The organism is Paraburkholderia mimosarum LMG 23256 = NBRC 106338 (assembly GCF_000739815.1).
GTDB classification, from domain to species: Bacteria; Pseudomonadota; Gammaproteobacteria; order Burkholderiales; family Burkholderiaceae; genus Paraburkholderia; species Paraburkholderia mimosarum.
This window is the reverse complement of record NZ_BBJJ01000030.1, coordinates 1-57,671: the sequence shown is the minus strand read 5'-3', so window position 1 is coordinate 57,671 and position 57,671 is coordinate 1. Positions and strand designations below refer to the sequence as shown.

Genomic DNA, 57,671 nt, shown 5'->3' with positions numbered 1-57,671 from the left:
CGCCGCCCGCGAACGCGAGCGCGACGAAGGCGGGCGTGGTACGCGGCGGCATAGCGGTATCGCTGCAACCGAAACTCGCGGACGGCCTGCCGGGCGTGCGCCGCTGGTTCGGGCGCTACCCGTTCTCATGCCTCGAACAGCAGACGTCGGTTGCAATCGGCCTGCGCGATCCGGCGCGCTGGCAAACGGTGATCGCGCGTCTGCCCGTCTATCTGGACCGCGACGGTCTCGCGAACTACTTCCCGCCCGCCGACGACAGCGCGAGCCGCGGCAGCACCGCGCTCACCGCCTATCTGCTGACGGTCACCGACGAGGCGTCGAAGCTCGATCCGCGCTTCGCGCTGCCCGACGCCTTGCGCAGCAAGATGGTGGAGGGCCTCACGCGCTTCGTCGAAGGCCGCATCGAGCGCAATCCGTGGTCGCCGCGCCGCGACCTCGATCTGCGCAAGCTCGCCGCCATCGACGCACTTTCGCGCTACGGCGCGGCGAACGCGCGCCTGTTCGGGTCGATCGAGATTGCGCCGAACCAGTGGCCCACGTCGGCCGTGATCGACTACGCGGAAAGTCTTGCGCGCATGCGCGACGTGCCCGATCGCATGGCGAAACTGGCGCAGCTCGAGCAGATCCTGCGTGCGCGTCTCACGTGGCAGGGCACGCAGCTCACGTTCTCGACGGCCGCCGGAGACGATCTGTGGTGGCTCATGACGGGCACGGAGGTGAACGCCGCGCGCCTCGCGCTCGCCTTCGTCGACAACCCCGCCTGGAAGGACGAGATGCCGAGGCTCGTTACAGGCCTGCTCGCATTGCAGCGCAACGGCGCCTGGAGCACGACGACGGCGAACGTGTATGGCTCGCTGGCGGTCGAGCGCTTCTCGCGCGTGTTCGAGCACGAACCGGTCACGGGAACGACGAGGATCCAGCTGGGCGATACATCCCGCACGATGGACTGGAACGCGGCGGCGCAAGCCGTAGCGAGCGGGGCCACGGCGGCGACACGTAACGTGCCGGCGCGCGGCACGCTCCTGCCGTGGCCGAAGCAGAACGCAGGCGCGACGCTCGCGCTCACGCACTCGGGAACGGGCAAGCCCTGGGCGACCGTGGAGAGCCTGGCCGCCGTCGCGCTGCGTGCGCCCTTCGCAGCGGGCTATCGCATCACGAAGACGATCACGCCGGTGAGCGCTGCCGTGAAGGGCGTCTACTCGCGCGGCGACGTGGTGCGCGTGCGCCTCGATATCGACGCGCAAACCGACATGACGTGGGTCGTCGTAAACGACCCGGTGCCGGCGGGGGCGACGATTCTGGGCTCGGGCCTCGGGCGCGACTCGGCCGTGGCGACGCAAGGCGAGAAGCAGGACGAAAACGGCCCCTGGCCCGCGTTCGTCGAACGCGGCTTCGACGGCTACCGCGCCTATTACGAGTTTGTGCCCAAGGGTAAGGTATCGGTGGAGTACACCGTGCGTCTGAACAACGTCGGCACGTTCGGGCTACCGCCCACGCGCGTCGAGGCGCTCTATGCGCCGGCCACGTTCGGCGTCGCGCCGAATGCCCCCATTGTCGTGAAGGCGGCAGCGCAATGAGCCCCCTGTTCGCGTCCCGGCATCGCGCTGCGCTGGCGCACGGCGCCGCGGCGCTTTGCGTAGCGTTGCTGCCGGTGCGCGCCTGGGCGTTGCCCGGTTTCGACGACGTGCGCGCCCAGTGGCAAAGCTCGGACTGGGTGCTGCTTGCCCGCGACGGCACGCCGCTGCAACGCACGCGTGTCGAGCACACGGCGCGGCGCGGCGACTGGGTGGCGCTTGCCGACGTCTCGCCGGCGTTGCGCGAGGCGATCGTCGTTTCGGAGGACAAACGATTTTACGAGCATAGCGGCGTGGACTGGCGGGGCGCGGCAGCCGCGGCCTGGGCGAACCTGTGGAATACGCGCACGCGGGGGGCATCGACGGTCACGATGCAGCTCACGGGTCTGCTGGACGACGATCCGAAGCACTCCGGGCAGCGCTCGCTCGCGCAAAAGGCGGGGCAGGCGGTGGACGCGCTGCGGCTCGAACGCAGCTGGCGCAAAGACCAGATTCTCGAGGCTTATCTGAACCTCGTGCCGTTCCGCGGCGAGACGGTGGGCCTTTCGGCGCTTTCTCAGACCTTGTTCGGCAAGGCGCCATCGGGTCTCGACGAACGAGAATCGGCGGTGGCCGCCGCGCTGATCCGTGCGCCGAACGCGCCTTATACGAAGGTCGCGCCGCGCGCGTGCCGCATTCTGCGCGACATGAGCGCCGCGAACGTCGACACTCGCTGCACGAATCTCGATGCATTCGTGCAGATGGCTTTCGCGCGCCCGGCCGTCACGGCCGCGGACCCGTCAATCGAAGGCAGCAGGGAAAACACGCCACAGCTCGCACCGCACTTCGCGCGCCAGATCGCGAACGCCGTGCATCCCGCGCCCGGCATGCGCGTGCGCTCGACGCTCGACGCGAACCTGCAACGCTATGCACGTGAGACCCTCACGCGCACGCTCATCGAGCTCAATGAACGCGCGCATCCGCGCAACGTGCAGGACGGCGCGGTCGTCGTGCTCGACAACGCAACGGGCGAGGTGCTCGCATGGGTGGGTTCCTCAGGAGGCCTTTCGAAGGCGCGCGAAGTCGATGCCGCGCTCGCACTGCGCCAGGCGGGCTCGACGCTCAAGCCGTTTCTCTACGCGGAAGCCATCGACGAACGCCGCGTGACGACGGCCTCGCTGCTCGACGACGCTCCACTCGATCTCGCGGCGGGCGGCGGGCTCTATATGCCGCAGAACTACGACAAGGGCTTCAAGGGCTGGGTGAGCGTGCGAACGGCGCTCGGTTCGTCGCTGAACGTCCCGGCGGTGCGCACGCTCGTGATGGTCACGCCGCATCGCTTCGCGAGGACGCTCACGGCGCTCGGCCTGCCGCTCACGCAAGCGGGCGACTACTACGGTTACAGTCTCGCGCTAGGCAGCGCGGATGTGAGTCTCGTCACGCTCACGAATGCGTATCGCGCGCTGGCCAATGGCGGCATGGCGAGCCCGATCGTCGAGTTGACGCCGCCCGCGAACGCGCCAGCGCGCGGCGCGTCACGGCGCGTGTTCAGCCGCGAATCGGCGTTCATCGTCACCGACGTGCTCGCCGACAACAACGCGCGCACGCGCACGTTCGACTTCGACAGCCCGCTCGCCACGCGCATGTTCTCCGCGGTCAAGACGGGCACGAGCAAGGACATGCGCGACAACTGGACCGTGGGCTTTACGTCGCGCTACACGGTAGGCGTGTGGGTGGGCAATGCGGATGGCTCGCCGATGTGGGACGTATCGGGTGTGAGCGGCGCGGCGCCCGTGTGGGCCGCGATCGTCGGCTATCTGCATCGGCGCGTGCCGAGCGTTGCGCCCGCCGCGCCGCCTGGCGTCGAACGGGTGCGCGTGCAATTCGCCGACGCGGTGGAGCCCTCGCGCAACGAATGGTTCATCGCGGGCACCGCCACACCGCAGGTCGGCCTCGCCTCGAACGCGGCCGATCTCGCACGCGGTCCTGCGCAGATCGGCAGTCCCGTGGACGGCACGATTTTCGCGCTCGATCCCGACATTCCCGCGCAGCGCCAGCGTGTCTGGTTCGAGCGCGCGACCGGCTCGACCACACGCGTGAGCTGGCGGCTGGACGGCAAGGCCCTGGGCGGCGCGGCGCGCGTGGCATGGCTGCCCTGGCCGGGCAAGCACCGGCTCGAACTCGTCGATGCGCGCGGGCAAGTGACCGACACGGTGCGCTTCGAGGTGCGCGGCGCGAACGCGAAGCAGAAGTCGGCGCGCGTAGAAGCCGCACGAGATGGCGCGTCGCCCGGGCGCCGCTAGTTACGCTGCGCCGCCGCTGCGGCAGGCGCGGTTTGCGTCCCCTGCTGCTGCGGTGTCTGCTGGTTCCCCTCCCAGCCCCCGCCCAGCGCGAGGAAGAGCCGTACCTGATCGAGCGCGACCTGGCCTTCGGCCGCGGCGACCTGGGCGTGCGCGCTGGTGAGCGTGCGCGTGGCATCGAGGTCGGAGAGGAACGCCTCGCGGCCCGCGGCATAGAGGCGATGGGTTTCGTCCGCCGACTGCCTGGCAGACTGATAAGCGGTGCGAAGCGACTCGGCGCGCTGATCGTCGGCGGCATAGGTCGCGAGGCTCGACTGCGTTTCGCGCAGCGCATTGAGCACCACGCCGTCGAAGTGCGCGAGTGCGCCGCCCGTTGCGGCCTCGGCCGCGCGCACGCGCGCGCGCTGGCCGTTGACGGGGATGGTCCAGCTGATCAGGGGTCCGAATGACCAGGCATTGGTCGCGGGGGTGAAGAGATCGCCGGTCAAGCCGACCGTCCCGACGCTCGCGCCGAACGTGATGTCGGGGTACATCTGGGCGATCGATACACCAATGCGCGCCGTCGCTGCCGCGAGCTGGCGCTCGGCCTCGCGCACGTCGGGGCGGCGCTTGAGGAGCGCGGCGCCGTCGCCCACGGGAATCGGCTGCTTGAGCTTCGGCAGGCGGTCGCACTCGAGCGCGGCGGGCGGCAGGTCCTTGGGCGCGCGTGCGAGCAGCATGGCGAGCTGATACTGGGCCACGCGGCGGCGGCCCTCGAAACGCGGGATATCGGCGGCGAGCGTGTTGGCCTGGGTCTGTCCGCGCGTCACGTCGGGCTGGTTGCCGCGGCCCGCGTCGCGCAGGCGTTTCGTGAGCGCCACGCGCTCTTTCTGCAGCCTCAGCGATTCCTGCGCAACGGCCAGCTCCTCGGCGGCCGAGCACGACTCCACGTAGGCCTGCACCACGTCGGCGACCACGGTGATGCGCGCGAGGTCGGCGGCGGCCTGGGCGGCCGCGTCGTCGGCGCGCGCGGCTTCCACGCCGCGCCTCAGCTTGCCGAACAGATCGAATTCGTACGATACGTTCAGGCCCAGATCGCCGAGGTTCGCAACGGGCACCTTTTCGAACAGGAGAAACTGCTCGCCCGACACCTGCGCGCGCTCGAAGGCCGCGTGCGCGCTGCCCGAGAAGCCGCCCTGCGCGCTGGCCACGTCGACGGCCGCGCGCGAGCGTGCGAGATTCGCCGCCGCCACGCGCAGATCCGTGTTCGACTTCAGCGCTTCCTGCACGAGCTCGTTGAGCGTGGGATCGTCGTACAGCTGCCACCAGTTGGCGGGCACGCCCTGTTGCGAGACCGGCGCACGGTCCGCGCCATCGATCGGCCCCTGCGCGAGAGGCGCATTGACGACGGCTTCCTTCGGCACCTGATAGTTGGGTCCGAGCGTGATGCATGCCCCGAGCGCGAGCGTGAGCGATGCGAGGGCGAAGTGCGGCCCAAAGCGGCGCCAGAAACTGCGGCGTGTCATTGCGAAGCTCCGGCGGCCTGGGAAGCCGCGTGCACGCCGGTGCCCGAAGCGGGCTGCGCGGCGACGGCGCCGCTAGCGCCCAGCGCGCCGCTGGCGGAATTCGCACGGCTTGCCTGCCGGTCCCTTAGCGCTTCCTCGCGCACCGCCACGGTTGCCGTGCGCCCCGCGATCATGCGGAAGTCGTCGGGCACTTCGTCGAGCGCGACGCGCACGGGAATGCGCTGCGCGAGACGCACCCAGCTGAACGCCGGATTCACGTTGGGCAGCAGGTTCGGGGCCGCCTGGCGGTCGCGGTCCTCGATCGCGGCGACGATGCTCTGCACATGGCCGCGCAGCGGACGCGATTCGCCCATGACCGTGATCTGCACGGGCTGGCCGATTTCGATGCCGTGCAGGCGCGTTTCCTCGAAGTAGCCGTCCACGCGGAACGAATGCATGTCCACGACGGCGACCACGGCGCGGCCCGCCGTCACGTACTCGCCCATCCGCGGCGCGCGGTCGTTCAGATAGCCGTCGACGGGGCTTACGATCGTCGTGCGCTGCAGATTGAGCCTGGCAGTGTCGACCTGGACCTGGGCGTCGGCCGCCGCTGCCTCGCCCTGATCGACGCGCGTGCGGCTTTCCTCCAGCGTTTCCGCCGCGACGAGATTGCCGAGCCCGACGTTGCGCGCGTATTCGCGCTTTGCCTGGGCGAGCGTGGCCTTGCGCTGCGCGAGCGTGGCCTCTGCGAGGCGCAGCGCGAGCGCATAGCGCGCCTGGTCGATCACGAACAGCACCTGGCCTTGCTTGACCTGCTGGTTGTCGACGACGTCGACGCGCGTGATGAGGCCGCCGACGTCGGGCGCGACCTGGATCACGTCGGCGCGCACGCGGCCATCGCGCGTCCACGGCGAGAACATGTAGTAGTTGACGATGCGCCACAGCACGAGTGCGGCGACGACGACGACGATGAGCGTCAGCAGGATCTTTCCTGCGGAGAACCAGGTATTTTTCACGTTCACGTTATTTCACGAAGCGATGCGACACGATGATGACGGCGGCCAGCACGAGCACATAGATGCCGAGATCGAAAATGGAACGATGCCACACGAGGCGGTAAAAGCCGACGCGGGTGAGCACCTTGCCGATCACGACGTTGATGAGGTACGCAATCAGCATCAGCACGAGCACGGCGGGCACGAACACGCCGAAGATATCGATTTCGCCGATCATGGTGCGGGTTTCGAAAAAGGATGAGAGGGATGCGCGCTCATGCCGTGGCCTCGGGATGGGAAGGCGACTGCGCCGACGCGGCCGGATAGAGCGCGAGCCGCATGCCCACGAGCGCATGCAGGGTGTTGCTCAGCCAGCGCTGCGAGACGAGCGCGCGCGGCGCCGGTTCCGCATCGGCGTCGGCCGCGGTGACTGGCGGCAGGTGCGCGCGGGCGCGCGCGGCGACGCGGCGCATGGCGTCGTCGATGGCCTCGCGCAGTGCGGGCGGCGCGCTCTGGCGCTCGCTTTCGCGCGCACAACGCGCGTAGTGTTCGCTGACGCCGGCGAGCACGCGATCGATCGCATCGGTCATGTCGCTATCGAGCTTGCGCAGCGAGCGGCGCAAATCGAGCGCATTGAGCGCGATGCGCAGATCGCGAAAGCTCTCGATCGAAGGGTGGCGATGCTCGTCGGAAGCCGCGAGACGCGGAATCAGCTGCATGAGCCTGTCGAGCATGCGCGAGGCGAGATTGCGCTGATCGGCGATGCGCGTGTGCGAGGCCGAGAGCGCGACGTCGTTCCAGCTCGAGCGCAACAGGCGCCGCGCCGCGAGTTCGGCGCCGAACGGGCGCGTGGCGCGGGTCCACAGATAGGCGAACAGGAGGCCCGCCACGCCCGCGATATTGCTGTTGAGGAACACGAGGAAGTCGGCCTCGTAGGCGCTTTGCACGCTGATGAAGGTTGCCGTGTTCACGGCCGTGAGCATCGTCACCATATTGAAAGCCGGGCGCGGAATGAGCGTGCCGACCAGGATGAACGGCCCCGCGAACAGCAGCACGAGCATGGCGAAGTCGTGCACCTTGGGCAGCGCGACGAACAGGTACAGGCCAGCGAACACCACGCTTGCCGCCGTGGCGAGGAAAAAGCGGAACACCAGCGGCGCGGGATCGTCGGAGGCCGCGAAGAAGCAGCAGGCCACGGCCGCCAGCGTCACCGCTCCTGCCCCGTCGTGCCAGCCCGAGCTGACCCACAGCCAGCAGGCCACCAGAATCGCGCTCACCGGCACGAAGCACGAGAACAACATGAGGCCGCGATCGTAGAAGCGCTCGGTCCCGCCAAGCCGCCAATGCCGGTAGCGTGGCCGCCACGTGCCGGCTTCGTGCGCGATGAGCGCGCGCAGCGCGCGGCAGTCCTGCCAGACGTCGATTACCTGGGTGAGACGCCAGAGCGCATTCGAGAGCAGGGCGCCTTGCCAGCTCGCGAGCGCGTCGTGGGCGGGCTGCAGCGCCGCGATGCGCGCACGCAGGCTGTCGGCGGTCGGATCGCCTGCGTCGTCGTGCATGTCCGCTGCGCGCCTCGGCAGCGGTTCCTCGAACCAGCGGGCCGCGTCGCGCAGCAGGCCGTCCAGGCCCTCGGGCCACACATGGAGATCGCGGCGCAGCGCGAGGAGCGGGTCGGCGAGCGCGGAAATCAGCGGCAGAAAGAGCAGCATGCGCCCGCGCAGGGATTCGGCGCGCGCCAGCGTTTGGGGATGCGCGTGGTCGTAGCTGAGCTGGCTGAGCAGAAATTCCAACTGGTTCACGGTGGCCGCGAGGCGCTGGCGGCACGCCGAAAGCGCCTTGCCGGTGATATGACCCGAGAGCGTTTCGCCGCCGTACCACGCGGCGTCGCGGAACCAGGCATCCGCGCGCTCGATCAGCGTCGGCGCGAGACGGCTCGGCAAGATGTTGCTGCCGATCACGCTCGCGCACACGATGCCGAGCGTGATCTCCTGCGTGCGCGCGATGGCCACGTCGAATATGGTCGTGGGATCGGTAACGGTAGGCAGTGCGATGAGCGGCATCGTGTAGCCCGCGAGCATGAACACATAGCTGCGCGCGGTGCGGTCGGAGATCGCCAGATACAGCAGCGTGCCGGTCCACGTGGCGACGATCACGCTGAAAAGCAGCGGCGTTTCGACGAAGGGCGGCACGAGGGCGATCGCGGCGGCCGCGCCGAGCGCCGTGCCGAGCGCGCGATAGAGCGCCTTCGAGCGCGTGGCGCCAACGAACGGATTCGAGACGATGTACACGCTCGCCATCGCCCAGTACGGGCGCGGCAGCTGGAATACGAGCGCGATATAGAGCGCGAGCATCGACGCAGCAAAGGTCTTGACCGAAAAGAGCCAGTCGCGGATGGAGGGGTAGGTCATGGGTCCGCTTTCCGCTTTCAGTCGTGTAAGGCCCGTTCAGCCTGGTCTGGAGGGACTGCGGCGTTGAACGCGTTGAGCACGCGCAGCGTCGCCTCCAGGTCGGCGCGGCTCACGCCCTTGAGCACGCGCGCGCGCAGCTCGCGCAATTCCTGCTCCATGCGGGCGGTGACGGCGCGGCCTTCTTCGGTCAATGAAATCGTTTTTGCGCGGCGGTCGTCAGGGTCTTCGTCGCGGCGCACGAGGCCGGCGGCGCAGAGCTGGTCGAGCAGACGCACGAGCGAGGGGCCCTCTATGCCCACGTGCTCCGCGAGCGTCACCTGGCGCACGGCTTCCCCGAGCCGACCGGCCGTGAGCAGCGGCGCGGCGCATGCCTCGGAGACGTTGTACGCGGTGAGCGCGCCGTGGGTCGTGCGCCGCCATTTGCGTGCTGCGACGACGAGCGTGCTGCTGACCGCGAGGCGTAAGGTATGTAGATTCGACATCCGCGGATGATAGATCAAGGCGATTCGATAGCAAACTATCTTTTTCTCTGCGCAGCCACGATCCGGATGGTATGCGAGTCGCGGGCGGGCTGCGTCGGGCGTGGTGGGCGACGATGCGCGAGACCAACAGGGATGGCGATGTTCGCGTGTTCTATAGGCGCTTAACTATCTGGCTGGCGCGTGAGACGGCGATGTCCAGCCGGCGAGCAGCGCGGGAAGCTGTGCCATGTCGGTGAAGACGTGTGCGACGCCGGCTTCGCGCAGCGCCCCGGCGCTGCTGTGGCCGGGCTCGGGCGGGCTGTAGCCGAAAACCGTGGCCCCCGCGGCGAGGCCCGCGCGCGCGCCCGTGACCGTGTCCTCGATCACGGCGCAGCGGCCAGCATGCACGCCGAGACCGTCCGCCGCCGCTAGATATACATCGGGATGCGGCTTGCTGCGCGGCGTTTCGTGGCCGCTGTAGATGTGCCCCTCGAAGCAGTCGATGAGGTCCACCTTGCGCAACTGCAGTTCCACTTTGAGCCGGTCCGCGCCCGAGGCGACGGCGATGCGTCCGTTCATGGCCGCATGCACCGCGCGCACGGCCGCGGGTGCGCCCGGGATTTCGACGAGATCGCGTTCGAGCGCCTCGTTGCGACGCGCACGAAAGCCTTCGAGCCAGGCATCGGTGATCGCGAAGCCCGTATGGGCCTCGATGCGCGCGGCTTCGTCTTTCACCGCCTTGCCGACGAAAATGCGCATGGTTTCGTCCACGGAAAGCGACCAGCCCAGCTCGCCCAGCAGCTGCGTGAGCACGACGTGGGTGATGCGTTCGGAATCGACGAGTACGCCGTCACAGTCGAACAGGACGGCGTCGAAAGGGATGAGGGACATCGTAAGCCTGGGGTTGCCTGCTGTTGACTGCTGTTGCCTTCGGTGTGGGTTGCGTCATGCGACGCGCATCGGTCATGCATTCGGATGGCGCAAGCACGAGGCGGTTCTATTGCCACGTGGTTGCGCGCGCAAGAGGGCGATGATAACCGGGGCCGCGCGTGGGCGTGGTTTTCGCGTGCAAATGCCTCGGCGTACGGGGGCGTCCGCCGTGGACGTCTTTCCCGCCGCGCGGTCGAAAGGATCCGGCGGAGCGCCCGGGCCTCAGCGTTCGACGACGATCCGGCGCCACCCGCCCATAGGTTCGTCCGCGACGATGCGGCCCGCGGAGATGGCTACGTTACGCGATTCGCCCGCTGGCAGGAAGATCTCAACGGACGTCGCCGCACGAGGCATCGGCCCGATGACTTCGACGGCGAGCGTGAGCGTGCCCGCATCGCCCTGCGCCGAGACGACCCATTCGCCGAACTCGCCGCGCCGCCACGCCTCGCTTTCGCCGTCGTCCTCGGCATAGCGGCGGCAAACGCGCTCGTTGCCTGCGAACGGCGTCACGATGAACGCGCGGCGGTCGTCGCGCCGCCCGAATTGCTGTTCCGCGACGTTCAGCGCGATCACGCTGCCTTCGCGCACCAGCATGACGGGCCGCTCCCACGGCGCGGGCAGCGTCACCCTTTGGCCCCCCTCGAACTGTTCGCCGCTCCAATAACAGGTCCAGCGCACCCCCTCGGGGAGCCAGACCTCCCGCTCCGTTTGTCCGGGTTCGACCACGGGCGCCGCGAGCAGCGAAGCGCCGACCATCATGTCGTCGGATTCCGCGTAGCAGCGCGCGTCCTCGGGGAACTCGGCGAAGGTCGGGCGCAGCACGGGCTCGTACTCCATCGTCGAATCCCAGAGCAGCTGATATAGATAAGGCAGCAGGCGATAGCGGAGCTTGAGCAGCGCCGAGACCTGTGGCGTGAGCGTGGGGTACATCCACGGCTCGTTCACGGTGCCGTCGTCGTTCCACGAGTGGATCGAGAAGCGCGGCATCCATACGCCGAACTGGATCCAGCGGATGAAAAGCTCGGGCTCGGGCGCGGGCCCCGAGAAGCCGCCGATATCGTGGCCGATGTTCGACACGCCCGAGAGCGCGAGTCCCAGCCCCATCTTCAGGTTGTAGCGCAGCGTTTCCCATGAGGTGGCGTTGTCGCCCGACCAGGTCTGCACGTAGCGATGCATGCCCACGCCGCCCGAACGCGAGACGAGGAACGGGCGTTGGCCGGGAGCGTGCTCGCGCTGCGCGTCGCGCGAGGCGCGCATCATCAGCAGCGTTTGCAGGACCTTTGCTTCGCGCGCTGGCCATGGCGTGCCGAAGCCATGCGCCATAGCGTGAGGCGACCAGAGTTCGTACTCGTTGTTGTCGTTCCAGGTGGCGGCGATGCCGTAGCGCAGCAGGGCGTCCCTCACGTGCTGCTTCCACCAGGCCACGGCGGCGGGGTTCGTGAAGTCGAGGTACGCGCCGACGTCGTCCCAGAACTGGACCCATGCGGGCTCGCCATCGCGCGTCTGGATGAGCAGGCCGTCGCGCACGGCGTGCTCGAACTCCGGATGATCGCGCAGCAGGCAGGGCTTGATGTTCGCGCACAACCTGACGCCGTGCGCCAGGTAGTCCTGAACGAAGCCTTCGATGTCGGGGAATTTCTCGCGATTCCAGTGGAATACATAGCGCTTAGCGCCGATCGATGTATAGCCCGACGACAGATGAAACGAGTCGCAGAGAATGTCGTGCTCCCGGCAACGCGCGAGGAATTCGCCCATGCGGCGCTGCGCGTCGGGCGCGTCGGTGTAGCTCATCGTCGAGCCCGAGTAGCCGAGTCCCCATTTCGGCATGAGGGCGGGGCGGCCCGTCAGCCACGTGAAGCGCCGCACGGCGGCGAGCGGCGTTTGCGGCGACGCGATGAAATAGTAGTCGAGGTCGCCGTGGTCGGCGATGAAATGGCGGTAGGGGCCGTGATAGTTGTCCAGCTCGCGGCCCATGTCGAAGGTGCAGTCCGCGAGCGTGTCGTAGAAGAGACCGAAACCCTGGCGCGTTTCGGGCTGCCAGGTCAGATAGAACGGAATGTGCTTGTAGAGCGGGTCGGTTGTCCTGGCGCTGTAGCCCATCGCGTCGACATTGGTCATCCGGTAGCTCTGGTTCGCACGATCGATCGAGCCGGCGCGTTCGCCAAGACCCAGATACATCTCGCCCGGCTGGCGGCGCACGTAATGATAGATGCGCTCGTCCCACCAGCCGAAGTTGTACGCCTGCGTCGCGCGGTCCTGTAGCACGATGCGCCAGCCGCCGTCACGGCGCATCTCCCACGTGCAGCGGCCGCCCGCCAGCGCGACGGTGAGCCGGATCTGCGTCGTCTCGATGCGGATCTCTTCCTCAGTGGAAAGGACACCGAACGAAGGCAACGCGAACCCGCTCGTGTCGAGGCGGTCGCGGCCTTCGTAGGGCACATCTTCGAGCCCCGGCGCGATGGCCCACGTGCCCGGCCCGTGAGCTTTGCCGTCCGGCAGCACACGCACGCGCACGATGTCTTGTTCTAGCACGAACACGTCAATTGCGGGGCCTTGCGTGCTTTCGAGGCGCAGGTGATGGCCTTCGTGTTTCGACAGGGCGAACCTGGGGGGATGAAGTAGCGACGTCATCGGTATTTCCTTTGTCTTGCGAGGCGCTGACACGGACGCTCATGCGCGCGCCAGTCCGTAATCGCCGCGGGACTGTCCGCGGATGAGCCACACGAGCAGTGCGGCGCCTATCAGGTCGAACGCGCCCAGGCTCGCGAACAGCGGGCCGTAGCCCACCTTGTCGGCGAGCGCCCCGACCATGAGCGAGAAGCTCAGGCCGCCGATCCACGCGGCCATGCCCGCGAAGCCGCTCGCCGTGCCGACTTCGCGCGAATCGAACACGTCGGCGGCGAGCGTGTTGACGAGCGTGGAGATCATCTGGTGCGCGAAGCCGCCCACGCAGAAGAGCGCGATGGCCGTATAGGGCGAAGCGACGAGCCCGATGCACGCGGGCCCGATCATCATGAACGCGCCGAGTACGACGCCCGTCACGCGCGACCAAAGCAGCGACAAACGGAAATGGCGCATCAGGAAGGGCGAGAGGTAGCCGCCGAGAATGCCGCCCAGGTCTGCTGCGACGAACGGCAGCCACGCGAATGCGGCAATCTGCTTGAGGTCCATATGCCGCTCAGTGGCGAGATAGAGCGGAATCCAGAAGCTGAAGGTCTGCCACGCCGGCTCGGCGAAAAAGCGCGGCAGCGCGATCGCCCAGAAGCGGCGCGAGGCCACGACGTCGCGCGTGCGCGCCTTGCCTTCCCCCGAGGGGCGGCTTTGACCTTCCATGATCAATGCACGCTCACTCTCGCTGATGCGCGGGTGGGCGGCGGGCGCGCGATAGAGCACGTACCACGCGGCGGCCCAGACGAAGCCGACCGCGCCCGTCACGATGAACGCCGTTTGCCAGCCAAAGCGCAGCGAAAAGAAGATGACGACGGGCGGCGCGAGTACGGCACCGAGTGACGTGCCCGCATTGAAATAGCCGACTGCCACCGACTTCTGCCGGTCGGGAAACCATTCCGCCACGGCCTTGAGGCCGGAAGGAATGGCGGCGGCTTCGAAGAGCCCGAGCAAACCGCGCATTGCGCCGAGCGACAGCCACCCCGTGGCGAAGCCGTGCATGACGCCCGCGGCGGACCACAGCGCCGCGAACAGCGCGAAGCCGATACGCAGCCCCACGAGGTCGACGATGATGCCGCAGACGGGTTGCATGATCGTGTAGCCGATCTGGAACGCTGCAACGATATACGAGTACTGCTGGGTGCTGAAGTTCAGCGCATGGGTGAGTTCGGGCGCGAGCACCGACAGTGAGTTGCGCGCGAGATAGTTCAGGATGGTGCCCGCGCAGACGAGGGCGATGATCCACCAGCGCAGGCCTTTGACTGTTTTCAATGTTGTCTCCCCATGTTCCCGGGTTGTTGTTGGGCGAAAATAGGTTCGCTTTACTAATTAAAGAGATGGTTCTCACATGCGAGTATTTATGCCACTGGTACACCGCTGCTATGTCATACGATGACGCACATCTGATCTGCCGCCAGATGCTATGTTTGCGGCCGGTCGGTGTCAAGGTGCGCGGACAGCGGGGACCACGCCAGTGGGCGCAATATTCTGGGCGGTTTGAGGTAGATCAGGCATCTTTCAACTAGCTTGCGTGGCGAGGCTCCTGTGCTTGACGTTGGTCTTTGTCAAACCTACGATGCCCTCGCTCATCCTGACATCGGTTGTCAGATGACAAGAAATTTGCACGCGCCGGACTGTCCATTCATGCGCTGGTTCGTGCAATAACATGAGGAGACCTGATGAACAGACACGCAAAAACGCGCGCCTTCCTGCTTGCGGCAGCCCTCTGTGACGTGGCGTCCGTTCAGGCGCAATCGAACGTGACGCTGTACGGTACGGTCGACGACGCGATCAGCTACGTCAACAACCAGAACGGTAGCTCGAACGTCTACCTGCGCCACGGCAACCTGTATGCCTCCAAGTTCGGACTTCGCGGCAACGAAGATCTGGGTGGCGGCACCCGCGCGATCTTCGACCTGCAGGCGGGCTTCGACGCGAACACGGGCGCCGCAGTGTCGGCCGGCCGGCTTTTCAACCGGCAGGCCTACGTGGGCCTCGCCAACGACACCTACGGCACCCTGACGATGGGCCGCCAGTACACGCCCTATATGCTCTTCGTCGGTGCGCTCGCCGCGAACAGCTGGCTCACGGGCGCAACGGGTTCCCATCCCGGCGACTACGACAGCCTCAATACCACGGTGCGCATCAACAATGCGCTCACCTATGTATCCCCGGTGTTCAAGGGCGTGAGCGCGAGCGCGCTATACGGCTTCAGCGGCATCGCGGGGAGTCCGGGCAAGGGGCAGAGCGTGAGCGCCGCGCTGCGCTACACGGGCGGCCCGCTCAGCCTTGCGGCAGGCTATCTGCGCCTGAATAACACGGGCCGCACAGCGGGTTTTGATCCAAACGCTTCGGGCTCGTTTGCCATCTCAGCGGTGAATCGCGGATATGCGTCGGCGCGGGCGGTGCAAAACATCGCCGCCGCGGGCAACTACACGCTGGGCGACTTCACGTTTGGCCTGAACTACACCAACGTGCAATATCTGGCGGGCGGCACCGCGGCGTTTGCGAACACGGCCGTGTTCAACACCTACGGCGCACTCGCCGCATGGCGCGCAACGCCTGAGTTCGATCTGGCGGCCGCGTTCTCGTACACGATGGCCGCGAAGGCCAATGGCATCACGAGCGCGGCGCGCTATCGGCAGTACTCGCTACGCGAATCATGGCATCTTTCGAAGCGCACCACGCTCTATGCCTTGCAGGCGTATCAGCGTGCGGGCGGCCAGACGCTCGGCGCGAGGGGCAATGTGGGCGGCGCTGTGGCGACCGTCGGCGACTCGCAGAATGCGTCGCCGTCATCGACGAACGCGCAGTTCGTCGGCATGGCGGGCATTTCGATGCTGTTCTAGTCTGGGCTCGCCTGGCGTTGGTGTGGTGGTGGTCGGCTGCGCCAAACGGCGGACAAAACGGTGGACAATGGCGTATTCAATCCGCTTCCTCGCGCTCTCATGTCCACCGACGAAAAGAACCCCGACGCAACGGCCAACGAACTGCCGGGCCGCGCCAGCTACACGCAGTTCGCCGGGCGCTATGCCGAGCAGGCGCCCGGCAAGCCGCACAACGCGCTCTACGAGCGGCCCGCCACGCGCTCGCTGCTTGGCGCGGTGGCGGGGCTAGACGTGCTCGACGCGGGCTGCGGGCCCGGCATCGTGAGCGCGGAGCTGGCGCGCGAGGGCGCGCGCGTGCAGGCCTTCGACGTAACGCCTGCGATGGTCGAACTGGCGAAAGCGCGTTGCGCGGGTCTCGCTGTCGAGATCGCAGTGGGCGATCTCGGGCGCCCGCTCGACTGGCTGGCCGATGCGGTGGTCGATCGCATCGTGTGCTCGCTGGCGCTCGACTACGTCGAGCATCTCGCACCGGCCTTTCGGGAGTTCCACCGCGTGGCGCGTCCCGGCGCGCTGCTGGTGTTTTCGATGTCGCACCCCATGCGCGACTGGATCGACACGCGCACGCGCGGCTCGCGCAGCTACTTCCAGACGACGCGGTTTGGCCTGCACTGGGGCGGCTTCGGCGAGCCCAAGCCGTGGGTGGAAGCGTTCAGGCGGCCGCTTGCGGACATCTTCAATGCGCTCACGGAAACGGGCTGGGCGATCGAGCGGGTGCTCGAGCCCGAGCCGCAACCGGAAATGAAAGCGGTATCGCCGGCACTGTACGCAGAACTCGCGCAGGCGCCGGCGTTCATTTGTGTGCGAGCGCGACGGCTATGAGCGCTTCGCGGCGCGCCACGCGGCCGCACGTGCTCAACGACGCACATGGCGCCGCATACGGCGTTGCGCTTAGCGCCGCGTTTCGCGCGAACTGGCCGAGAGCGACTCTTCGAGCGCGGCGACGCCGGCGGGCAGGTCGACCTTCACGCCAAGATCGCTCATCGTGCGGCCCAGCGCGTGCACGGTGCGAAAGAGGTGGTGCTCGCGGCACTGCTCGCCCATCTGCCCGATGCGAACGATCGGGAGACCGAACGATCCCGCGATCTCCACCTGATATTGCTGCGAGATGTGATTGCAGACCTCGCGCGCGGTGACGCCCTCGGGAAGGGCGATGCCGACCACGGAGTTGAGGCGGCAACTCTGCGGCGTGTAGAGCGCGAGGCCCAGCGCGCCCACGCCGCTTTGCAGCGCCAGCGAGCAGCGCAGATGGCGCGCATAACGCTTTTCCAGCGTTTCCGTGCAAACGAGGCGCAGTGCCTCATGCAGCGCGAGCACGCCGGAAACGGGCGCGGTGTAGTGATAGCCGGCGTTGTGCCAGAAGTTTTCGGCGAGCATGGCGTCGAGGCACCAGTGGGTGTTCGGCGTAGTGCGCGTGCGCACGCGCTCCCAGGCGGCGTCCGAGAAGGCGATCAGCGAAACGCCGGGAATCGACGAGAGGCCCTTTTGACCGCCCGTGATCACGACGTCGATGCCCCATGCGTCCATGTCGAGCGGCATGGTGCTCAGCGTGCACACGGCGTCCACCACCACGAGCGCGCCGGCGGCCTTGGCGAGCTGCACGATTTCCCTGAGTTCGCGATTCCAGACCGTGTTCGACGTTTCCCCGTGCACGATCGTGACGATGGCAGGGCGCGTGCGCTCGATGGCCTGCTTCACGGCGTCGAGCGAGGCGATCTCGCGGTCGGCGACGTCGAGCGTGGTGACCTCGGCGCCCACGCGGCGCGCCATTTCGGCCATGCGCGCGCTGAAGAAGCCGTTGACGATGGAGAGCACGCGCGTGCCCGGCCACGCGAGGTTGGAGATCGCCATTTCCATTGCCGCCGACCCCGGGCCGGCCACACCGAGCACCCAGTTCGAGCGGGTCTGGAACACGTAGCGCGCCATCGTCTTCACCTGATCGATGACGCGCGCCATGGTATCGCCGAGGTGATTGATGACGACCGAGTTGGCCTTGGCCACGGCGTCGGGAATCGGCACGGGGCCCGCGCCCATCATGAGGAGCGGTTCCTCGGGAAGGATGCGGTCGAGCGTATCGACGACAGGGCAAGGGACGGGCGCGGCCTCGGCCGCTGCCGCCGCTGCGCGCGAAGTGGTCAGCGGATCGGGGTGGAGCGCGTTGTCGTTCATCGTGGGTACCTGGCTTGCCTGGAAGTGAGCTGCGGAATTGGCTGCGGAATTGGCTGCGAAACGGGCTGCGAAACTGGCTGCTTGAGGCGCCCGAAGGCGGCGCCTCAAGCAGTGTGGTTCGGCGCCGCTGCGCTGGCCATATACAGTTGCACGCAAATTTGCTGAACAATCGTTCGGGCGGCGCTCCGGCGTACGGACAGCCAGCCTATGATCGATCGCATCGCCGGATAATGCAAGGAGCACGGCGCATGTCGCGATTTGCCCTTCGGTCGCGCGTTTGTCGAAACGACTGGCGCGAGCGTCACGCCATGGTGCGCAGTGAACGTTCAGGTATTCGGGAAACGCGCTTGAATTGAGTCGGAGTCCGAAGCAGATATTCGGCTTGTCTGCCGACATCGCGGGGGGCAGGAGCCGCCCCCGTTGACCCACGTGCCGCTGGTCACGCTTTCCTGACGAATTCCGACTTCAGGCTCATGGCGCCAAAGCCGTCGATCTTGCAGTCGATATCGTGGTCGCTGTCCACGAGCCGGATGTTTTTCACCTTGGTGCCCATCTTGATCACGCCGCCCGAACCCTTGAGTTTCAGGTCCTTGATGACCGTGACGGTATCCCCGTCGTGCAGGACATTTCCGGCCGAATCGCGATAAACCTTGCCGGCGGCTTCGGCCGGCGCGGCTTCTTGCGCCGACCATTCGTGCGCGCACTCCGGGCAGATGTAGACGCCGTTATCCTCGTACGTAAACGCGGAATTGCATTTCGGGCAGGGGGGCAATGTGCTCATGTGTGATCCTTGGTGCCGACGAAGGCAATGAAAACGGAAAATTATAGCGCGCCGGATTCGCCGCCCTTTCCCGGGAATCTTCGCAAAGCCATGGAAAAAGCCCGCGGCCTCGAACGAGGGGCAGGCATCCCTTGCGCGAAGCGCGGCGCTTCAGCCCAACAGCAGCGCGTCGTCGTCCAGCTTCTCGTGGCGGTTCTGCTCGAACAGGCGCAACAGGTCTGGCACGTCGAGGCCGCGGCGCGTGTCGCCCGAGACGTCGAGCACCACCTGACCCTGGTGCAGCATCACGGTGCGCTGGCCGTAGTCGAGCGCCTGGCGCATGCTGTGCGTGACCATCATGGTCGTGAGCTTCGATTCCTCGACGATGCGCGCGGTCAGTTCGAGCACGAACCCCGCCGTTTTCGGATCGAGCGCCGCCGTGTGCTCGTCGAGCAGCAGGATGCGCGATGGCTGCAGCGACGCCATCAGCAGGCTCACCGCCTGGCGTTGACCGCCCGAAAGCAGCCCGATTCGATCGGACAGGCGGTTTTCGAGCCCCAGATTCAGGAGGCGAAGCTTCGCGCGGAACCGTTCGCGATCCTGCTTTTTCAGCGCGGGGCCGAAGCCGCGGCGTTTGCCGCGCGCCATGGCGAGCGCCATGTTCTCTTCAATCGTGAGCGCTTCGCAGGTGCCGGCCATGGGATCCTGGAACACGCGTGCAACGAGATGCGCCCGGTCCCACGCCTCTCTTTTCGTGACGTCCTGACCGTCGATCGTGATCGATCCGCTATCCACCATCTGGTCGCCGCTGATCGCGTTGAGGAAGGTGGACTTGCCCGCGCCGTTCGAGCCGATCACGGCGACGAACTGGCCGCTCGGAATCTCGAGGTCGAGACCGCGCAGCGCACGCGTTTCGATCGGCGTGCCGGGGTTGAAGGTCAGCTTGAGGTCTTTGGCGCTGAGCATTTCATGCCCTCCCGTTCCTGCGGCCGAACAGCTTCTTGCGCGTCGCGGGCAGGACGAGCGCGATCGTCACGAGTACGGCGGTGACGAGATTCAGGTCCTGCGCCTTCAGGCCGATGAAGTCGCTATTGAGCGCGAGCGCGATGAAGAAGCGATAGAGAATCGCGCCGAGCACGGCGGCGAGCGTGGTCAGCACGAGCCGGCGCGCGGGCAGGATGCTTTCGCCGATGATCACGGCTGCAAGCCCGATCACGATGGTGCCGATGCCCATCGAAATATCCGCGCCGCCCTGCGTTTGCGCGAAGAGCGCGCCGGCCAGCGCGACGAGCGCGTTCGAAAGCGCCATGCCGGCCAGCGTCGCGCGGCCCGTAGCGATGCCTTGCGCACGCGCCATGCGCGGATTTGCGCCGGTCGCGCGCAACGCGAGGCCGTATTGCGACGAAAAGAACCAGTCCAGACCGAATTTCGCGACCAGCGCGACCACCAAAAGCGCGAGCGGGCGCAGGACGTAGTCGGGCAGCCACGCGGGCTGGAGGATCGTGAACACCGTCGATTCCGAAATGAGCGGCACGTTCGGCGCGCCCATCACGCGCAGGTTGATCGAGTAGAGCGCGATCATCATCAGGATGCTCGCGAGCAGGTCCATGATTTTCAGGCGCACATTGAGCCAGCCGGTGATGAAGCCGGCAATTGCGCCCGCAGCGATCGCGCACGCGGTGGCCAAAAAAGGATTGTGGCCCGCGGCGATGAGCGTCGCCGCCACGGCGCCGCCCAGCGGAAAGCTGCCGTCCACGGTGAGATCGGGGAAGTTGAGGATGCGAAACGAGATCAATACCCCGAGGGCCACGAGACTGAAGATCAGGCCGATCTCGAGCGCGCCGAGAAGCGAGTAGAGGGACATGGAGAAAAATCCTGTTGCGGTCTCCGGCAGCCGTGCGCCGGAGTCGACGCGCGGCGCCCGCCCGCATGGGGACGGGCGCCGCTGCCGTCGTTGCTTACCGCAGATGCCGCAGTAACGATTGAGGGTCCGGCTTACTTCACGACCGAGGTCGCGTCCTTGAGCAGGTCGGCCGGGAGTGTCGCGCCTTGCTTTTGCGCGGCGACCGGGTTCACGAATAGTTGCAGCCTGCTGCTCGTTTCCGAGGCGATCGCGCCCGGCTTTTCGCCCTTGAGGATGCGCACGACGACTTTGCCCGTCTGATGGCCGAGATCGCTGTAGTCGATGCCGAGCGCCGCGATCGCGCCGCGCTTCACGCTGTCCGTGTCGGAGGCGACGAGCGGGATCTTCGCGTCGTTGGCGACCTTCACGAGCGCTTCGTACGCCGAAACGACGTTGTTGTCCGTGTTCGTGTAGATCACGTCGGCCTTCCCGATCAGGCTCTTCGCGGCTGGGCCGATGTCGACGGTGCGCGGCGCGGCGGCTTCCTTGAGCGCCATGCCCTGCTGCGCGAGCAGTTCCTTGAGCGCCTTCACGACCACGACCGAGTTTGCTTCGCCGGGGTTGTAGACCATGCCGACGGTCTTCGCGTTCGGCACGACGCGCTTGATGAGCGCGACCTGCTTGTCGAGCGGGAGCTTGTCGGAAACACCGGTGACGTTCGTGCCGCTCGGCGACCACGTCTTCACGAGCTGTGCGGCGACCGGATCGGTCACGCCCGAGTACACCACAGGCACGGACTTCGTTGCGGCAACAACGGCCTGAGCGGAAGGCGTTGCGATCGCGACGATCGCGCTCGGGTTGTCGCCCACGAACTTGCGCGCGATCTGCGCTGCGGTGCCCGTATTGCCCTGCGCGCTCTGGTATTCCCACTTGAGATTCTTGCCCGCGTCGTAGCCCGCAGCCTTGAGCTCGTCGCGCACGCCGTCGCGGATCGCGTCGAGCGCGGGGTGCTCGACGATCGACAGCACTTCCACGGTCGCGGTTTCGGCGGCTTGCGCGGCGCCCGAAGTCAACACGAGCGCTGCGGCGCTGGCGACGAGGGAAAGGCTGGCGGCAAGGGCTGCCTGCTTGAACGTCTTCATTGTTTTTGATCTCCCCCGATGTTGGGTTCTTCCGGATCTGTCGGTGCGGTATCGCCGGCTCCGCGCGTGGCGCGAGAGCACCCGGCATGCGCCGTCATGGTGCATGCGAGCGCGGCGAGGGAGCGAGGATACCACCGACTCTCGCGGGGCAGGAACGCTATTGCGGGCCGGCGAGGCGGGTGCGCGACGGTATTGCGAGGGATTAATTCAAGATTGCACGGTTCGATTTTCCGGGAAATCCGAAACTTGACGAAAAAAATCTCGTTATGGGATTGGAAATCGTATTTATTGGATAGTTGAATGGCGATATGGGTGGAACACCGTATCGGAAATAATTAAATTTTAAGGTGATCGTAATATTTTCCTTTTTTAATCAATGATTTGGCATATTTCTCATTTAGGGTATTCCCGATGTTGCTCTTTACTGATATTCATTAACTTCTCTCGTAAACAATTAATCGATGAATCTATCCGTCGAATCGGATTTCTTCATCGAATCGATCGTGAAGAGAAAATGCTAATCCCGATTCTCTAAAAATAACAAACACGCCGCTTGATATCCCCTCGGCGAGCCGCAGCAGCGCGGGGAGACGGCCCATTGTCCGTCGGGGCGGCCATTTTCCGGGGTATTTTCAAGTCTTTTCGAGGACGCCCTCAATTGATCAGCGTCAAAACTCAAGCCGATATCTGAAAAAAAACTCGCGGTTGCGGTGAGATGCGATTATTGATAGCATCCGCGGGTCGCTGATTCGGGCCGGTCCACCTTTCCGGAACGAATTGCAGCGAACGGGGCAGGCGGAATGCTTGCGCAACAGAGCCTGTAACTCAACAGGCTCTCCGAACTCAGCGCCTACCAGGGCGCTGATACACGCCGGGCCCCGTCACGTCTATTTTCTGGTGCCCGTCGTGGTTGTTCCCCACGGCAATTCATAGGGGTGCTGTTCGTTTGCGCAGGTCATGCCGTCTGACCGGTTGACCCGAAAACAATCGAGGAGCTCCTGATGACGCCGTTGTCACGCCTTAACCGTCTTACGTCCGTTTCCGTGGCCGCCGCGCTGCTCGCTTTTGGTGCAAGCGCGCACGCCGACACCGTGAAGATCGCCATTGCCGGCCCGTTCAGCGGCCCGGTCGCCCAGTACGGCGACATGGTCAAGGCGGGCGCCCTGACCGCCATCGAGCAGATCAACGCCGCCGGCGGGGTCAACGGCAACAAGCTCGAAGCGGTCCTGATGGACGACGCCTGCGAGCCGAAACAGGCCGTCGCCGTCGCCAACAAGATCGTTTCGCAGCACATTCAGTACGTGATCGGCCACGTCTGCTCGGGCTCGACGATTCCCGCCTCGGACATCTACGAGAACGAAGGCGTCGTGATGGTTACGCCCTCGGCGACCGCGCCGCAGCTGACCGAGGGCAAGAAGCGCCAGTTCGTCTTCCGCACCATCGGCCGCGACGATCAGCAAGGTCCGGCCGCCGCCGCCTACATCATCAACAAGGTCAAGCCGAAGAAGGTCGCGATCCTGCACGACAAGCAGTCGTACGGCCAGGGCATCGCCACGTCGGTCAAGGCCGCGCTCGACAAGGCCCACATTCCCGTGGTCGTGTTCGAAGGCATCAACGCCGGTGATTCGGACTACTCCGCAGTCGTCACGAAGCTCAAGTCGCAAGGCGTGGACTTCGTCTACTTCGGCGGCTACCACCCCGAAATGGGTCTCCTGATGCGCCAGTCGCGCGAGCAGGGCGTGAAGGCCACGTTCATGGGACCGGAAGGCGTGGGCAACAAGGACGTGACGGCGATCGCCGGCCCGGCCTCGGAAGGCATGCTCGTCACGCTGCCCGCCGATTTCGCAGCCGACCCGGCCAACGCGAAGCTCGTGAAGGCGTTCGCCGATGCCAAGCGCGACGCGAACGGTCCGTTCCAGATGCCGGCTTACGCCGCGGTCGAAGTGATCGCCGACGGCATTGCCGGCGCGAAGAGCACCGACCCGACCAAGGTCGCGGCCTACCTGCACAAGAACGGCTTCAACACGCCGATCGGCAAGGTCGAGTACGACGCACAGGGCGACCTGAAGTCGTTCCGCTTCGTCGTCTACACGTGGCACAAGGACGCCACCAAGACCGCCGCGAACTGATCCGGCGCGCCGCAAGCCGCAAGCGCCCCGCCATACCTGGCGGGGCGTTTTCATGGCCGTTGTGCGCGCAACGAAAAATGGCCGGCACGGCTTCAAGAGTCTCTACACAGGTCTCTCATCGGCTTCACGGCCGCGGGGCTTAAGGCATGAATGATTTTCTTCCGCAGTTCACCCAGCAGCTCGTCAACGGGCTCACGCTGGGTGCGATCTATGCGCTGATCGCCATCGGCTACACGATGGTCTACGGCATCATCGGCATGATCAACTTCGCTCACGGCGAGATCTACATGATCGGCGCCTATGTGGGCCTCGTCACGCTCACGGCCATCGGCACCTCGGCGGGCTACCCGCTGCCGCTCGTGCTGGGCGCGGCGCTCATCGTCTCGGTGCTGGTCACCGGGCTCTACGGTTTCGCGGTCGAGCGCGTGGCGTACCGGCCGCTGCGCGGCGGGCCGCGCCTCGTGCCGCTCATTTCCGCCATCGGCATGTCGATCTTTTTGCAGAACTACGTGCAGATCGGGCAGGGCGCGCGCGACGTGTCCGTGCCGATGCTCATTTCCGGCGCGCTCGACTTCAACATGGGCGGCAACTTCGAAGTGACGATTCCCTACGCGCGCATGCTGATCGTCGGCGTGACGCTCGTGCTGATGATCGCGCTCACGCTGTTCATCTCGCGCTCGCGCATGGGCCGCGCCTGCCGTGCCTGCGCCGAGGACATGAAGATGGCCAACCTGCTCGGCATCGACACGAATCGCGTGATCTCGTTCACGTTCGTGCTCGGCGCCATGCTGGCGGCGGTGGGCGGCGTGCTGATCGGTCTCACGATCGGCAAGCTCAATCCGTATATCGGTTTCATCGCGGGGATCAAGGCGTTTACTGCCGCGGTGCTGGGCGGCATCGGCAGCATTCCGGGCGCGATGCTCGGCGGCGTGCTGCTGGGCCTCGCCGAAACCCTCGCCTCGGGTTACATGCCGGCCGAGTACAAGGACGTCGTGGCGTTCGGCCTGCTCGTGCTCGTGCTGCTGTTCCGTCCCACCGGCCTGCTCGGCAAGCCGGACGTCGAAAAGGTGTGAGGTCGATATGAGCCAAACTGTTTCGGTTCGCGCGGCCGCCCAAGGCGCGTCCTCGTCGCAAACGGTGAAGGGCGCGCTGGCCGCCGCCGTCGCGACCATCATTCTCACTGCACCGATCCTCGGTCTGCAGCTCACGCTCGACGGCTATCAGGTCGTGCTGCAGCAGCACTGGCGCCCCGTGTGGATCGCCGCCGCCATGGTGTTCGTGTTCCAGCTCGTCAAGCCGATGCTCGTGCAAGCAACTAGCAGTGCGAAGTTGTTCAACGCGTTGCCCAAGGCGCCCGCACTCGGCGCGCGCCAGCAGCGCGTGGCGATCTGGGTGCTGCTCGCGTTCGGGGCGGTGTATCCGTTCCTCGGTTCGCGCGGGGCGATCGACGTCGCCACGCTCGCGCTCATCTACGTGATTCTCGGTCTTGGCCTGAACATCGTGGTGGGCTTCGCGGGTCTGCTCGACCTTGGCTACGTGGGTTTCTACGCGGTGGGCGGCTATACGTACGCGCTGCTCAACCAGTACTTCGGCTTCACGTTCTGGGAGTGCCTGCCGCTCGCGGCGCTTGCTTCTGCCACGTTCGGCTTCGTGCTCGGCTTTCCGGTGCTGCGCCTGCGCGGCGACTATCTCGCCATCGTGACGCTCGGCTTCGGCGAGATCATCCGTCTCCTGCTCAACAACCTCACGAGCATCACGGGCGGTCCGGACGGTATTTCCGGCATTCCCAAGCCCACCGTGTTCGGCTTCGAAATGGCCCGCCGCGCGAGCGTGGAAGGCGCGAAGACGTTCAACGAGCTGATCGGCATCGAGTACAGCGGCCAGCATATGGTCATTTTCCTGTACCTGCTCGCGCTCGTGCTGGTGGCGTTCACGCTGTTCGTCACGAGCCGCCTGCGGCTCATGCCGATGGGCCGCGCATGGGAAGCGCTGCGCGAAGACGAGATCGCCTGCCGCTCGCTGGGTCTGAACCCCACGCGCATCAAGCTCTCGGCGTTCACGCTGGGCGCTTCGTTCGCGGGCCTCGCCGGCGCGTTCTTCGCGGCGCGCCAGGGGCTCGTCACACCCGAATCGTTCACCTTCATCGAATCGGCGCTCATTCTCGCCGTCGTCGTGCTGGGCGGCATGGGCTCGCAACTGGGCGTCGTGCTCGCCGCGATCCTGCTCACGGCGCTGCCCGAGGTGGCGCGCGGCTTTGCCGAGTACCGCATGCTGATCTTCGGTCTGGTGATGGTGCTGATGATGATGTGGCGTCCGCAGGGCCTCTTGCCTGCGAGCCGTCCGCACGTGGAGTTGCCGCAATGAGTGCACAAGCGTTGTTGAAAGTAGCGGGCCTGCAGATGCGCTTCGGCGGTCTGCTGGCCGTGGACGGTATCGACTTCGACGTGCGTCCCAAAGAGGTGTTCGCGATCATCGGGCCGAACGGCGCGGGCAAGACCACGGTGTTCAACTGCGTGGGCGGCTTCTACAAGCCGACCGCCGGCGACATCGTGCTCGATGGCCACGCGATCAACGGCCAGCCGAGCCATCAGGTCGCGCGCCGCGGCCTCGTGCGCACGTTCCAGAACATCCGCCTCTTCAAGCAGCTCACGGTGCTGGAAAACCTGATGGTCGCGCAGCACCTGAAGGTGAACCGCAACATGCTGAGCGGGCTCTTCGCGACGCCCGCGTATCGCCGCGCCGAACGTGCCGAGCTCGAGCGCGCCGCTTACTGGCTGGAACGCGTGGGCTTGAAGGACGTCGCGAACCGGGAGGCGGGCACGCTTTCATACGGCCATCAGCGCCGGCTCGAAATCGCGCGTTGCATGATCACCGACCCGCGCCTGTTGATGCTCGACGAACCCGCTGCCGGTCTGAACCCGCAGGAGAAGATCGAGCTTCAGCAGATGGTGGACGGTTTGCGCAACGAGTTCGGAATCTCCGTACTCCTGATCGAGCACGACATGAGCCTCGTGATGGGTGTGTCGGACCGCATTCTCGTGATGGAGCACGGCAAGCCGATCATGATCGGCAAACCCGATGAAGTGCGCAACGACCCGCGCGTGATCAAGGCCTATCTCGGAGAGGACTGATGCTGAAGCTGGAAAAGGTCCATACCCACTACGGCGCGGTCGAAGCGCTGGCGGGCGTGTCGATCGAAGTGAACAAGGGTGAGATCGTCACGCTGATCGGCAGCAATGGCGCCGGCAAGACGACGCTCATGATGACGGTCTGCGGCACGCCGCGTGCCTCTTCGGGCCGGGTGACGTTCGAAGGCCAGGACATCACGCGCATGCCGACGCACGAGATCATGCGCCTTGGCATGGCGATTTCGCCGGAAGGCCGCCGCGTGTTTCCGAGCCTCACGGTGCTGGAAAATCTGCAGATGGGCGGCTTCTTCGCCTCGCAGCACGAGATCGACGCGGGCATCGAGCATGTGTTCAAGCTCTTTCCTCGCCTCAATCAGCGGGCGAAACAGCGAGCGGGCACGATGTCGGGCGGCGAGCAGCAGATGCTCGCCATTGGCCGCGCGTTGATGAGCAAGCCGCGTTTGCTGCTGCTCGACGAGCCTACGCTCGGCCTCGCGCCGCTCGTGATCGCGCAAATCTTCGACATCATCCGCACGATTCGCGAGGAAGGCGTGACGGTGTTCCTCGTCGAGCAGAATGCGAACAAGGCGCTGCATGTGGCCGATCGCGGCTATGTGCTGGAGACCGGGCGCGTGGTGCTCGCCGACAGCGCCGAAAACCTGCTTGCCAACGACGACATCAAGCGCGCCTATCTGGGCGGTTGAACGTCCAGGGTGAGGCCAGACAGCGGCCCGCACAATCCGTGTTCATGAAAACCGGGTTGAGCGGGCCGTTTTTTACGCGTGAATCGCCCGTCGAACCGGAATCAATCCCCGCGCGCGATGGCGATCTGCGCGATCAGCCGCATCAATTCGGCCTGGCGCCGCGTGGCCGTCTTCGCGAACACGTGATGCAGATGCGTGCGCACGGTGGAGGGCAGCACCTGCAGCGCCTCGGCAACGTCCTTGGGGTTGAGCCCCTTGCCGACCTCGCAGGCCACGCGCGCTTCCGCTGGCGTGAGGCCGAACAGCGAGACGAGACGCGTTTCCACGCCGCGCCGCGACGACTGCGGATCGATCACGATGAGCATGACCATGCCGCTGCACGCGCCGTGCGCGATGCCGGCGTGACGGTGCGTGCCCAGCGGCGAGACCAGCGCCTGCAGCGGCTCGTCGGGCGGCTGGCGCGCGATCAGCATCGCGCCGCCCGTGCGTCCGCGCGCATCGCGTCCGGCGGCGCGCTCGATCAGGCCGCGCAGTGCCTGCGTGGCGGCGGCCGTGGCGGCTGCGAGCGTGGCCTGTTCGCTGCGCAGTCCGTTCGCGCGCGCGAGTTGCGCCGTTGCCGCGCGATTCGCAAACAGGATGCGCGCATCGGCGTCGACGATCAGTACGCCGTGCGCGAGCGCGTCGAGCGCGTCGGCGGGCGCGGTGCCGCCTTCATCGTGCGATACCGTGGCGCGTGCGGTGTGCCGCTGCACGCGCAGCGCATTGCGCAGATGCGGCAGCAGCGCGCGCATCGCGTCTAGCTCGTCTGCGCTGAAGAAGCGCGTTTCATGCCGCAGCGCGCCGAACACGCCGGCCATGTCGTCCTCGCGCAGCACGTTTGCGAACGCCACTGTGTAGAAGTGCTGCGGGCGCACCCATTCCTGAACGAAAGTGCTGCGCTCATGGCTCGCCTGCGGGCGGAGCATGGTGTCGGTGACGAGCGTGCCGGCGGGCCAGCGGCGCACTTGCGGCAGGAGCGGATCGAAACCGCCGTAATGCTGCGCGTAGGAATGAGCAAACGGAGCGTCGATGCCCGCCCAGTCGTCGAGTGGGAACGCGCTTTCGCTCCGCACCATGGTGAGATTCACGTGTTGCGCGCCGATGCGCCGCGCGATTCGCGCGCAGACATCCGGCCAGCGTTGCGTGTCGAAACCTGCGTCGTAGATCGCATCGATCAGGCCGCCCATTTCAAGGTCGCCCGGCTCCACGTGCGCACTACGTACGACAGGAGCGGTGGCTGCGGCGAGTGCGGCCGTGGTGGGCCCCATGATGGTCTCCAGGTTGCTTTTTATTGACGGCGGAAGGCCGCAGGGCATGCTGCGCGGCGTTACGGGCAGAGCCGTGTGGCACTGCAACGGCGCGGGTCGCATTCAGGGTGCAATTCGGGGTGCAAAACCACGTTCGCAAACGGCAGGCGGGAGGGATGCATTGCAACATCCGATGTACCTGATTTGAATAAATAGACGATAGAACCTACGATTCGCTTACGTCCGGGGACATTTCGACTTTCGTTACATCCAATCGAGTTCGGGTACTGGACAAGCGCGCCGGGCTCACGATAATTGAGCCCCTATAGGCGGAGTCCCTTGAAGTGGGCGAGGCCGCTAAAGCGCCGCACGGGGCCAGGCGGCGCGCCGCGCACTTCGTCGCGAGAGCGAAGCGCGGATCGAGGACGAGTCAGTGAAACCGGAGAGTCTTTGGATGTCTGAAGAGTACGAAGTGCATGGGCCGCACGACCACGCGGTCGAACACGCCGCGGCGGGCCATGGCGGGCATGGGGAAGGCGATCGTTTCCCGGGCCGCATGGCGGTGATGACCGCGATTCTCGCTTCCATCGGAGCGATCTTTGCCTATCAGAGCGGCAACAGCGAGAACCTCGCCCTCTATTACAAGAACGAAGCGGCGATTCACAAAACCGAAGCCGCGAATCAATGGGCTTACTATCAGGCGAAAGGCGAGAAGCAGAATCTCGCTGAACTGGGGGCGCAGCTCTCCGCGCTCGCGCCGAACGCCGAGGCCGCGCAGCGCCGCTTTGCCGGCGACGCCGACCGTTATCGGCAAGAGAAAGCGCCGATCCGCGCCAAGGCGGAGGAGCTGGAGAAGACCGTCGAGCACGACGATGCGTTGAGCGAGCAGCTGCTGCACGGCCATCACCGTTGGGCACAGGCCACGACGCTCATCCAGATCTCGATCGCGCTCACGGCGATCACGCTGCTCACGCGCCGCCGCTGGCTCCTGAACACGTCGGTCGGGGTGGCCGTCGTGGGCGTGGCGCTGGGTGCACTGGCGTTCTTCGGCGGCTGACCGCATGCGCGGGGCGGCACGGGCCGCGCTAGCCCCTGAGCTGCGCGCTTATCCGCCGCACACGATCGCCGTGAGCAGCAGCGGCACCACCGACTGCACGGTGGCGTCGCTGTTGACTTCGCGCACGCGCGAGCGCACGGTTTCCGCCGGCGCGGACACGACGACGCCATATAGCGGCGAGTCGATCTCCTTGCCCGCGCCGCGCTTGAAAAGCGAGTCGTCGTGGTCGTAGCCCAGCACCACGTAGATGGGAAAGCCGAAAGCGCTCAAGCGGGTTCCGCGCGCGGGGCGAAATGCGTTGACCGAATTGGCTTCGACGCGGCTCGGCTCAGGGTCGATGGATTTTTCGTCAATCAGCGACGAAATGAACGCGTGCGGGTTGGATTTGCAGTCGAACTGCTGGTCCCGCGGGCCTTGCGCGTGCGCAGGCGCCGGAACCAGCAGCGTGGCGAGAGCGGCGAGACTGGTAAAAGCGGTTGCCCACACTGTGGTGGCCGCAAACGGGAAGACCACGGGGTTTTTGCGCTTGTTCATGGCTACGGTCAGCAATGTCACGAGAAGTACGCATGACCTCATTCGACACCAGGACTTGGTTCGTGTTCAAGCGCCGGGGCACAAAAATTGCGCAACCCGTGCGCCCGCGCACGTGCGCAAGCAGGCGCGGGGGCGCTACAGCATCGATCTGGCCTGACTTAGTATCTTGTCGCAGACCTGCTTCGTAGCTTCTTCCTTGAGACCGCTGCCCGTGAGATCGACTTTCTGGCCGTTGCCCGCGGTGAGGATGCCGCTCGTGCCCTGGGCATAGCCGCTATCGGACGTGTTAGCGCCACCGGGAAGCTTGCTGAGCAACGAGTCCTTGACGTGGCTCGCGGTATCCGCGTTCAGGTAATTGTTCTTGATGCAGTACTGCAGCACCCCGGTGACATTGCCCAGACTGCTCGAACTCAGCGACGACGGCGAAAGCGAAGTGCCGAGTCCGCCCAGATTGCCGAGCGCGCTCTGCGCCGAGCCGCTGTTGCTGCCGCCCGGGGCCAGCAGGTTGCCGAGCTGTGCGCGCGCGGCGCCCCAAGGGGCGAGGAGCGCCAGGGTCAGCGTGGCCAGCAACGCGGTTGGGATGCGCGGTGCAGTGGTTTGCATACTCGAATCTCCGTGATGATCAGCGCGCTCTTACTATAGACGGATTCGCATTCGCAGCATCGCTACATGACGCTGTACGACCGTTCGATGCGAGTGTGCTTAGTCCGGCTGAAATGCGATCGCGAATTTCATGGCGGGCCCGTCGCCGGCATCCGGTGATTTCATCGGCGTGTCATTGGTTGCGGGCGCAACGATAACGGCGCAGCAGCGAACCGGATGTCTGCCGAGGCGGTGGTGTCGCAAGTGGTATGCATGCGTTCGGACGTTATGCCGGGACGAGGCATTGTCATGTCCGCGCAACGAATGTGGCTCTCACAAGTCTGTTTGTGCGGCAAATCACTGCGTTTCTGCGCCTTTTCCAGCAGCATTCTCCGCGATTCAAGCGCGAGATTGTTTCCAACCGTAACACTTATTACGGCCCTCCTCATCGGCTGGTTTCGGGTGGTATGCTTCCTGCACAAATTCTCCCTTGCACGAGTGAGACCACGTGTATTGCGTCAATAACGTGAACGAACGCACTGCCACAGTGCGCTTCGCGACGCAAACGAACACGTCATACAAACATATGGTGCAACCGAGCTAGCCAAGGCGGGCAACAAGATCCGCAAGCCAGTGCTCCGTCAGTGCAGCCCCGGTCCGGCTGCGTGGAGAACAGCATGAATTTCGAAGAATTGAGCGACGACGAGTGGATGCAGGTGTCCTCGCTCGTCTCAGATGAACCTCCTATCAGACTCAACCGGCGCGGCCGCCCTCGCGCCGAGCCACGCGTCGTGGCCAATGCCGTCCTGTGGATCCTCACGACGGGCGAATCGTGGTCGCGTCTTCCCGCGCGTTATCCTTCGGGGCCTACGTGCCGTCGCCGTTTCGAGGAATGGCACGCGAGCGGAACGCTGATCGAACTGGTCGAACTGCTCTCGCAGCGCGGGCGAAAGTTCGTTTATGTGCCGCAGCCGGTGCAGGCCGATGCAGCGCCCGTTGCCGTCGCAGTGGAGGAAGCGGCAGAGGACGACGGCCTGCCGGCCGTGTACTGGAAGAGTCCCGAAGCATGGCAGGCGCCCACGGCGCTCGCCGATGCACCGCTCGCCGATCCCATGGAAAGCATGATGCGTCAGCTAGCCGGCGAACCTGCTGCGCGCGGTGTGCCTGCCGAGCCTGCCGACCCTGTGATGCCGACAGCGAGCGCAACGCGTCCCCAGACGCCGTTCGCGCCTTCCCGCGCAGGCAAGCCGACCGCTACCCGCGCGATGCCGCGCGAGGAATACACCACCCCGCACCGCCGCGCGCACGCGCCGGGCGGCGCGGTCCAGATCGCCGAATGGCGCGGCTACACGATGAGCCTCACCGTGCAGCCCGTGCGCAACCGCATGTTTCGCGGGGCCGTGGAAATTCTCAAGGATGGCAAGCGCGTTGAACGCTCGGGCCTGATCGGACCGCCGTTCCAGGACCGCGAGGCCGCGAGGCATTTCGCATTCGACTGGGCGCGCGAATGGATCGATCGCGACGGTGCGGCCGAGGCCGCGTCGGACACGGGTTATCCGGTTGCGCCGCCCGCAAAGCATTCCGCGTCCCAAGGCATGGCGCAGAGTGGCGCGCCAGGCTCGTTGCCGCCTGCCGTTGCGAGCGCACCGATGCAAAGCGCGAGCGTGATGCGTGGCGATCCGTCGAATGCTGCAATTGCGCGCGCATTGCCTGCTGCAGTGCCGGGCAGCGTGCGGCTCGCGCCGATGCAACGCTACACCGCCACGGGCGCGTTGCTTTCCGGCAGCGAAACCCGCGACGCCAATGCGGCAACGTCCGGCACCGCCGAACGCCACCCCGCCGGTACGACGCTCACGCGCTACCGCACGCTGTCGCGCTGATACTGCGCGGCCGCCGGCGCGGCGGCGCAGCCTGGCATCACTGCTTCAGGCACCGTCTGTCATTGCCTGCCGTACTGATCGTCGAGCCGCACGATATCGTCCTCACCGAGGTACGAGCCCGACTGCACCTCGATGATCTCGAGCGGCATCTTGCCCGGGTTTTCCAGTCGATGCGACACGCCGAGCGGGATGTACGCCGATTCGTTCTCCGAAACGATGAAGCGTTCCTCCCCGCGCGTGACGAGCGCCGTGCCGCGTACGACAACCCAGTGCTCGGCGCGGTGGTGATGCATCTGCAGTGAAAGGCGTGCGCCGGGCTCGACGACGATACGCTTGACCTGGAAGCGCTCGCCGCTGTCGACGCTGTCATAGTGTCCCCACGGTCGATGCACGAGGCGGTGCGCGACGGCTTCCGCGCGGCGCTCCTGCTTCAGGCGTTGCACGATCTTCTTGACGTCCTGGGCGCGCGAGCGGTCGGCGACGAGCAGGGCGTCGGGCGTCTCCACGATCACGAGGTCTTTCGTGCCGAGGCACGCCACGAGCCGGCCGTCCGAGTGCGCGAAGGTGTCGGTTGCATCTTCGAACAACACGCGTCCATGGGCGACGTTGCCTTCGTCGTCCTTCGGCGAGACTTGCCATACGGTGTCCCATGAGCCGAGGTCGGTCCAGCCGGCCGCGAGCGGAACGACCACGCCGGTTGCGACCGAGGGGTCACCGGCGAGCGGCTCCATGACGGCATAGTCGATGGAGTTCGAAGGCGAGCGGGTGAACGCTTCGCGCTCGACGCGGAAGAATTCGCCATCCGCCTTGCCGTGTTCCATCGAATCGGCGCACGCCGAATAGATCGCGGGATGGAAATGGCGAATCGCCTCTAGCCACGTCGAGGCGCGCACGATGAAAATGCCGCTGTTCCACCAGTAGCGCTGCGAAGCGACATATTGCTGCGCCAGCTCGAAATAGGGCTTCTCGACGAAACCGTTGAGGCGGCGGGCGCCGTCCGGTTCCGCGCTTGCCAGGGGTTCGCCCACGTGAATGTAGCCATAGCCCACTTCGGGATGCGTGGGCACGATGCCCATCGTCACGATCTGGCCGTTCGCCGCGTGGCGCACGCCTTCGGCCACGGCGTTCCGGAACGCAGCGGGATCGGCGAGCGCGTGATCGGCCGGCATCACCACGAGAATGCCGTCTTCCTGCGCCGCCACTACGGACATCGCGGCGAGCGTCAGCGCGGGCGCCGTATCGCGGCCCACCGGCTCGAGAATCAGGCGCGCACGCTTGCCCGCCGCACGAACCTGGTCGGCGGTGGTGAAGCGATGTTCTTCATTGCAGACGATCAGCAACTGCTCCGCGAGCGCGACGCATTCGGCGAGCGCATCGAGGCGGCTCGCCGTGTTCGCAAGCAGGGACTGCTCGCCCACGAGATTGATCATCTGCTTTGGATATTGCTCGCGCGACAGTGGCCACAACCGCGAGCCTGCGCCGCCCGCCAGCACCACAGGGCACACCTGCAATGCGCTGCGCGATTCGGCACGCGTTTGTGACGCCCTGGCCGATGCCGTTGCGGAACCCGTATCCGTCATTTCGCTCTCCTGTGAAAGGTCTCGATGCACAGATTTGTAGCATGCTTAAAATCGTCATAAATAGATTCGCAAAGAAGAAAATAGAAAATATTCGCATTGAATGTAAATTACCTATTAGCCATTTATCAATAATCGTAAAAAATTCAATAAAAATTCCTCAGCAGACTGTCTGGATTCCACGCCGGCACCCGGAATGCGGCCTGAAAAAGCGAAGAACGTTCCGGGATCCGCCGTCCAGTGAGCCAATGCGGGAGCCAATTCCGGCAATATTTGCCGAAAAAAACGGGAAAAAATTGTCTCAAAAGGGCCGATACATTTGGAGATACTTTTGAGCCTTGCGGCCTGAATTTTTATCGCGCCTTATTAGGGTTTATTCGGATCAGAATTATCTCGGCCATACGTTTTCGCGGCGACGCTATTCCAGATATTTCCGAAAAGACCGGCCATGGCTTGCAGCGCATGGCCACGATTCATTCCTTTAACCCGAGGTGCCGGACATGCTGAGCGTTCTAGCCAGAATCTTCGACGTTGCCGCCATCGCCGCCGGAGCGCTGCTCGCGGCCGCCTTGCAGCGTGGCCAGCTCTCGCCGCTCACCGATGTGCAGAGCGTGGCGCTCGCGTTCAACTGCGTGCTCGCGATCTGGATGTTCCCCGCATTCGGCATCTACAAGTCGTGGCGCGGCAAGTCGCTGTACGGCCTCTTCGCCCGCGTGTGCGCGGCGTGGCTCGCGGTGGAGGGCACGGGCATCCTGCTGAGCTTCAGCGTGCACCGTGCCGATTCGCTCTCGCGCCTGTGGCTCGCCTGGTGGGTGGTCGCTTCGGTCGCGTTCCTGATCGTCTCCAAGGCGCTCGTGCATATGGTGCTGCGTGGCATTCGCCGCGAGGGCTACAACCAGAAGGCCGTGGCCGTGGTCGGCGGTCCGCGCTATGGGCGCTTCCTGATCGAACAGATGCGCGTGCACCCCGAGGCGGGCTTTCGTCCGGCGCTCGTGTTCGACGAGGACAGCGACGCGGACGGCACCGCGGCGCTCGAAGGCGTGCCGGTGGAGCGCAACCTGGAGGCCATGCTCGGGTTCGTGCGCAAGAACGACGTGCGCGAGCTGTGGCTCGCCTTGCCGATCACCAAGGAGCGCACGATTCACCGCATCGTCATGGCCCTGCGTAACGACTTCGTGAACATCCGCTTCATCCCGGACGTGCGCAGCCTTTCGTTCTTCAGCCAGCCCGTGGTCGATCTGCTCGGCGTGCCGGCCATCAATCTCGCGGCTTCGCCGGTCACGGATCTGCATGTGCTGCCCAAGCGCGTGTTCGACATCGTGTTCGCGGGCGGCGTGCTCCTCGCGCTCGCGCCGCTGCTCGCGTTGATCGCGCTCGCCGTGAAGCTCTCGTCGAAGGGCCCCGTGTTTTTCAGGCAGCGCCGCAAGGGTCTGGACGGCAACGAATTCGAAATCTACAAGTTCCGCTCGATGAAGGTGCACGCGGAAGTCGCGGGCCAGGTCACGCAGGCGCGCCGCAACGATCCGCGCGTCACGCGCGTGGGCGCGTTCCTGCGCCGCACGAGCCTCGACGAACTGCCGCAATTCATCAACGTGCTCAAGGGAGAGATGTCGGTGGTGGGACCGCGCCCGCACGCGCTCGCGCACGACGACATCTACAAGGATCTCGTGCGCGGCTACATGGCGCGCTATCGCATCAAGCCCGGCATCACGGGCTGGGCGCAGGTCAACGGCTTTCGCGGCGAGACCGATCGCGTGGAGAAGATGCGCGACCGCGTGCGCTTCGATCTGCACTACATGCAGCACTGGAGCTTCGCGCTCGACCTGCGCATCGTGGCGATGACCATGTGGAAGGGCTTCGCAGGGCAGAACGCATATTGAGGCGAGGCGCAATGTGCCCGTGCACGTGGGCACCGCGCTTCACCTGGGACATGGACAGGTAATTCACTTTTGAGGTGGGCATGAATCTGACGATCATTGGCAGCGGTTATGTGGGCCTCGTGACGGGCGCTTGTCTCGCCGACATCGGCAACGACGTGTTTTGCCTCGACGTCGACGAACGCAAGATCGACCTGCTCAATCAGGGCGTCGTGCCGATTCACGAGCCGGGCCTGCAGGAAATCATCGAGCGCAACGTGCGCGCGCGCCGGCTCAAGTTCTCGACCGACGTGCAAGCGGCAGTCGCGCACGGCGATGTCCAGTTCATCGCCGTGGGCACGCCGCCCGACGAGGACGGCTCCGCAGACCTGCAATACGTGCTGGCGGCCGCGCGCAACATCGGCCGCCACATGACCGGCTTCAAGGTCGTGGTGGACAAGTCAACGGTACCCGTGGGAACGGCCGCGCTCGTTCACGAGGCGATCGACTCCGAGCTGCGCAAGCGCGGGGAGAGCCACATGTTCTCGGTGGTCTCGAACCCCGAGTTCCTGAAAGAGGGCGCGGCCGTGGAGGACTTCGCGCGGCCCGACCGTATCGTGCTCGGCTGCAACGACGACGTGCCCGGCGAACGCGCCCGCGAAGTGATGAAGCGGCTTTACGCGCCGTTCAACCGCAACCACGAGCGCACGCTTTACATGGACGTGCATTCGGCGGAATTCACCAAATACGCGGCCAACGCCATGCTCGCCACGCGCATTTCGTTCATGAACGAGCTCGCGAACCTGGCCGACCGCGTGGGTGCCGACATCGAGGCAGTGCGCCGCGGCGTGGGCTCGGACCCGCGAATCGGCTATGACTTTCTTTATGCGGGCTGCGGCTACGGCGGCTCGTGCTTCCCGAAAGATGTGAAGGCGTTGATGCGGACCGCAGAGGACTTCGGAGAGCCGCTGCAAATCCTGCGCGCCGTGGAGTCCGTCAATGAAGCGCAGAAGCAGGTGCTCGCGCAGAAGATCGTCGCGCGCTTCGGTTCCGACCTCGCGGGCCGGACGTTCGGCGTCTGGGGTCTCGCATTCAAGCCCAATACAGACGACATGCGCGAGGCGCCGAGCCGCACGCTCATTGCCGAACTGCTCACGCGCGGCGCCACGGTCAAGGCCTACGACCCGGTTGCGACCGGTGAGGCGCGGCGTGTTTTCGCGCTCGACCTCGCGCACGCGCCGCAACAGCAGGCGCGCCTGTCGTTCGTGAACGATGCGATGGAAGCGGCGAGCGACGCCGATGCCGTTGTGGTCGCAACCGAATGGAAAGTGTTCAAGGCACCCGATTTCGAAACGCTCAAGGCGCAGCTGAAGATGCCGATCGTGTTCGATGGCCGCAACCTCTACGATCCGTCCGCGCTTCAGGAGCTGGGCATCGAATACCACGCCGTGGGCCGCGCGAGCGCGACGCAGGTGAGCCGTGTGCGCGCCGAAACCGTGGCGACGCGAGGCGCTGGCCTGAGCGTTGCCGGGCTTCGTGCATAGCCTCATGTCGAGGAAGGGAGTCGCGCGACCATGATCAAGGACGTGCTCATCGTCTGCCACGCAAACGTCTGCCGCTCCCCTGCGGCGGAACAGCTCTTTCGCGCGCGCCTGCGCGAACAGAAAGGCGCGAAGGCAGGCGCGTTTCAGTCGGCTGGCCTGCGTGCGCGCGACGGCGACGAGATGGACCCCGTGATGCAGTGGCTGCTTGCCGAGCGTGGCGTGGAGGTGGGCAAGCACCAGTCGCGCCGCCTCACCAGCCGCCTCGTGAGGTCGGCCGACCTCGTGCTCGTGACCGAGCGCCGGCAGGTTGCCGCCGTCGAGCGCATCGAACCCACCGCACGCGGCAAGGTGTACGCGCTCGGCAACTGGGAAAACTCCGATGTCAGCGATCCGCATGGGCTCCACGAGTCCGCGTATCGCCAGAGTCTTGAATTGATGGACCGTATGGTAAAGGGATGGTTGAGCCGAATATGCCAATGACAAAACTGAAACTGACTGCGGTGGTCGCGTTGAGCGTCTTCGTTTCCGCTTGCGCAACGGCGCCTGGCAACTATCTCGACACGTCGAGCCTGAAGGAAGCGCCGAACAACCAGCCGCAGCAGCAATTCAACGTGCAACTCATCACCCAGCAAGTCGTGTTGCAGCAGGCACAAGCGGCCGCGGCAGCGCCGAAGGCGGCTCTGCCCCCCTCGAAGTTCGCGAGCGCAGCCGACTACGTCTATCACATCGCGCCGCAGGACATTCTCGGCGTGACCGTGTTCGACCACCCGGAGCTTTCGACGCCGCAAGGCTCGACGTTCTCGACGGGCGGCAACACCACGCAAACGGTGGGCCAGGCGCTCACGCAGCCGTACACGAACGCGCTGCCCGGTCAGGCCGACCCGTACGGGCAGACCGTGGCCAAGGACGGCACGATCTTTTTCCCGTTCGTGGGCCGCATCATGGCAGCCGGGAAAACGCCCGACCAGATCCGCAGCCAACTCGCGGCCGGCCTCGTGCCCTACGTGAAGAACCCGCAGGTGGATGTGCGCGTGCTCGCGTATCGCAGCCAGAAAGTGCAGATCACGGGCGACGTGAAGACGCCGGGACCGCTCTCCGTGAGCGACGTGCCGCTCACGCTCGTCGACGCGATCACGCGCTCGGGCGGCACGACCGACGGCGCCGACATCAACCGCGTGCGCCTCACGCGCGGCGGCAAGCTTTACGTCCTCGACGCGAACCGCATGCTCGACGGCGGCGATGCGAGCCAGAACGTGATGCTGCAGGACGGCGACATCATCAATATTCCGGATCGTTTGGATAGCAGAATATTCGTGATGGGCGAGGTGAAGACGCCGACGCAGACGAGCCTCATTCGCGGCAACCTCACGATCGCCGACGCGCTCACCCAGGCGGGCGGCATTCTCGATACCGACGCGAACCCGCGCCAGATCTTCGTCATGCGCGGCATGAAGGACAACCCGACCCAACCCGAGATCTACCGCCTCGATATGACCCAGCCCGACGCAATCATGCTTTCGTCGCAATTCCAGTTGAAGCCGCTCGATGTGGTGTACGTGGGCACGGCCGCTTCGACGACCTTCAACCGCGTGTTGCAGCAGGTGCTGCCGACCATCCAGACCGTCTTCTTCCTGAAGCAGATCGCGAAGTAAGCGCGCGTCCGGCACATACAGGAATAGACAGTGGAGCAACACCTAGACAACGGGATCGAATCGTGACCATACAAGCCCATAGCCAGGCGGCCCCGGTGGCCCGCACCGAGGAAGAGGACGTCGTTCTCGGCCAGTTGCTGCGCGTCATCATCGACGACATCGGTTGGCTCATCGCGATCGCGGCGGCGGTCATCGCCATGGCCGTGTTCTACTGCTTCGTCGCCAAGCCGGTCTACACGGCCGACACCCAGGTTCGCGTGGAGCCTTCCGACTACACGTCGCAGGCCCTCACGCAAACGCAGACGGGCGCGAACATCAGCAGCGGCTCGTCGTCGGGCAGCCTGCCCACCGACGCCGAGATCCAGATGATCAAGAGCCGCAGCGTGGTCGAGCCGGTGGTGAAGCAGTTCAAGCTGAACACCACCGTCACGCCGGTCATGCTGCCTTTGATCGGCAGCCTTTCGGCGCGTCTTGCGACGCCGGGTACGCCCTCGCGCCCGTGGTTCGGGCTCAGCAACTGGCTCGGCAACTATGCGTGGGGCGGCGAAGTCATCGACATCGACTCGATCGAGGTCACGCCCGAGCTCGAAAGCAAGAAGCTCACGCTCACCGCGCTTGACAACGACCGCTACGTGATCTCGACGCCGGACGGCGCGCGCCTGCTCGAAGGCGCAGTGGGCCAGGTCGAGCAGGGCGGCGGCGTGAAGCTGCTCGTGAACAAGCTCACCGCGCGTCCGGGCACTCGCTTCAAGGTCGTGCGCCTGAACGATCTCGATGCGATCAGCGGGTTCCAGAACGCGATCCAGGTGCAGGAGCAGGGCAAGCAGACGGGCGTGATCGACATCTCGCTCGAAGACAACGACGCCGCGCACGCGGCCGCGATCGCGAACGCGGTGGCGCAGTCGTATCTGCGCGAACACGTGGCGACCAAGCAGGCCGACGCGAACAAGATGCTCGACTTTCTGCGCAGCGAGCAGCCGCGCCTGAAGGCCGACCTCGAGAACGCCGAAGCGGCGCTCACGGCGTACCAGAGCAAGTCGGGTTCGATCAACGCGAGCGACGAAGCGAAGATCTATCTCGACGGCAGCGTGCAGTACGAGCAGCAGATTTCGGCGCTGCAACTGCAGATCGCCTCGCTGCAACAGCGCTTTGGCGACCAGCACCCGGTCCTGATCGCGGCGCGCCAGCAGCTCGCCCAACTGCAGGCGGAGCGCGCGAAGTACGACACGAAGTTCCGCGACCTGCCGGCCACCGAAGTGAAGGCCGTGCAGCTTCAGCGCGACGCCAAGGTGGCCGAGGACATCTACGTGCTGCTGCTGAACCGCATTCAGGAGCTATCGGTGCAGCGCGTGGGCACGGGCGGCAACGTGCGCATCGTCGATCCGGCCTTGCGGCCCGGCAACCCGTCGAAGCCAAAGAAGCTGCTGATCATCTCCGCGGCCTCGCTGCTCGGCATCATTCTCGGCACCGGCTTCGTGCTCATGCGGCGGAACCTGTTCAAGGGCATCGTCGATCCGGACCAGATCGAGCGTTCGTTCCAGCTGCCCGTGTATGGTCTCGTGCCGCTTTCGCCGGAGCAGGCGGCGCTCGAAAAGCGCGGCCCGGTGCGCGGCGGCACGCGCCTGCGCGAAGTGCTCGCGAATGTGCGACCCAAAGACCTGACGGTCGAAAGCCTGCGTAGTCTGCGTACTTCGCTGCAGTTCAGCGTGATGGACGCGCGCAATCGCGTAGTCGTACTGACGGGTTCGGTGCCGGGCGTCGGCAAGAGTTTCCTCACCGCGAACCTCGCCGTGCTGCTCGCGCATTCGGGCAAGCGCGTGCTGATGATCGACGGCGACATGCGGCGCGGCGCGCTCGAACGCTATCTGGGCGGTCCGCAGGAAAACGGCTTCTCTGAACTGCTTTCCGGGCAGATCGCGCTGGACGAGGCGATTCGCGCGACGGAAGTGGACAACCTGCACTTCATCTCGTGCGGCCGTCGACCCCCCAATCCTTCCGAACTGCTGATGTCGCCGCGCCTCGGCCAGTACCTCGAAGGCCTGTCGAACCGTTATGACGTGCTGATCATCGACACGCCGCCCGTGCTCGCCGTGACCGATGCGGCGATCATTGGCGGCCATGCGGGCTCGACCTTCCTCGTGCTGCGCTCCGGTCTTCACACCGAAGGCGAGATCGCCGACGCGCTCAAGCGTCTGCGCAACGCCGGCGTGCGTGTGCAGGGCGGCATCTTCAACGGCGTGCCGGCGCGCACGCGCGGCAACTACGGCTATGGCTATGCGAACGTGCGCGAGTACCTGAGCGCATGACGCTTACGCACTCATCAAGCACAGAAAAGGAGAACACGCGATGAAAGTGACCGTGCTCGTGCCGACGTATCGGCGTCCTGACGATTTGTCGCGCTGCCTTTCGGCGCTTCTGCGACAGCAGCGCGCGCCTGATGAGATCGTGGTGGTGGCGCGCGCCGACGACGAGGCGACGCACGCGTGCCTCGCCGATCACGTGACGCCCAAGGTGCTCAACGTGGCGGTCGCCATCGTCGAGGAACCGGGGCAGGTCGCGGCGCTCAATCGCGGCATCGAGGCCGCGACGGGCGACGTGATCGCCATCACCGACGACGACGCCGCGCCGCGCGCCGACTGGCTGGCGCGTATCGCCGCGGCCTTCGAGGCCGACCCGAAGCTCGGCGCGCTGGGCGGCCGCGACTGGGTGCACGAGGGCGGCCGAACGATCGACGGCGAGCGCACGCTCGTCGGCAAGCTGCAGCGCTCGGGCCGCATCATCGGCAACCATCATCTGGGGGCGGGCGGTGCGCGCGAGGTCGATCTGCTCAAGGGCGCAAACATGAGTTATCGCCGCGCGGCGATCGGCGATCTGCGTTTCGACCGGCGCCTGCGCGGCACCGGCGCGCAAACGCACAACGACATGGCGTTCAGCATGAGCGTGAAGCGCGCGGGCTGGAAGCTCGTGTACGACCCGCTCGTGGCGGTCGACCACTACCCCGCGCCGCGCCCGGGCGAAGACCCGCGCAACGCGCAGACCCTCGCTTCGATCCGCAATGCGGCCTACAACCTGCATTTGATCCTGCTCGGCCATCTCACTCCGCTGCACCGCGAAACTGCGTGGTGGTGGTACGCGCTCGTCGGTACGCGCGTGTATCCGGGCCTCGCGCAGACGGCCCTGAGCGCCATGCGCGGCTCCGCCGGCGCGGCGTTCGCACGCTGGCGCGCGGTGCGGGGTGGCGCGCGAGAGGCGCGCCGCGCGCTCGTTTGAGCGCAACGGCCAACGACTACACGGAGGACCCTGAATGAGCGGTACGCAAGTCCACGTCCACCTTTTCCATGGCGCCGATCCGCGCCGCTATCGCAAAGGCGAGAACATCGGCAGCCTGTATGGCTACCATCACGCGGAGTCCGCGGAATTCGTCCTCGATTACGCGCGCGATGCGAGCGAAAGCGCGCCCATTCGCTTCGTCCGCCGCGGGCTGAAGGCGGCGCTCGGCTTCGACTTCATTCATGCATGGCGCAATCGCCGCGCCATTCTGCAGTCCGATGTGATCTGGACGCACACCGAGCAGGAGCACCTGGCCGTGGCGCTGGTGCTGCTCATGAACGCGAAGAAGGGCGGTGCGCGCCCGCTGCTGCTCGCTCAGAGCGTGTGGCTGCTCGACCGCTGGCCGGGCTATGGCGCGCTGCGCCGCGCGATCTACAAGCGCCTGCTCAGGCGCGCCGATCTGCTCACCACGCTCGCCAGCGAGAACGCCGCGCTGTGCGGCGAGTACTTCGGGCGCGAAGCGCGTCACGTGCTGTACGGCCTGAACACGAACGACTTCCCGCCGACAACGCCCACGCAGTGGAAACCGCATACGCCGGTACGCGTGGCCGCCATCGGCAACGACCGCGACCGCGACTGGACCACGCTCGTGAGTGCGCTCGGCAATGATCCACACTACCAGGTGCGCATTGCCACGCGGCGGCGCATGCCCGCTTCGCTGCGCGCGGAGAACGTCGAAATCGTGCGTGTTTCGGGCATCCAGCAACAGCACGCGCTCTATGACTGGGCCGACCTGATCGTGGTACCGCTGCGTCCCAACACGCACGCTTCGGGCATCACGGTGATGCTGGAAGCCGCCGCGCTCGGCAAGCCCATGATCGCGACGAGGGTGGGGGCGCTCGAAGACTATTTCGACGATAAGGCCGCCTCTTATGTCGAGCCATTCGACGCACAGCAGTTGCGCGACGCCGCGAATGCGCTCGTGGCCGACCCGGCACGTGCGCTCGAACAGGCGCGCGAGGCTTGCGAGCAGCTGCGCACACGCGACCTGACCACGCAGCAATTCGCACGCCAGCATGCGCAGCTCACGCGCGAGATGCTGCGCGAGCGCGACGCTCGCAACGGCGAGTCGATCGCGAGCGAACGGCGCGGCCAGAGCGTGGCCGCGCGCGGGATGTGATCGTGGACGTGACGACCGCTATCCCTGCGCCCGCGCGCCCGCGAGGCCGCCGCCGCGGCGGGCTGCGCGGCCTGTTCGATCGCGATACGCTGCCGCCGCTCGCCTTGTGGCTCTTCACGGCGCTCCTGATCGGCGCGCATCAGGGCACCGTGCTCACGCTCGCGTTTCCCGTGCTCTCGATCGCGGTGGGCCTGTGGCTGTACTTCGTGAACCCCGTGCGCTATATCGGCTTCATGTGGTGGCTGTGGTTCCTGAGCCCCGAAGTGCGCCGCCTCGCCGACTACGGCAAGGGCGGCTTCACGCCCACGAGCCTCATTCAGGTCGCGCCGCTCGCCGTCACGATGATCAGCGGCATTTCGCTGCTGCGCTACTACCCGGTCCTCGGCCAGCGGCGCGGCCTGCCGCTGCTGCTCGCGCTGCTCGGCATCGGTTATGGGTTCGTGGTGGGCGTGGTGGGAAGCGGTCCGGCTGCCGCCGTGTACGACCTCGCGAACTGGATCTATCCGTTCCTGATCGGCTTTCACATCATGGTGCTCACGCGCCAGTATCCCGAGTGCAGCAAGACCATCGTCAACACCTTCATCTACGGCATGCTGGTGATGGGCGCGTACGGCCTCGTGCAGTTCTTCATCATGCCGCCGTGGGATGCAATGTGGATGATCGGCTCTGACATGAACTCCCAGGGCGACCCCGTGCCGCTCGGCGTGCGCGTGTTCAGCACGATGAATTCGTCGGGCCCGTTCGCGTTCGCGATGATGGGCGCGATGGTGTTCGTCATGGCCGCGCAGCATCGTGTGCGCTGGATCGCGGCGGCATTCGGCTTCTTTTCGTTCGCGCTATCGCTCGTGCGCTCCACGTGGGGCGGCTGGGCGATCGCCATGCTGATCCAGTTGATGAAGTCGAGCAACAAGGTGCGCATCCGCATCGTCATCAGCGCGGTCGTGCTCGCGGGTGTGTGCGTGCCGCTGCTCACGTTCGGCCCGGTGGCGGACCGCATGCAGCAGCGCCTGAATACGCTCGTGAACCTGAAGGACGACCAGAGCTACGAAGCGCGCAACCAGTTTTACGCGGATTTCGCGAAGAAAGCCTTCACCGACGTGACGGGCGAGGGCCTCGGCGCCACCGGCGCATCGACGAAGCTTTCGAGCAATAACGGCCAGCTCGGCCAATACGGCAGCTTCGACAGCGGCGTGATGAACATTCCGTTCGTGCTGGGCTGGCCGGGTACGCTGCTCTACATGTCGGGCGTGCTGTGGCTGCTCCTGCGCGCGGTGCGTGTGTCGCTGCGCATGCCCGAGGATCGCTACGTTTGCGCGTGCCTGAGTCTCGCGGTGTCGATTTTCGCCATGCTCGTGTTCACCAACTCGCTCGTGGGCACCGGCGGCCTGCTGCTCTTTTCGAGCGTGTTTTCCATTCTCAGCGCGGGGCATTGGACGAAGTTGCAGCGTCGTGCCCTTACCACGGAGGTCTCCGATTGAGAGTCGCAATCGTCACGCATGTCGTGCGCCACAACGACGGCCAGGGCCGCGTCAACCATGAAATCGCGCGCGCCGCGCTCGATGAAGGGTTCGAGGTGACGCTGGTCGCCTCGCATGTGGCGCCCGAGCTGCTTGCACACCCCAAGGTGAAATGGGTGAGCGTGCAACCTTCGCGCGCATGGCCCACCAACCTGCTGCGCCAGCAGGTGTTCGCCATGAAGAGCGCGCTGTGGCTGCGCCGCCACCGGCAAGAATACGATGTGCTCCATGTGAACGGCTTCATCACCTGGGCGGACGCCGACGTGAACACCGCCCATTTCGTGCACGGCGGCTGGGCGCGCAGCAAGTACTACCCGTTCGGTCTCACGCGCGGGGTATGGTCGGCCTATCAGTTCGTCTACACGCGCGCGAATGCCGTGCTGGAGCGATGGGCCTACCGGCGTTCGCGTGTGATCGCAGCGGTCTCGCGCAAGGTCGCCGACGAAATCCGCGCTTGTGGCGGCCACCCCGTGGAGCGCCTCGACGTGATCTACAACGGCGTGGACACGCGCGGCTTCTCGGCGGCAAGCGCCGATCGCGCGAAATTCTCGCTGCCCGCTGACGCGTTCCTGCTGCTTTTCGTCGGTGATCTGCGCACGCCGCGCAAGAACCTCGGCACCGTGCTGCACGCGCTCAAGAAGATGCCGGAGAACGTGCATCTTGCCGTGGCCGGCTACTTGCCGGGCAGCCCGTATCCCGATCTCGCGCGCGAACTGGGCGTCGAGTCGCGTGTGCATTTTCTCGGCCTCGTGCGCGAAATGCCCACGCTGATGCGCTCGGTCGACACCTATGTCTTTCCTTCGCGCTACGAAGCGATGAGCCTTTCGCTGCTCGAAGCGATGGCGGCGGGCCTGCCCGTCGTGACCGCGCGCACGGCGGGGGGCGCCGAGATTATCACGCCCGGGTGCGGCATCGTGCTCGAAGATCCCGACGACGTGCCGGCGCTCGCCAACGCCGTCAAGACGCTCGCCGCCGATACGCCGCGCCGCCTCGCGATGGGCGAGGCCGCGGCAGAGCTTGCCGCGCAGTTTGGCTGGGCACGCATGGCGGCGCAGTACATCGCGCTCTATCGCGAACTGGCAGGTGACGCAAACCAGGCCGTGCGGCACGAGGAGCCCGCGTTCGCCGCGGCGACGCTTCCGGGCGCACAGACGCTCCAGCGCGCAGAAACCCCCCTGATAACCGCATACGTGCAGAACAAGGATACGCGATGACCACACAATCCATTCAATCGCTACAGATCGGCATGCACTGGTTTCCCGAGCGCGCCGGCGGGCTCGATCGCATGTATTACTCACTGGTTGGTGCGCTGCCCGGTGCGGGCGTGCGCGTGCGCGGCGTCGTGGCCGGCTCCCCCAGGGTGGCCGAAGACAGCGGCGGTGCGATCCACGGCTTCGGGTCCGCTTCGCGCTCGCTGCCGTTGCGCCTGATGGACGCGCGCCGTGCGCTGCGCCGCGAGATTCGCCGGCACCGGCCCGATGTGATCTCGTCGCACTTCGCGCTCTATACCTTCCCTGGACTCGACGTCACACGCGGCATTCCGCAGGTTTCGCACTTCCAGGGACCGTGGGCCGACGAGAGCTTCGTGGAGGGCGCGGCCACGCTGAGTCAGCGTATCAAGCATTCGCTGGAGCAGTCGGTCTATGAGCGCTCGTCGCGGCTCATCGTGCTTTCCAAGGCCTTTGGCGACATCCTCACGCGCCGCTACGGTATTTCGCCCGAGCGCGTGCGCATCGTGCCCGGCTGCGTGGACACTGCGCATTTCGACCCGGCCTGCACGGCCGCGGAAGCGCGCCTGAGGCTTCAGTTGCCGCAAGGTCGTCCGATCATCCTGGCCGTGCGTCGCCTGGTTCGGCGCATGGGTCTTGAAGATCTCATCGATGCAATCAAGTTGGTGAAGCAACGCCATCCGGACGTGCTCCTTCTGATCGCAGGACGAGGCCGTCTGGAGTCCGAACTTCAGCAGCGCATCGACGAAGCGGGACTCGTCGACAACGTGAAGCTGCTCGGCTTCGTGCCCGACGCGCATTTGCCTTCGCTCTATCGTGCGGCGACGCTGAGCGTGGTGCCGACCGTCGCGCTGGAGGGCTTCGGGCTGATCACGGTGGAGTCGCTTTCGGCTGGCACACCGGTTCTCGTGACGCCGGTTGGCGGTCTGCCAGAAGCGGTGGCGGGGCTGTCGCAGGGTCTCGTGCTGCCGTCAACGGGGGCGAACGCGATTGCCGATGGCATCGACGGTGCGCTTTCCGGCCGCATCAGATTGCCCGATGAAGAAGCCTGTAAAGCCTATGCGCGGGAGCATTTTGATAACGCCGTGATCGCGAAGCGCGTGGCCGGTGTCTACGCGGAAGCGATCGCCGCTCACTGAAGTAGCGGAGGTCGCACGGAAAACCGCCGCTTTGGCAAGCGGCGGTTCTTTCACTGTCCCAGGAAAGAGAAAGAACGGGTTGGCTCACTGCGTTTCGAGCACGCGTTCCCGAGCTTCTTCGTACATCCAGCGCAACGTGTCTTCTAGGCGCTTGCGCGGGCTGTCGCCGACGATCGCGCGCAGCTTTGCGTTCGAGCCGATGAGCTGACGCACCTCGTTGGCACGGACGAATCGCGGATCGACATGCACCTCGATCTCGTAGCCGGCAATGCGTGCAAGCATGCCGAGCAGCGCACCGAGCGTCTGGCCGCTGCCCGAGCAGACGTTGACGGTAGCGCCGCGCGGCGCGGCTGCGATGAGCTGTGCATAGGCATGCACGACATCGCGCACATCGGAGAAGTCGCGGGCTACGTGGAGGTTGCCGAGCGAGATGGTTTTCTCGCCGCGTGCATAGTGATCGACGATCTTCGGGATCAGGAAGTCCAGCGACTGGCCCACACCCGTGTAGTTGAACGGGCGCGCGATGATGACCGGCAATTGTGCTTCCCAGCGCTTTGCGACGTATTCCATCGCGAGCTTGCTCACGGCATAGTCGTTGGCGGGCTGCGGCGCGACCTTCTCGTCGATCACGCCATTCGTGGCGTTGCCGTAGACGTTTGCGCTGCTCGCGAGCAGCACGGCGCGTGGCACGTGCTTCTGATGCGCGAGCGCTTCGAGCAGATTGCGCGCGCCAACCACGTTGACGACGTAAGTGCGCGCCACGTCGCTATCGGCCACATGGGCCACCGCGGCGAGATGGACAACGACGTCGGGCTGCACCGACTCGACAGCACGCGCGATGGCGGCGCGGTCGAGCAGGTCCGCTTCGATCGCGGTGACACCGAAGGGGAAGGCTTCGTCGCCCAGCGACTCGCCGTCCCGCACGGTGCCCCACACGCGGTAGCCGTCCGCCGCGAGGCGGGCGGCCATATAGCGCCCCGTGAAGCCGCCAACGCCGGTGATGAGCGCGCGCGGCCGCGCTGCGGCATCAGAATGTGTCATGGCGTTCGTTGCGTGCGAGGTCGGCCGTGACCATCATCTGGCAGAGCTGCTCGAGCGAAGTCTGCGGTTGCCAGCCGAGCTTTTCCTGTGCCCTGGTCGCGTCGCCAATGAGGAGATCGACTTCGGCGGGGCGGTAGTAGCGGGGGCTCACGCGCACGAGCGTGCGGCCCGTGGCGACGCAGATGCCGGTCTCGCGGTCGCCCTTGCCCGACCATTCGAGCTGGAAGCCGGCCGCTGTAAAGGCCATCTTCACGAAGTCGCGCACGGTTTCGGTACGGCCCGTCGCGAGCACGTAAGTGTCGGGCTCGTCGGCCTGCAGCATGCGCCACATGCCTTCTACATATTCGGAGGCATAGCCCCAGTCGCGCTTTGCGTCGAGGTTGCCGAGTTCGAGCATGTTCAGCTTGCCGAGCTTGATCTTGGCAACGCTGTCCGTGATCTTGCGGGTGACGAACTCGCGGCCGCGCAACGGCGACTCGTGGTTGAAGAGAATGCCGCTTGTCGCGAAGATGTCGTAGGACTCGCGATAGTTGACGGTGGACCAGTGCGCGAACAGCTTGGCAACGCCATAGGGGCTGCGCGGATAGAACGGCGTGGCCTCGCATTGCGGGATCGCCTGGACCTTGCCGAACATTTCGGAAGTCGAAGCTTGATAGAAGCGCGTTTTCGGGTTCACTACGCGAATCGCTTCGAGCAGGTTCAGCACGCCGATTCCGGTGACTTCGGCCGTCGTGACGGGTTGGTCGAACGAGACGCCCACGAAGCTCTGGGCGGCGAGATTGTAGACCTCGCTGGCCTGAGCGCGTTCGACGAGGCGCAGGGTCGAGCCCGCATCGGTGAGGTCGTGCTCGACGAGTTCGAGCGAGGGATGATCGAGTATCCCCAGCTCGTTCATGCGCCAGAAGTTGACGGAACTGGTGCGGCGATAGGTGCCGGTGACCGTGTAGCCCTTGTCGAGCAGAAAGCGCGTGAGGTAGGCGCCGTCCTGGCCGGAAACACCGGTGATGATCGCATTGCGACGTTCGTTCATGTGATGTGCCTTTGAAGTATCGAACGGGATTCAAGGGTTACGATTGCGGGCTCGACTGCCTCATGCGGGCGGAGAGATGCACCGGCTCGGCGAAAGAACGGCGCACCGGCCCGCGCGTGAGGCGACGCTCGAAGAAGAACCAGCTCGCGCTTGCATAAGCGAGCGTGAGGACGAGCGCGATCGCGGCGCTCGCGATGCGGCCGTAGTGAAGCGGCCATACCGCATAGAGAATCGTGAGGTGAATGAGGTAGATCGTGTAGCTGATGGTGCCGATATATACGAGCACGGGATTGGAGAGCAGGCGGCGCAGGATCCCTTTGGACTGGAGTGCGAGTACGACGATGGAAGTGCAGAGCACGAGTGAAATGCTATAGAGCGTCGCGTTGGATAGCGGCGTGTTCATGGCGCGAAAGCGCGGGTAGTGCAGGTGCAGCCACGCCAGCGCGCCAAGCGCCGCGAAAAAAAATACGGTCGCGGGCCACTTGAAGGGTTCGAGCGCGTTGCGGTCGTGGCGCACCAGCACCGCGAGCAGCGCGCCCGAGGCGAGCAGATCCATGCGGAACGGCGTGAGGTAGTAGATCGGCCAGTAGCTGGCGAACCAGGGCGTCGCGACGGCGCGCAGCACAGGCACGAGCAGGATGAGCGCGGCGGCCGCCATCGCCATGAGCCGCTGCGGCAGGAGCAGCACGACGAAGGGCCACACGATGTAGAACTGCTCTTCCACGGCGAGCGACCAGAGGATATTGAGGCTGTCGTGGCCGTTCTGGCCCAGCGCGTCGCCGATATTGGTGGCGAAGAACGCATACCACGGCCAGTAATGCGCCCAGCCGAAGCCGAACAGCAGCGACGACACCACGAGCAGCAGTACATAAGGCGGCAGGATGCGGCGCACCCGGCGCGCATAGAAGTAGCTGAAATACGATTGCCCGCGCGCTTTGCGTTCGAGCAGGATGCCGGTGATGAGAAAGCCGCTCAGCACGAAGAACAGGTCGACACCCATCCACAGCGGCGCGTGCAACGCGTGCTGCGCGAACACGGCAAGCACGGCGATGGCGCGCAGGCCGTCCAGCTGGACGATGCGGTGGGAATGGTCGGCGATTCCTTGTTGATTGACCAGGCGGCTAACGGTCATCGGTTCTCCTGTGGATTCGTTCATGCGCAGTGGGGGGGGCGTTTCATTCTAGAAATAATTAAATTGTTCAAAAAACGCGAAATATATCGGTGATATTTTTATGGATTAATTGTCTTGATCTGCGTGATATGAAATTCGCATCTTGGTGAGCAGGTCTCAATCGGACATCGCTGGGCATGGAGTTATGGCAGGGCGTCTGGGGTTCGCTGAATCATTTTCTTTTTGCGCGCAAATAAATCACAAGTATTGAATTGTTTTGAATTATTTTCCATTTTTTTGTGGTGATTTTTAGCGCGATTTGTACGGCATGATCCAGGCAGTCTTCCGTAACGAGACCGGAGAGTGCCTTGCCGTTTTCCAATCCCGATCGTCGCTTGCGCAGGACGCAGGCGCTGGCCGCGATGTGCGCGTTCATCTGCACGTCTTCGGTTCAGACCATCGCCGCCCCACAACTCAATGTGACGACCTCGTGGATCGGCAATACCTTTGGCAACGGCCAGGGCACGTGGATGCAGATCAACGTCACCGCGATTGCAGTGACGCCTGAAGGCAAGGTGTTCACCAACGCACCGTGGGACGAGAGCGGCGCCGAGATCAGCGCGTACCAGGACGGCAAGCCGCTCGGCTTCGCCGGGGGCACGCATGGCTGGGGCGGCGCGGGCGGCAACGCCGTGGCCGTGAATCATCGCTATCTGTTTGCGGCCGTTGGCGTGGGCAACGAGAAGGGGCACCTGGTCGGCAACGGCATCTGGCCGGAGAAAGGCAGCCAGTGGTTCGGCATTACGCGCCGGCCGCTCGACGAGCCGAGGCGCGCCGCCGCGTTTCAGGCCTCGCCCGACGCACTCAATCCGCATGCGCAGCTTGCCGGGGCGTTCCTGAAGATCAACGAGGTGCCCGCGGGCACGCATGCCGACATTGGCGGACTCGCCGCGACGGATTCGACGCTGTACGTGAGCAACACGCCGATGAACCGCATCGAGGTGTATGACGCGAACTCGATGCAGCGCAAGACGCAATGGGACGTGCAGGCGCCGGGCCGCATCGCGCTCGCGGCCGATGGGTCGGTGTGGGTGCTGAGCGGCGGCGGACACGCGCCGCGCGTCGAGCACTATTCGGCGCAAGGCAGGCGTTTCGACGAAACGCTCACGCTGCCCGACGATTCGGTAGCGGTGGACCTCGCGTTCGACCCGCAGCAACGTTTGCTGATCGCCGACAACGGGCCCCGCCAGCAGATCCTCATTTACACGCGCCAAGGCAAGACGTGGACGCAGAGCGCCTCGCTCGGCGAACGCGGAGGGATCTTCTCGGGCGTCGCAGGGCGGCCTGGGCCGGGTCGTTTCAACGGCCTCACGGGCGTCGCCACCGACGCGCGCGGCAACATCTACGTCTCGACTAACGGTGTCGGGCCGCAACATGACGACAGCATCGGCGCCGGTCTGGGCGCGACGCTGGAAGCCTGGACGCCGGCGGGCAAGCGCCTCTGGAATCTGGAGGGTCTGCTCTTTGTCGACGGCGCGTGGGTGGACCCCCAGCGCCCCAACAGCGTCTATACCGGCAACAAGCGTTTCGAACTCGATTTATCGAAGCCCGCGGGGCAGGACTGGAAATATGTCGGATTCCTGTCTAACCGGTTTCGTTATCCGGACGACCCGGTTTTTCACACGGACCAGTGGCCGGGGCTACCCACCGCGCGCGCGCTGGGTGGCCGCACGTTCCTGTTCCTCACGGACATGTACGCCGATCACCTGAAGATCTATCGCTTCGACGCGCAGCATGACGGCGAGACGGCGATTCCATCGGGTTTGATAGCGGGCCGCGGCCGCGGGGTGCAGAACGTGCCGAACGCGCCAGCCGGCGGCGACTGGATCTGGCGCGATGCGAACGGCAACGGTGCGCTCGACCCGGACGAGTTCACGCGCAACCCGGGCCGCGACCATCTCGCGGGCGGCTGGGGCTGGTGGATCGACACGCGCGGCGACATCTGGCGCGCGCGCGACGACAAGGGTATCTGGCGCTTCCGCTTCGGCGGCCTCGACGCGAAGGGCAACCCGATCTACTCGTACGACACGCTCGACAAGTACGCGATACCCGCGCCGTTCACCGAGGTGCATCGCGCGATCTACGAGCCGCAGACCGACACGCTCTACGTCACCGGCTACACCGCCGATTCGCCGCACGAACCCGGGTTCTGGAAAGAAGCGGGCCGCGTGCTGGTGCGCTACGACAAGTGGTCGAGCGGGCATCCCGAGCAGCGCTACCTGCTGCGCCTGCCGTGGGATCCCAAAGCGAAGCCGCCAGTCACGCCCGCGGGACTCACCGTGGAAGGCCAGTACGTATTCGTCGTCGAGCCGGCGGGCAACGTGCACGTGTACGACAAGGACAGCGCGAAGGAAATCGGCAGCTTCGGCCCAGGGCCGGAGGTAGGACGCGCCTCGGGCTGGGTCGACGTGCCGTTCGGCATCACCGCGCATCGCGAGCCCAACGGCGAATACCTGGTGTTCGTCGAGGAAGACGCGCGCGGCAAGGTGCTCATGTACCGCTGGAAACCGGCCTGACCCCTCCCGGGCCACGCAACTGGATAGCCAATGGACAAAGGAATACTGCGTAACGTCGCCATCAATCTGTTCGGTCTCGTGATGCCGACCTTCGTGTCGCTCGTCACGGTGCCTTCGTATATCCGCCTCCTCGGCGTCGAGCGCTATGGCGTGATCGCACTCGTGTGGACCCTGATCGGCTACTTCAGCGTGCTCGATCTCGGCATGAGCATGGCCGCGCAGAACCAGATCTCGAAAGCGTATGCGTCGAACGACGCCGACGCCTGCGAGCGTGTGTTCTGGAGCGCCTTCTGGCTCAACTTCACGACCGGCGCGATTGGCGGCCTGCTCATCTATTCGGGCGGCGCGCTCTATACCGCGTATTTCACGCACATCACGCCCGAATTGCGCCACGAGGTCTATCTCGCGCTGCCCTGGCTCGCCGTCGCGATTCCGCTCGCGAATGTCTCGTGGGTGTTCGCGGGCGCGATCAACGGCGCGGAGCGCTTCGGGATTTACAACACGAATCAGACGATCGGCACGTTCCTGTTCCAGCTGCTGCCGCTCGGCGCCGCCTGGGCGTTTGCACCGAATCTGCAAACCGTGCTGGCCGCCGCCGTGTTCGCGCGTTTTGCGGCGGCCGTGCTGCTCGGCCGCTCGGCGTTGCGCGTGCTGGGCATCCGGAAGATGCGCGGGCCGCGCCTCGATACCTCGAAGGCACTATTCAATTTTGGCGGGTGGATGCTCATTGCGAGCATCACCACGATGATCGCCGATTCGCTCGACCGGATGATGCTGGGCGCGGGCCTCGGCGCGCGCTTCGTGACCTACTACACGGTGCCGCAGAACCTCGTCACGCGTTTGAACATGGTGCCCAACGCACTCGTGCGCACGTTGTTTCCGCGCCTTTCGGCGCTGGGTCGCGAGCATGCCGATGAAATCGCCGCACAGTCGCTGCAATTTCTCAATGCCGTTTTCACGCCCATCGGCATCGGCGCGATCGTCGTGCTTCAGCCTTTCCTGCAGATGTGGGTGGGGCCCGTGATTGCGGAGCATGGCGCGCCGGTCGGGCGTGTGTTGATCATCGCCGTCTGGCTCGTCGGGCAGGCGAGCGTGACGCGCATTCTCATCCAGTCGCAGAACAACCCTGCCGCCGCTGCGCGCGTGGGGCTCGTGGAGCTGCCGCTCTTCGCGGGGATCCTGTGGCTCGGCATTGCGCGTTTCGGCTTGCCGGGCGCGGCTGCCGCCGTGCTGCTTCGCGCACTGTTCGATTACGTCGTGCTGTTGTGGCTCTCGCGTATTCACAGCCGCACGATCATCGTCGACATGTTCGCACACCTGAGTTTTCTCGCTGCCGCGCTGGCGATTGCGTGGTGGCTGCCCGACGCGCTGTACGCCATCGGCGCCGGTGTCGTGCTCGCGCTCGCCAACGCGGTGTGGTCCGTTGCGACCACGCCCATGCTGCGCGGCTACGCCCGTTCCCTTCTCTTTCGACTGAATTCACGGAAAAGCGCATGAGTCACGAACTGATCGACGAAGCGGCGCCGCCCGAAAGCGCCGCCGCGCCCATTCAACGGCGCGACGCCACGAAACCGCGACGCTCCGAAACGGGCGCCGTCATGCCCCTGTGCCCGGCGCTCGCGGCAGGCCGCGCGCCGCGCGTGGCCGTCGTGCACGACTGGCTCGTCACCTATGCCGGCGCCGAGCGCGTGCTCGAGCAGATCCTTGCCTGCTTTCCGGAGGCGGACCTGTTTTCGGTCGTCGACTTCGTCGATTCCAAAGACCGCGCGTTCCTGCGCGGCAAGCGGGCCACGACGTCGTTCATCCAGAAGCTGCCCGGCGCGCGCAAGCGCTATCGCGCCTATTTGCCGTTCATGCCGCTCGCCATCGAGCAGCTCGACGTATCGGGCTACGACGTGGTGATATCGAGCAGCCACGCGGTGGCCAAGGGCGTCCTGACCGGGCCGGACCAGTTCCATATCAGCTACGTGCATTCGCCGATCCGCTATGCGTGGGATCTTCAGCATCAGTATTTGCAGGAGTCGAGCCTCACGCGCGGGCCGAAGTCGATGCTCGCGCGCCTCATCCTGCACTACATCCGCAACTGGGACGTCCGCACGGCGAATTCGGTGGACCAGTTCGTGGCGAACTCGGAGTTCATCGCGCGGCGTATTCAGAAGGTGTATCAGCGCCAGGCCGAAGTGGTCTATCCGCCCGTGGATATCGACGCATTCGAGCTGGAAGCGCAGAAGGAAGACTTCTACATGACCGCCTCGCGGCTCGTGCCGTACAAGAAGATCGACCTGATCGTCGAGGCGTTCGCGCGCATGCCGCAGCGCCGGCTCGTGGTGATCGGCGACGGGCCCGACATGCACAAGGTGCGCGCGAAGGCGACACCGAACGTGGAAGTGCTGGGCTATCAGCCGTTCGCAGTCCTGCATGACCGTATGCGGCGCGCGAAAGCATTTGTGTTCGCGGCCGAGGAAGACTTCGGCATTTCCGTGGTCGAGGCGCAGGCATGCGGCACGCCTGTGATCGCGTTCGGCAAGGGCGGCGCGCTCGAAACGGTGCGCGACACGGACACGAACCCCACGGGTCTCTTCTTCGAGGAGCAAACGGCGGACGCGATCATCGCGGCCGTCGATTCGTTTGAAAGCGATCCAGGCCGGTTTCGCGCCGAGGATTGCCGTGCGAACGCGGAGCGCTTTTCGTCGGCGCATTTTCGCGAGCAGTTCTTTGCGCGCGTGGCGCGGGCGGTTCCCGCGATCTCGCAGTCGGGTTCCGCGCGCGGTGCGCCGCCGTTCGAGTTCGATGATGAAACGACGGACGCGCCGCGCGTGCTTGCGATCGACCAGAGCGGCGTGCTGGGCGGCGCGGAGCTTTCGCTGCTGGAGGTGGTGAAGGGATTGCGTTCGCGCATCGACGTGCTGCTCTTCAACGACGGCCCCTTCAGGGAGGCGCTCGACGAGGCTGGCGCGCGCGTGGAAGTGCTCGATTCAGGCGCGTTGAGCAATGTGCGCCGCGACGGCGGCGCCGCGCCGCGCCTGGGCGTGCTTGCGGGCATTGCCGCACTGGTGCGCGAGACGCGCCGCCGCGCGCGCAAAGCCGACGTGCTCTACGCCAACACGCAGCGCGCGATGGTGATCGGCGTGCTCGCGGGCAAGCTCGCGCGCAAGCCGGTGGTCTGGCATCTGCGCGATATCGTGAGCGCAGAGCATTTCGGGCGCGTGCAACGCGCCGTCATCAAGGTATGTGCGAAGCTTGGGCTCGCGCACGTGATTGCGAACTCGCACGCTTCGGCGAAGGTGTTTTCGCAGCTCACGCGCTTTGACGCGAAGCGCATCGACGTCGTGCATAACGGTGTGGACGATTCGCCGTTCCGCGCGCTCGCGCGTGTGCCTCAGGTGCAATTGCGCGCGCAGATCGGGCTGCCGGAGGACGCGTTCCTCGTTGGCGCGTTCAGCCGTCTCGCGCGCTGGAAGGGCCAGCATGTGCTGCTCGAAGCGCTGCTCGAGGAGCCGCGTGCGCATGCGGTGTTCGTTGGTGCGCCGCTGTTCGGTGAGGACGCTTATGCCGCCGAGTTGCGTGCGTTCGTCGAAGCGAACGGGTTGCAGGAGCGGGTGCATTTTCTTGGCTTTCGCCATGACATCGCGGCGTGCATGCGTGCCGTGGATGTCGTCGCGCATACGTCGATTACGCCCGAGCCGTTTGGGCGAGTGGTGGTGGAAGGCATGCTGGCTCAGCGGCCGGTCGTCGCCTCGCGCGATGGTGGGGTGACGGAGATCGTCGCGCATGGTGAGAGCGGGTGGCTCTGCGCGCCGGGCGACGCCGGGGAGCTGGCTGTGGCGATCGCGAAGCTGCACGACGATGTGGCGTTGCGGGAAGGGCTCGCTGTGAGAGGGCTCGCGGTTGCACGTGAGCGCTTTGGCAGGCAGCGGTATGTCGATGCGGTCGAGCGCGTGCTCGATGATGTTGCTGCGCGGGCTAAATGATGGTCACGGGTTTTCGGGTTTCCTGAGTGTTTTGGTCCGTTGCCGTTTTGGCCTTTGGGCCTTGCTTGTTTTCGCGTCGGT

General features: G+C 65.5%; 45 protein-coding genes (1 of these 45 running past the window's edge). 24 read left to right on the top strand and 21 right to left on the bottom strand.

The features are described from left to right. Both BMI01S_RS21725 and pbpC read left to right on the top strand, forming a co-directional pair. A protein-coding gene (locus BMI01S_RS21725; protein WP_028230327.1) for an alpha-2-macroglobulin family protein crosses the window boundary here: on the top strand, positions 1 to 1,577 show its 3' portion. 4,474 nt of this gene lie to the left of the window's left edge; 1,577 of the gene's 6,051 nt are visible here — the last part of the coding sequence; its start codon lies off the left edge, out of view; it ends in the stop codon at positions 1,575 to 1,577. Continuing rightward, entirely contained in the window at positions 1,574 to 3,856 is a 2,283-nt protein-coding gene (gene pbpC / locus BMI01S_RS21720) for a penicillin-binding protein 1C (protein ID WP_042290508.1), read from the top strand. The genes BMI01S_RS21725 and pbpC overlap by 4 nt, the downstream gene beginning before the upstream one ends. On the opposite strand, the gene BMI01S_RS21715 is transcribed toward pbpC, so the two are convergent. From BMI01S_RS21715 to BMI01S_RS21680, 8 genes are all read right to left on the bottom strand, one after another. Then, positions 3,853 to 5,358 carry an efflux transporter outer membrane subunit gene (locus tag BMI01S_RS21715; RefSeq protein WP_028230328.1) on the bottom strand — a complete coding sequence of 502 codons (1,506 nt, stop codon included), beginning with the start codon at positions 5,356 to 5,358 and terminating at the stop codon, positions 3,853 to 3,855. The two genes, pbpC and BMI01S_RS21715, sit on opposite strands and share 4 nt — an antisense overlap. Further along, positions 5,355 to 6,353 (bottom strand): efflux RND transporter periplasmic adaptor subunit, encoded by a 999-nt coding sequence (locus BMI01S_RS21710; RefSeq protein WP_028230329.1) that lies wholly within the window; start codon positions 6,351 to 6,353, stop codon positions 5,355 to 5,357. Before BMI01S_RS21710 ends, BMI01S_RS21715 begins: the two co-directional genes overlap by 4 nt. Positions 6,354 to 6,360: 7 nt before the next feature. After that, on the bottom strand, positions 6,361 to 6,570 hold the full coding sequence (locus BMI01S_RS21705; RefSeq protein ID WP_028213779.1) for a DUF1656 domain-containing protein: 210 nt from the start codon (positions 6,568 to 6,570) through the stop codon (positions 6,361 to 6,363). A gap of 37 nt (positions 6,571 to 6,607) precedes the next feature. Beyond that, the gene (locus BMI01S_RS21700; RefSeq protein ID WP_028213778.1) at positions 6,608 to 8,740 is read right to left on the bottom strand and encodes an FUSC family protein; all 2,133 of its coding nucleotides are present in this window, start codon (positions 8,738 to 8,740) and stop codon (positions 6,608 to 6,610) included. A 17-nt stretch (positions 8,741 to 8,757) separates the two neighbouring features. Then, on the bottom strand, positions 8,758 to 9,222 hold the full coding sequence (locus tag BMI01S_RS21695) for a MarR family winged helix-turn-helix transcriptional regulator (protein ID WP_028213777.1): 465 nt from the start codon (positions 9,220 to 9,222) through the stop codon (positions 8,758 to 8,760). Positions 9,223 to 9,387: 165 nt separating this feature from the next. Beyond that, entirely contained in the window at positions 9,388 to 10,092 is a 705-nt protein-coding gene (locus BMI01S_RS21690; RefSeq protein ID WP_028230330.1) for an HAD family hydrolase, read from the bottom strand. Positions 10,093 to 10,353: 261 nt separating this feature from the next. Beyond that, a complete protein-coding gene (locus tag BMI01S_RS21685; protein WP_028230331.1) occupies positions 10,354 to 12,762 on the bottom strand; it encodes a glycoside hydrolase family 31 protein in 2,409 nt (802 codons plus the stop codon). Between the two features lie 39 nt (positions 12,763 to 12,801). Beyond that, the gene (locus BMI01S_RS21680) at positions 12,802 to 14,070 is read right to left on the bottom strand and encodes an MFS transporter (RefSeq protein WP_028213774.1); all 1,269 of its coding nucleotides are present in this window, start codon (positions 14,068 to 14,070) and stop codon (positions 12,802 to 12,804) included. 407 nt (positions 14,071 to 14,477) lie between these two features. On the opposite strand from BMI01S_RS21680, the gene BMI01S_RS21675 reads away from it, so the two are divergent. Both BMI01S_RS21675 and BMI01S_RS21670 read left to right on the top strand, forming a co-directional pair. Then, positions 14,478 to 15,647 carry a porin gene (locus tag BMI01S_RS21675; RefSeq protein WP_028213773.1) on the top strand — a complete coding sequence of 390 codons (1,170 nt, stop codon included), beginning with the start codon at positions 14,478 to 14,480 and terminating at the stop codon, positions 15,645 to 15,647. A 99-nt stretch (positions 15,648 to 15,746) separates the two neighbouring features. Beyond that, complete coding sequence (locus tag BMI01S_RS21670; protein ID WP_028230332.1) at positions 15,747 to 16,505, top strand: class I SAM-dependent methyltransferase; 759 nt, start codon at positions 15,747 to 15,749, stop codon at positions 16,503 to 16,505. 69 nt (positions 16,506 to 16,574) lie between these two features. On the opposite strand, the gene BMI01S_RS21665 is transcribed toward BMI01S_RS21670, so the two are convergent. The 5 genes from BMI01S_RS21665 to BMI01S_RS21645 all read right to left on the bottom strand — a co-directional run bounded on the left by BMI01S_RS21665 (position 16,575) and on the right by BMI01S_RS21645 (position 21,597). Continuing rightward, entirely contained in the window at positions 16,575 to 17,852 is a 1,278-nt protein-coding gene (locus BMI01S_RS21665) for a pyridoxal-phosphate-dependent aminotransferase family protein (protein ID WP_081723330.1), read from the bottom strand. 439 nt (positions 17,853 to 18,291) lie between these two features. Beyond that, entirely contained in the window at positions 18,292 to 18,633 is a 342-nt protein-coding gene (locus tag BMI01S_RS21660; protein ID WP_028230334.1) for a zinc ribbon domain-containing protein YjdM, read from the bottom strand. A 150-nt stretch (positions 18,634 to 18,783) separates the two neighbouring features. Beyond that, positions 18,784 to 19,578 carry an ABC transporter ATP-binding protein gene (locus BMI01S_RS21655; protein WP_028213769.1) on the bottom strand — a complete coding sequence of 265 codons (795 nt, stop codon included), beginning with the start codon at positions 19,576 to 19,578 and terminating at the stop codon, positions 18,784 to 18,786. Position 19,579: 1 nt separating this feature from the next. Further along, positions 19,580 to 20,476: an ABC transporter permease gene (locus BMI01S_RS21650; protein WP_028213768.1), complete on the bottom strand. Its 897-nt coding sequence runs from the start codon at positions 20,474 to 20,476 to the stop codon at positions 19,580 to 19,582. A 131-nt stretch (positions 20,477 to 20,607) separates the two neighbouring features. After that, the gene (locus BMI01S_RS21645; RefSeq protein WP_028230335.1) at positions 20,608 to 21,597 is read right to left on the bottom strand and encodes an ABC transporter substrate-binding protein; all 990 of its coding nucleotides are present in this window, start codon (positions 21,595 to 21,597) and stop codon (positions 20,608 to 20,610) included. Between the two features lie 1,001 nt (positions 21,598 to 22,598). Between BMI01S_RS21645 and BMI01S_RS21640 the strand changes: the two genes are divergently transcribed. The 5 genes from BMI01S_RS21640 (at position 22,599) to BMI01S_RS21620 (ending at position 27,558) form a co-directional block, all read left to right on the top strand. Next, complete coding sequence (locus BMI01S_RS21640; RefSeq protein ID WP_028230336.1) at positions 22,599 to 23,726, top strand: branched-chain amino acid ABC transporter substrate-binding protein; 1,128 nt, start codon at positions 22,599 to 22,601, stop codon at positions 23,724 to 23,726. Positions 23,727 to 23,872: 146 nt separating this feature from the next. Beyond that, a complete protein-coding gene (gene livH / locus BMI01S_RS21635; protein WP_028213765.1) occupies positions 23,873 to 24,799 on the top strand; it encodes a high-affinity branched-chain amino acid ABC transporter permease LivH in 927 nt (308 codons plus the stop codon). A 7-nt stretch (positions 24,800 to 24,806) separates the two neighbouring features. Next, positions 24,807 to 26,090 (top strand): high-affinity branched-chain amino acid ABC transporter permease LivM, encoded by a 1,284-nt coding sequence (locus BMI01S_RS21630; protein ID WP_028230337.1) that lies wholly within the window; start codon positions 24,807 to 24,809, stop codon positions 26,088 to 26,090. Beyond that, positions 26,087 to 26,857: a high-affinity branched-chain amino acid ABC transporter ATP-binding protein LivG gene (gene livG / locus BMI01S_RS21625; protein WP_028230338.1), complete on the top strand. Its 771-nt coding sequence runs from the start codon at positions 26,087 to 26,089 to the stop codon at positions 26,855 to 26,857. Before BMI01S_RS21630 ends, livG begins: the two co-directional genes overlap by 4 nt. Then, complete coding sequence (locus BMI01S_RS21620) at positions 26,857 to 27,558, top strand: ABC transporter ATP-binding protein (RefSeq protein WP_028213762.1); 702 nt, start codon at positions 26,857 to 26,859, stop codon at positions 27,556 to 27,558. Before livG ends, BMI01S_RS21620 begins: the two co-directional genes overlap by 1 nt. A 101-nt stretch (positions 27,559 to 27,659) precedes the next feature. Here BMI01S_RS21620 and BMI01S_RS21615 read toward each other — a convergent pair whose 3' ends face one another. Next, entirely contained in the window at positions 27,660 to 28,865 is a 1,206-nt protein-coding gene (locus BMI01S_RS21615; protein WP_028213761.1) for a helix-turn-helix transcriptional regulator, read from the bottom strand. A gap of 433 nt (positions 28,866 to 29,298) precedes the next feature. On the opposite strand from BMI01S_RS21615, the gene BMI01S_RS21610 reads away from it, so the two are divergent. Further along, a complete protein-coding gene (locus tag BMI01S_RS21610; protein WP_028213760.1) occupies positions 29,299 to 29,901 on the top strand; it encodes a DUF4337 domain-containing protein in 603 nt (200 codons plus the stop codon). Positions 29,902 to 29,949: 48 nt separating this feature from the next. Here BMI01S_RS21610 and BMI01S_RS21605 read toward each other — a convergent pair whose 3' ends face one another. Both BMI01S_RS21605 and BMI01S_RS21600 read right to left on the bottom strand, forming a co-directional pair. Next, the gene (locus BMI01S_RS21605) at positions 29,950 to 30,435 is read right to left on the bottom strand and encodes a hypothetical protein (protein ID WP_042290501.1); all 486 of its coding nucleotides are present in this window, start codon (positions 30,433 to 30,435) and stop codon (positions 29,950 to 29,952) included. A 135-nt stretch (positions 30,436 to 30,570) separates the two neighbouring features. Next, a complete protein-coding gene (locus BMI01S_RS21600; RefSeq protein WP_028213758.1) occupies positions 30,571 to 31,038 on the bottom strand; it encodes a DUF2501 domain-containing protein in 468 nt (155 codons plus the stop codon). 656 nt (positions 31,039 to 31,694) lie between these two features. Between BMI01S_RS21600 and BMI01S_RS21595 the strand changes: the two genes are divergently transcribed. Continuing rightward, positions 31,695 to 32,897, top strand: coding sequence for a transposase (locus tag BMI01S_RS21595; RefSeq protein ID WP_051381342.1), 1,203 nt, complete (start codon positions 31,695 to 31,697; stop codon positions 32,895 to 32,897). 59 nt (positions 32,898 to 32,956) lie between these two features. Here the strand turns inward: BMI01S_RS21595 and BMI01S_RS21590 are convergent, their stop codons facing one another. Beyond that, the gene (locus tag BMI01S_RS21590) at positions 32,957 to 34,477 is read right to left on the bottom strand and encodes a mannose-1-phosphate guanylyltransferase/mannose-6-phosphate isomerase (protein WP_028213757.1); all 1,521 of its coding nucleotides are present in this window, start codon (positions 34,475 to 34,477) and stop codon (positions 32,957 to 32,959) included. A gap of 497 nt (positions 34,478 to 34,974) precedes the next feature. Here BMI01S_RS21590 and BMI01S_RS21585 point away from each other — a divergent pair, with 497 nt between their 5' ends. The 10 genes from BMI01S_RS21585 to BMI01S_RS21540 all read left to right on the top strand — a co-directional run bounded on the left by BMI01S_RS21585 (position 34,975) and on the right by BMI01S_RS21540 (position 47,861). Then, on the top strand, positions 34,975 to 36,354 hold the full coding sequence (locus BMI01S_RS21585) for an undecaprenyl-phosphate glucose phosphotransferase (RefSeq protein WP_028230339.1): 1,380 nt from the start codon (positions 34,975 to 34,977) through the stop codon (positions 36,352 to 36,354). 80 nt (positions 36,355 to 36,434) lie between these two features. Continuing rightward, positions 36,435 to 37,874, top strand: coding sequence for a UDP-glucose dehydrogenase family protein (locus BMI01S_RS21580; RefSeq protein WP_028230340.1), 1,440 nt, complete (start codon positions 36,435 to 36,437; stop codon positions 37,872 to 37,874). Positions 37,875 to 37,904: 30 nt separating this feature from the next. Beyond that, a complete protein-coding gene (locus BMI01S_RS21575; protein WP_028213754.1) occupies positions 37,905 to 38,354 on the top strand; it encodes an arsenate reductase/protein-tyrosine-phosphatase family protein in 450 nt (149 codons plus the stop codon). Then, a complete protein-coding gene (locus tag BMI01S_RS21570) occupies positions 38,351 to 39,526 on the top strand; it encodes a polysaccharide biosynthesis/export family protein (RefSeq protein ID WP_036044434.1) in 1,176 nt (391 codons plus the stop codon). Before BMI01S_RS21575 ends, BMI01S_RS21570 begins: the two co-directional genes overlap by 4 nt. A gap of 59 nt (positions 39,527 to 39,585) precedes the next feature. After that, a complete protein-coding gene (locus tag BMI01S_RS21565; protein ID WP_028213752.1) occupies positions 39,586 to 41,832 on the top strand; it encodes a polysaccharide biosynthesis tyrosine autokinase in 2,247 nt (748 codons plus the stop codon). 40 nt (positions 41,833 to 41,872) lie between these two features. After that, on the top strand, positions 41,873 to 42,796 hold the full coding sequence (locus BMI01S_RS21560) for a glycosyltransferase family 2 protein (RefSeq protein ID WP_028213751.1): 924 nt from the start codon (positions 41,873 to 41,875) through the stop codon (positions 42,794 to 42,796). Between the two features lie 34 nt (positions 42,797 to 42,830). Further along, positions 42,831 to 43,976, top strand: coding sequence for a glycosyltransferase family 4 protein (locus tag BMI01S_RS21555; protein WP_036044436.1), 1,146 nt, complete (start codon positions 42,831 to 42,833; stop codon positions 43,974 to 43,976). Positions 43,977 to 43,984: 8 nt separating this feature from the next. Beyond that, positions 43,985 to 45,454 (top strand): glucose-6-phosphate isomerase, encoded by a 1,470-nt coding sequence (locus BMI01S_RS21550; protein ID WP_154671166.1) that lies wholly within the window; start codon positions 43,985 to 43,987, stop codon positions 45,452 to 45,454. Then, positions 45,451 to 46,707 carry a glycosyltransferase family 4 protein gene (locus BMI01S_RS21545; protein WP_081723332.1) on the top strand — a complete coding sequence of 419 codons (1,257 nt, stop codon included), beginning with the start codon at positions 45,451 to 45,453 and terminating at the stop codon, positions 46,705 to 46,707. Before BMI01S_RS21550 ends, BMI01S_RS21545 begins: the two co-directional genes overlap by 4 nt. Next, a complete protein-coding gene (locus BMI01S_RS21540; RefSeq protein ID WP_028230342.1) occupies positions 46,704 to 47,861 on the top strand; it encodes a glycosyltransferase family 4 protein in 1,158 nt (385 codons plus the stop codon). Before BMI01S_RS21545 ends, BMI01S_RS21540 begins: the two co-directional genes overlap by 4 nt. An 84-nt stretch (positions 47,862 to 47,945) precedes the next feature. On the opposite strand, the gene BMI01S_RS21535 is transcribed toward BMI01S_RS21540, so the two are convergent. The 4 genes from BMI01S_RS21535 to BMI01S_RS40960 all read right to left on the bottom strand — a co-directional run bounded on the left by BMI01S_RS21535 (position 47,946) and on the right by BMI01S_RS40960 (position 51,479). Continuing rightward, positions 47,946 to 48,902, bottom strand: a complete 957-nt coding sequence (locus BMI01S_RS21535; RefSeq protein WP_028230343.1) for a GDP-mannose 4,6-dehydratase — start codon at positions 48,900 to 48,902, stop codon at positions 47,946 to 47,948. Beyond that, on the bottom strand, positions 48,889 to 49,932 hold the full coding sequence (gmd, locus tag BMI01S_RS21530; protein ID WP_028230344.1) for a GDP-mannose 4,6-dehydratase: 1,044 nt from the start codon (positions 49,930 to 49,932) through the stop codon (positions 48,889 to 48,891). The genes BMI01S_RS21535 and gmd overlap by 14 nt, the downstream gene beginning before the upstream one ends. 37 nt (positions 49,933 to 49,969) lie before the next feature. Next, positions 49,970 to 51,064 (bottom strand): acyltransferase family protein, encoded by a 1,095-nt coding sequence (locus tag BMI01S_RS21525; RefSeq protein ID WP_028230345.1) that lies wholly within the window; start codon positions 51,062 to 51,064, stop codon positions 49,970 to 49,972. A gap of 211 nt (positions 51,065 to 51,275) precedes the next feature. Next, positions 51,276 to 51,479 (bottom strand): hypothetical protein, encoded by a 204-nt coding sequence (locus BMI01S_RS40960; RefSeq protein ID WP_154671160.1) that lies wholly within the window; start codon positions 51,477 to 51,479, stop codon positions 51,276 to 51,278. Here BMI01S_RS40960 and BMI01S_RS21520 point away from each other — a divergent pair. From BMI01S_RS21520 to BMI01S_RS21510, 3 genes are read left to right on the top strand one after another with little or no spacing between them, the layout of a single operon-like run. Beyond that, entirely contained in the window at positions 51,466 to 53,619 is a 2,154-nt protein-coding gene (locus BMI01S_RS21520; RefSeq protein ID WP_042290528.1) for an NHL repeat-containing protein, read from the top strand. The genes BMI01S_RS40960 and BMI01S_RS21520 overlap by 14 nt on opposite strands. Before the next feature lie 30 nt (positions 53,620 to 53,649). Beyond that, entirely contained in the window at positions 53,650 to 55,116 is a 1,467-nt protein-coding gene (locus BMI01S_RS21515; RefSeq protein ID WP_028230347.1) for an oligosaccharide flippase family protein, read from the top strand. Further along, entirely contained in the window at positions 55,113 to 57,590 is a 2,478-nt protein-coding gene (locus BMI01S_RS21510) for a glycosyltransferase family 4 protein (protein WP_028230348.1), read from the top strand. The genes BMI01S_RS21515 and BMI01S_RS21510 overlap by 4 nt, the downstream gene beginning before the upstream one ends. The last annotated feature ends 81 nt before the right edge of the window (positions 57,591 to 57,671 follow it).

Bases quoted from the DNA above. Each gene is read 5' to 3' on its own strand.
- BMI01S_RS21600 (WP_028213758.1), bottom strand. From the start codon at position 31,038: ATGCAAACCACTGCACCGCGCATCCCAACCGCGTTGCTGGCCACGCTG.
- BMI01S_RS21595 (WP_051381342.1), top strand. From the start codon at position 31,695: ATGAATTTCGAAGAATTGAGCGACGACGAGTGGATGCAGGTGTCCTCG.
- BMI01S_RS21685 (WP_028230331.1), bottom strand. From the start codon at position 12,762: ATGACGTCGCTACTTCATCCCCCCAGGTTCGCCCTGTCGAAACACGAA.
- BMI01S_RS21675 (WP_028213773.1), top strand. From the start codon at position 14,478: ATGAACAGACACGCAAAAACGCGCGCCTTCCTGCTTGCGGCAGCCCTC.
- BMI01S_RS21640 (WP_028230336.1), top strand. From the start codon at position 22,599: ATGACGCCGTTGTCACGCCTTAACCGTCTTACGTCCGTTTCCGTGGCC.
- BMI01S_RS40960 (WP_154671160.1), bottom strand. From the start codon at position 51,479: ATGAACGCGCACATCGCGGCCAGCGCCTGCGTCCTGCGCAAGCGACGA.
- BMI01S_RS21655 (WP_028213769.1), bottom strand. From the start codon at position 19,578: ATGCTCAGCGCCAAAGACCTCAAGCTGACCTTCAACCCCGGCACGCCG.
- BMI01S_RS21590 (WP_028213757.1), bottom strand. From the start codon at position 34,477: ATGACGGATACGGGTTCCGCAACGGCATCGGCCAGGGCGTCACAAACG.
- BMI01S_RS21700 (WP_028213778.1), bottom strand. From the start codon at position 8,740: ATGACCTACCCCTCCATCCGCGACTGGCTCTTTTCGGTCAAGACCTTT.
- livG (WP_028230338.1), top strand. From the start codon at position 26,087: ATGAGTGCACAAGCGTTGTTGAAAGTAGCGGGCCTGCAGATGCGCTTC.
- BMI01S_RS21560 (WP_028213751.1), top strand. From the start codon at position 41,873: ATGAAAGTGACCGTGCTCGTGCCGACGTATCGGCGTCCTGACGATTTG.
- BMI01S_RS21570 (WP_036044434.1), top strand. From the start codon at position 38,351: ATGACAAAACTGAAACTGACTGCGGTGGTCGCGTTGAGCGTCTTCGTT.
- BMI01S_RS21630 (WP_028230337.1), top strand. From the start codon at position 24,807: ATGAGCCAAACTGTTTCGGTTCGCGCGGCCGCCCAAGGCGCGTCCTCG.
- BMI01S_RS21660 (WP_028230334.1), bottom strand. From the start codon at position 18,633: ATGAGCACATTGCCCCCCTGCCCGAAATGCAATTCCGCGTTTACGTAC.
- BMI01S_RS21520 (WP_042290528.1), top strand. From the start codon at position 51,466: ATGTGCGCGTTCATCTGCACGTCTTCGGTTCAGACCATCGCCGCCCCA.
- BMI01S_RS21615 (WP_028213761.1), bottom strand. From the start codon at position 28,865: ATGGGGCCCACCACGGCCGCACTCGCCGCAGCCACCGCTCCTGTCGTA.
- BMI01S_RS21645 (WP_028230335.1), bottom strand. From the start codon at position 21,597: ATGAAGACGTTCAAGCAGGCAGCCCTTGCCGCCAGCCTTTCCCTCGTC.
- BMI01S_RS21540 (WP_028230342.1), top strand. From the start codon at position 46,704: ATGACCACACAATCCATTCAATCGCTACAGATCGGCATGCACTGGTTT.
- pbpC (WP_042290508.1), top strand. From the start codon at position 1,574: ATGAGCCCCCTGTTCGCGTCCCGGCATCGCGCTGCGCTGGCGCACGGC.
- BMI01S_RS21705 (WP_028213779.1), bottom strand. From the start codon at position 6,570: ATGATCGGCGAAATCGATATCTTCGGCGTGTTCGTGCCCGCCGTGCTC.
- BMI01S_RS21535 (WP_028230343.1), bottom strand. From the start codon at position 48,902: ATGACACATTCTGATGCCGCAGCGCGGCCGCGCGCGCTCATCACCGGC.
- BMI01S_RS21620 (WP_028213762.1), top strand. From the start codon at position 26,857: ATGCTGAAGCTGGAAAAGGTCCATACCCACTACGGCGCGGTCGAAGCG.
- BMI01S_RS21525 (WP_028230345.1), bottom strand. From the start codon at position 51,064: ATGACCGTTAGCCGCCTGGTCAATCAACAAGGAATCGCCGACCATTCC.
- livH (WP_028213765.1), top strand. From the start codon at position 23,873: ATGAATGATTTTCTTCCGCAGTTCACCCAGCAGCTCGTCAACGGGCTC.
- BMI01S_RS21690 (WP_028230330.1), bottom strand. From the start codon at position 10,092: ATGTCCCTCATCCCTTTCGACGCCGTCCTGTTCGACTGTGACGGCGTA.
- BMI01S_RS21665 (WP_081723330.1), bottom strand. From the start codon at position 17,852: ATGAACGACAACGCGCTCCACCCCGATCCGCTGACCACTTCGCGCGCA.
- BMI01S_RS21515 (WP_028230347.1), top strand. From the start codon at position 53,650: ATGGACAAAGGAATACTGCGTAACGTCGCCATCAATCTGTTCGGTCTC.
- BMI01S_RS21580 (WP_028230340.1), top strand. From the start codon at position 36,435: ATGAATCTGACGATCATTGGCAGCGGTTATGTGGGCCTCGTGACGGGC.
- BMI01S_RS21715 (WP_028230328.1), bottom strand. From the start codon at position 5,358: ATGACACGCCGCAGTTTCTGGCGCCGCTTTGGGCCGCACTTCGCCCTC.
- BMI01S_RS21695 (WP_028213777.1), bottom strand. From the start codon at position 9,222: ATGTCGAATCTACATACCTTACGCCTCGCGGTCAGCAGCACGCTCGTC.
- BMI01S_RS21670 (WP_028230332.1), top strand. From the start codon at position 15,747: ATGTCCACCGACGAAAAGAACCCCGACGCAACGGCCAACGAACTGCCG.
- BMI01S_RS21575 (WP_028213754.1), top strand. From the start codon at position 37,905: ATGATCAAGGACGTGCTCATCGTCTGCCACGCAAACGTCTGCCGCTCC.
- BMI01S_RS21650 (WP_028213768.1), bottom strand. From the start codon at position 20,476: ATGTCCCTCTACTCGCTTCTCGGCGCGCTCGAGATCGGCCTGATCTTC.
- BMI01S_RS21510 (WP_028230348.1), top strand. From the start codon at position 55,113: ATGAGTCACGAACTGATCGACGAAGCGGCGCCGCCCGAAAGCGCCGCC.
- BMI01S_RS21555 (WP_036044436.1), top strand. From the start codon at position 42,831: ATGAGCGGTACGCAAGTCCACGTCCACCTTTTCCATGGCGCCGATCCG.
- BMI01S_RS21605 (WP_042290501.1), bottom strand. From the start codon at position 30,435: ATGAACAAGCGCAAAAACCCCGTGGTCTTCCCGTTTGCGGCCACCACA.
- BMI01S_RS21610 (WP_028213760.1), top strand. From the start codon at position 29,299: ATGTCTGAAGAGTACGAAGTGCATGGGCCGCACGACCACGCGGTCGAA.
- BMI01S_RS21585 (WP_028230339.1), top strand. From the start codon at position 34,975: ATGCTGAGCGTTCTAGCCAGAATCTTCGACGTTGCCGCCATCGCCGCC.
- gmd (WP_028230344.1), bottom strand. From the start codon at position 49,932: ATGAACGAACGTCGCAATGCGATCATCACCGGTGTTTCCGGCCAGGAC.